Source organism: Avibacterium endocarditidis, from assembly GCF_965138825.1.
Classification (GTDB): Bacteria; Pseudomonadota; Gammaproteobacteria; order Enterobacterales; family Pasteurellaceae; genus Avibacterium; species Avibacterium endocarditidis.
In genome coordinates, this window is the sequence record NZ_CBCSDH010000008.1 from 1 (window position 1) to 56189 (window position 56189).

63 protein-coding genes, 4 tRNA genes and 1 other annotated feature (1 of these 68 running past the window's edge) are annotated in these 56189 nt (G+C 42.1%); of the genes, 37 read left to right on the forward strand and 30 right to left on the reverse strand.

Going from position 1 to position 56189, the window contains the following annotated elements; all coding sequences use genetic code 11:
* Together ACNAV8_RS05935 and ACNAV8_RS05940 are read left to right on the forward strand one after the other, a co-directional pair.
* Window positions 1–216, forward strand: a 216-nt coding sequence (locus ACNAV8_RS05935; RefSeq protein WP_415777381.1) for a class II aldolase/adducin family protein, incomplete at its 5' end; no start/stop codon positions are given.
* A 24-nt stretch (window positions 217–240) separates the two neighbouring features.
* The gene (locus ACNAV8_RS05940; protein WP_103855013.1) at window positions 241–1059 is read left to right on the forward strand and encodes a pyridoxal phosphatase; all 819 of its coding nucleotides are present in this window, start codon (window positions 241–243) and stop codon (window positions 1057–1059) included.
* A gap of 34 nt (window positions 1060–1093) precedes the next feature.
* On the opposite strand, the gene recC is transcribed toward ACNAV8_RS05940, so the two are convergent.
* The 14 genes from recC to ACNAV8_RS06010 form a co-directional block, all read right to left on the reverse strand.
* On the reverse strand, window positions 1094–4510 hold the full coding sequence (recC, locus tag ACNAV8_RS05945; RefSeq protein ID WP_103855012.1) for an exodeoxyribonuclease V subunit gamma: 3417 nt from the start codon (window positions 4508–4510) through the stop codon (window positions 1094–1096).
* Between the two features lie 11 nt (window positions 4511–4521).
* Window positions 4522–4827, reverse strand: coding sequence for a DUF5374 domain-containing protein (locus ACNAV8_RS05950; protein ID WP_415777382.1), 306 nt, complete (start codon window positions 4825–4827; stop codon window positions 4522–4524).
* Window positions 4808–5485: a DUF2572 family protein gene (locus ACNAV8_RS05955; protein ID WP_415777383.1), complete on the reverse strand. Its 678-nt coding sequence runs from the start codon at window positions 5483–5485 to the stop codon at window positions 4808–4810. The genes ACNAV8_RS05950 and ACNAV8_RS05955 overlap by 20 nt, the downstream gene beginning before the upstream one ends.
* Complete coding sequence (locus ACNAV8_RS05960) at window positions 5482–6204, reverse strand: hypothetical protein (RefSeq protein ID WP_415777384.1); 723 nt, start codon at window positions 6202–6204, stop codon at window positions 5482–5484. Before ACNAV8_RS05960 ends, ACNAV8_RS05955 begins: the two co-directional genes overlap by 4 nt.
* Entirely contained in the window at window positions 6205–6729 is a 525-nt protein-coding gene (locus ACNAV8_RS05965) for a type II secretion system protein (RefSeq protein WP_103855008.1), read from the reverse strand.
* A gap of 225 nt (window positions 6730–6954) precedes the next feature.
* A tRNA-Lys gene (locus ACNAV8_RS05970) sits at window positions 6955–7030 on the reverse strand.
* Between the two features lie 24 nt (window positions 7031–7054).
* A tRNA-Lys gene (locus tag ACNAV8_RS05975) sits at window positions 7055–7130 on the reverse strand.
* Window positions 7131–7309: 179 nt separating this feature from the next.
* Window positions 7310–7780: a peptidoglycan-associated lipoprotein Pal gene (pal, locus tag ACNAV8_RS05980; protein WP_103855200.1), complete on the reverse strand. Its 471-nt coding sequence runs from the start codon at window positions 7778–7780 to the stop codon at window positions 7310–7312.
* 9 nt (window positions 7781–7789) lie between these two features.
* Complete coding sequence (gene tolB / locus ACNAV8_RS05985) at window positions 7790–9088, reverse strand: Tol-Pal system beta propeller repeat protein TolB (RefSeq protein WP_415777411.1); 1299 nt, start codon at window positions 9086–9088, stop codon at window positions 7790–7792.
* Window positions 9089–9124: 36 nt separating this feature from the next.
* Window positions 9125–10339: a cell envelope integrity protein TolA gene (tolA, locus tag ACNAV8_RS05990; RefSeq protein WP_415777385.1), complete on the reverse strand. Its 1215-nt coding sequence runs from the start codon at window positions 10337–10339 to the stop codon at window positions 9125–9127.
* Window positions 10340–10355: 16 nt separating this feature from the next.
* Window positions 10356–10778 carry a colicin uptake protein TolR gene (gene tolR / locus ACNAV8_RS05995; RefSeq protein ID WP_103854158.1) on the reverse strand — a complete coding sequence of 141 codons (423 nt, stop codon included), beginning with the start codon at window positions 10776–10778 and terminating at the stop codon, window positions 10356–10358.
* 49 nt (window positions 10779–10827) lie between these two features.
* A complete protein-coding gene (gene tolQ, locus ACNAV8_RS06000) occupies window positions 10828–11511 on the reverse strand; it encodes a protein TolQ (protein WP_103854159.1) in 684 nt (227 codons plus the stop codon).
* Window positions 11512–11556: 45 nt separating this feature from the next.
* Window positions 11557–11955, reverse strand: a complete 399-nt coding sequence (gene ybgC, locus ACNAV8_RS06005) for a tol-pal system-associated acyl-CoA thioesterase (protein ID WP_103854160.1) — start codon at window positions 11953–11955, stop codon at window positions 11557–11559.
* A 139-nt stretch (window positions 11956–12094) separates the two neighbouring features.
* Window positions 12095–13105, reverse strand: coding sequence for a YeiH family putative sulfate export transporter (locus tag ACNAV8_RS06010; RefSeq protein ID WP_103855202.1), 1011 nt, complete (start codon window positions 13103–13105; stop codon window positions 12095–12097).
* Between the two features lie 187 nt (window positions 13106–13292).
* On the opposite strand from ACNAV8_RS06010, the gene ispF reads away from it, so the two are divergent.
* The 7 genes from ispF to ACNAV8_RS06045 are packed head-to-tail and all read left to right on the forward strand — an operon-like array spanning window position 13293 to window position 17912.
* Window positions 13293–13769 (forward strand): 2-C-methyl-D-erythritol 2,4-cyclodiphosphate synthase, encoded by a 477-nt coding sequence (ispF, locus tag ACNAV8_RS06015; protein ID WP_103855203.1) that lies wholly within the window; start codon window positions 13293–13295, stop codon window positions 13767–13769.
* Between the two features lie 3 nt (window positions 13770–13772).
* A complete protein-coding gene (gene truD, locus ACNAV8_RS06020; RefSeq protein ID WP_415777386.1) occupies window positions 13773–14780 on the forward strand; it encodes a tRNA pseudouridine(13) synthase TruD in 1008 nt (335 codons plus the stop codon).
* Window positions 14781–14788: 8 nt separating this feature from the next.
* A complete protein-coding gene (gene surE, locus ACNAV8_RS06025) occupies window positions 14789–15529 on the forward strand; it encodes a 5'/3'-nucleotidase SurE (protein WP_415777387.1) in 741 nt (246 codons plus the stop codon).
* Between the two features lie 33 nt (window positions 15530–15562).
* Entirely contained in the window at window positions 15563–16138 is a 576-nt protein-coding gene (locus ACNAV8_RS06030; RefSeq protein ID WP_415777388.1) for a YqaA family protein, read from the forward strand.
* A 14-nt stretch (window positions 16139–16152) separates the two neighbouring features.
* Window positions 16153–16341: a hypothetical protein gene (locus ACNAV8_RS06035; protein ID WP_103854175.1), complete on the forward strand. Its 189-nt coding sequence runs from the start codon at window positions 16153–16155 to the stop codon at window positions 16339–16341.
* 13 nt (window positions 16342–16354) lie between these two features.
* Window positions 16355–17527, forward strand: a complete 1173-nt coding sequence (nlpD, locus tag ACNAV8_RS06040; protein WP_103855205.1) for a murein hydrolase activator NlpD — start codon at window positions 16355–16357, stop codon at window positions 17525–17527.
* Between the two features lies 1 nt (window position 17528).
* A complete protein-coding gene (locus ACNAV8_RS06045) occupies window positions 17529–17912 on the forward strand; it encodes a hypothetical protein (RefSeq protein ID WP_103855206.1) in 384 nt (127 codons plus the stop codon).
* A 73-nt stretch (window positions 17913–17985) separates the two neighbouring features.
* On the opposite strand, the gene ACNAV8_RS06050 is transcribed toward ACNAV8_RS06045, so the two are convergent.
* A complete protein-coding gene (locus ACNAV8_RS06050) occupies window positions 17986–18756 on the reverse strand; it encodes a M48 family metallopeptidase (protein WP_103855207.1) in 771 nt (256 codons plus the stop codon).
* Window positions 18757–18827: 71 nt separating this feature from the next.
* Window positions 18828–19355, reverse strand: coding sequence for an inorganic diphosphatase (ppa, locus tag ACNAV8_RS06055; protein WP_103854223.1), 528 nt, complete (start codon window positions 19353–19355; stop codon window positions 18828–18830).
* Window positions 19356–19515: 160 nt separating this feature from the next.
* Between ppa and ACNAV8_RS06060 the strand changes: the two genes are divergently transcribed.
* From ACNAV8_RS06060 to hda, 19 genes are all read left to right on the forward strand, one after another.
* Complete coding sequence (locus tag ACNAV8_RS06060; protein WP_103855208.1) at window positions 19516–20766, forward strand: aromatic amino acid transporter; 1251 nt, start codon at window positions 19516–19518, stop codon at window positions 20764–20766.
* A 76-nt stretch (window positions 20767–20842) separates the two neighbouring features.
* Complete coding sequence (locus ACNAV8_RS06065; RefSeq protein WP_415777389.1) at window positions 20843–21586, forward strand: class I SAM-dependent methyltransferase; 744 nt, start codon at window positions 20843–20845, stop codon at window positions 21584–21586.
* Window positions 21587–21675: 89 nt separating this feature from the next.
* Window positions 21676–21813: a sequence feature (His leader region), on the forward strand.
* Window positions 21814–21845: 32 nt separating this feature from the next.
* Window positions 21846–22745 carry an ATP phosphoribosyltransferase gene (gene hisG / locus ACNAV8_RS06070; protein ID WP_103855209.1) on the forward strand — a complete coding sequence of 300 codons (900 nt, stop codon included), beginning with the start codon at window positions 21846–21848 and terminating at the stop codon, window positions 22743–22745.
* Between the two features lie 41 nt (window positions 22746–22786).
* On the forward strand, window positions 22787–24085 hold the full coding sequence (gene hisD, locus ACNAV8_RS06075) for a histidinol dehydrogenase (protein WP_103855210.1): 1299 nt from the start codon (window positions 22787–22789) through the stop codon (window positions 24083–24085).
* A gap of 45 nt (window positions 24086–24130) precedes the next feature.
* Window positions 24131–25120, forward strand: coding sequence for a RhuM family protein (gene rhuM, locus ACNAV8_RS06080; protein WP_415777390.1), 990 nt, complete (start codon window positions 24131–24133; stop codon window positions 25118–25120).
* Between the two features lie 41 nt (window positions 25121–25161).
* The gene (hisC, locus tag ACNAV8_RS06085; RefSeq protein WP_103855211.1) at window positions 25162–26217 is read left to right on the forward strand and encodes a histidinol-phosphate transaminase; all 1056 of its coding nucleotides are present in this window, start codon (window positions 25162–25164) and stop codon (window positions 26215–26217) included.
* A complete protein-coding gene (gene tnpA / locus ACNAV8_RS06090) occupies window positions 26218–26670 on the forward strand; it encodes an IS200/IS605 family transposase (RefSeq protein WP_415777391.1) in 453 nt (150 codons plus the stop codon).
* Between the two features lie 230 nt (window positions 26671–26900).
* Complete coding sequence (hisB, locus tag ACNAV8_RS06095; RefSeq protein ID WP_103855212.1) at window positions 26901–27995, forward strand: bifunctional histidinol-phosphatase/imidazoleglycerol-phosphate dehydratase HisB; 1095 nt, start codon at window positions 26901–26903, stop codon at window positions 27993–27995.
* An 87-nt stretch (window positions 27996–28082) separates the two neighbouring features.
* The gene (locus ACNAV8_RS06100) at window positions 28083–28616 is read left to right on the forward strand and encodes a hypothetical protein (protein ID WP_415777392.1); all 534 of its coding nucleotides are present in this window, start codon (window positions 28083–28085) and stop codon (window positions 28614–28616) included.
* 43 nt (window positions 28617–28659) lie between these two features.
* Window positions 28660–29193, forward strand: coding sequence for a hypothetical protein (locus ACNAV8_RS06105; protein WP_103855213.1), 534 nt, complete (start codon window positions 28660–28662; stop codon window positions 29191–29193).
* A 52-nt stretch (window positions 29194–29245) separates the two neighbouring features.
* The gene (gene hisH, locus ACNAV8_RS06110; protein WP_103855214.1) at window positions 29246–29839 is read left to right on the forward strand and encodes an imidazole glycerol phosphate synthase subunit HisH; all 594 of its coding nucleotides are present in this window, start codon (window positions 29246–29248) and stop codon (window positions 29837–29839) included.
* Entirely contained in the window at window positions 29839–30333 is a 495-nt protein-coding gene (locus ACNAV8_RS06115) for a protein disulfide oxidoreductase (protein WP_103855215.1), read from the forward strand. The genes hisH and ACNAV8_RS06115 overlap by 1 nt, the downstream gene beginning before the upstream one ends.
* 23 nt (window positions 30334–30356) lie before the next feature.
* The gene (gene hisA, locus ACNAV8_RS06120; RefSeq protein ID WP_110479089.1) at window positions 30357–31106 is read left to right on the forward strand and encodes a 1-(5-phosphoribosyl)-5-[(5-phosphoribosylamino)methylideneamino]imidazole-4-carboxamide isomerase; all 750 of its coding nucleotides are present in this window, start codon (window positions 30357–30359) and stop codon (window positions 31104–31106) included.
* The gene (hisF, locus tag ACNAV8_RS06125) at window positions 31088–31861 is read left to right on the forward strand and encodes an imidazole glycerol phosphate synthase subunit HisF (RefSeq protein WP_103855217.1); all 774 of its coding nucleotides are present in this window, start codon (window positions 31088–31090) and stop codon (window positions 31859–31861) included. The genes hisA and hisF overlap by 19 nt, the downstream gene beginning before the upstream one ends.
* A gap of 8 nt (window positions 31862–31869) precedes the next feature.
* Window positions 31870–32496 (forward strand): bifunctional phosphoribosyl-AMP cyclohydrolase/phosphoribosyl-ATP diphosphatase HisIE, encoded by a 627-nt coding sequence (gene hisIE, locus ACNAV8_RS06130; protein WP_103855218.1) that lies wholly within the window; start codon window positions 31870–31872, stop codon window positions 32494–32496.
* A 9-nt stretch (window positions 32497–32505) separates the two neighbouring features.
* Complete coding sequence (locus tag ACNAV8_RS06135) at window positions 32506–33009, forward strand: chorismate--pyruvate lyase family protein (protein WP_415777393.1); 504 nt, start codon at window positions 32506–32508, stop codon at window positions 33007–33009.
* 139 nt (window positions 33010–33148) lie between these two features.
* Complete coding sequence (gene upp / locus ACNAV8_RS06140) at window positions 33149–33775, forward strand: uracil phosphoribosyltransferase (RefSeq protein ID WP_103854208.1); 627 nt, start codon at window positions 33149–33151, stop codon at window positions 33773–33775.
* A 99-nt stretch (window positions 33776–33874) separates the two neighbouring features.
* The gene (locus ACNAV8_RS06145; protein ID WP_415777394.1) at window positions 33875–35128 is read left to right on the forward strand and encodes a nucleobase:cation symporter-2 family protein; all 1254 of its coding nucleotides are present in this window, start codon (window positions 33875–33877) and stop codon (window positions 35126–35128) included.
* An 88-nt stretch (window positions 35129–35216) separates the two neighbouring features.
* Window positions 35217–35924, forward strand: a complete 708-nt coding sequence (gene hda, locus ACNAV8_RS06150; protein WP_415777412.1) for a DnaA regulatory inactivator Hda — start codon at window positions 35217–35219, stop codon at window positions 35922–35924.
* Window positions 35925–35965: 41 nt separating this feature from the next.
* Here hda and ACNAV8_RS06155 read toward each other — a convergent pair whose 3' ends face one another.
* From ACNAV8_RS06155 to ccmA, 11 genes are all read right to left on the reverse strand, one after another.
* Window positions 35966–36520 carry a hypothetical protein gene (locus ACNAV8_RS06155; protein WP_146256870.1) on the reverse strand — a complete coding sequence of 185 codons (555 nt, stop codon included), beginning with the start codon at window positions 36518–36520 and terminating at the stop codon, window positions 35966–35968.
* A gap of 16 nt (window positions 36521–36536) precedes the next feature.
* A complete protein-coding gene (gene gloA2, locus ACNAV8_RS06160) occupies window positions 36537–36932 on the reverse strand; it encodes an SMU1112c/YaeR family gloxylase I-like metalloprotein (protein WP_103855220.1) in 396 nt (131 codons plus the stop codon).
* A gap of 412 nt (window positions 36933–37344) precedes the next feature.
* Window positions 37345–38244 (reverse strand): c-type cytochrome biogenesis protein CcmI, encoded by a 900-nt coding sequence (ccmI, locus tag ACNAV8_RS06165; RefSeq protein ID WP_103855221.1) that lies wholly within the window; start codon window positions 38242–38244, stop codon window positions 37345–37347.
* A 3-nt stretch (window positions 38245–38247) separates the two neighbouring features.
* Window positions 38248–38730, reverse strand: coding sequence for a cytochrome c-type biogenesis protein (locus ACNAV8_RS06170; protein ID WP_415777395.1), 483 nt, complete (start codon window positions 38728–38730; stop codon window positions 38248–38250).
* The gene (locus ACNAV8_RS06175; protein WP_194750693.1) at window positions 38730–39275 is read right to left on the reverse strand and encodes a DsbE family thiol:disulfide interchange protein; all 546 of its coding nucleotides are present in this window, start codon (window positions 39273–39275) and stop codon (window positions 38730–38732) included. The genes ACNAV8_RS06170 and ACNAV8_RS06175 overlap by 1 nt, the downstream gene beginning before the upstream one ends.
* A gap of 10 nt (window positions 39276–39285) precedes the next feature.
* Window positions 39286–41244, reverse strand: a complete 1959-nt coding sequence (locus ACNAV8_RS06180; protein WP_103855530.1) for a heme lyase CcmF/NrfE family subunit — start codon at window positions 41242–41244, stop codon at window positions 39286–39288.
* Window positions 41244–41759 carry a cytochrome c maturation protein CcmE gene (gene ccmE, locus ACNAV8_RS06185; RefSeq protein WP_103854200.1) on the reverse strand — a complete coding sequence of 172 codons (516 nt, stop codon included), beginning with the start codon at window positions 41757–41759 and terminating at the stop codon, window positions 41244–41246. Before ccmE ends, ACNAV8_RS06180 begins: the two co-directional genes overlap by 1 nt.
* Window positions 41756–41959, reverse strand: a complete 204-nt coding sequence (gene ccmD / locus ACNAV8_RS06190) for a heme exporter protein CcmD (protein ID WP_103855529.1) — start codon at window positions 41957–41959, stop codon at window positions 41756–41758. The genes ccmE and ccmD overlap by 4 nt, the downstream gene beginning before the upstream one ends.
* Window positions 41960–42042: 83 nt before the next feature.
* On the reverse strand, window positions 42043–42786 hold the full coding sequence (locus ACNAV8_RS06195; RefSeq protein ID WP_103855528.1) for a heme ABC transporter permease: 744 nt from the start codon (window positions 42784–42786) through the stop codon (window positions 42043–42045).
* 40 nt (window positions 42787–42826) lie between these two features.
* The gene (ccmB, locus tag ACNAV8_RS06200; protein WP_103855527.1) at window positions 42827–43492 is read right to left on the reverse strand and encodes a heme exporter protein CcmB; all 666 of its coding nucleotides are present in this window, start codon (window positions 43490–43492) and stop codon (window positions 42827–42829) included.
* A gap of 43 nt (window positions 43493–43535) precedes the next feature.
* The gene (gene ccmA / locus ACNAV8_RS06205) at window positions 43536–44186 is read right to left on the reverse strand and encodes a cytochrome c biogenesis heme-transporting ATPase CcmA (protein ID WP_103855526.1); all 651 of its coding nucleotides are present in this window, start codon (window positions 44184–44186) and stop codon (window positions 43536–43538) included.
* A 531-nt stretch (window positions 44187–44717) separates the two neighbouring features.
* On the opposite strand from ccmA, the gene leuA reads away from it, so the two are divergent.
* The 5 genes from leuA to ACNAV8_RS06230 all read left to right on the forward strand — a co-directional run bounded on the left by leuA (window position 44718) and on the right by ACNAV8_RS06230 (window position 51015).
* Window positions 44718–46271 carry a 2-isopropylmalate synthase gene (gene leuA, locus ACNAV8_RS06210; protein ID WP_115249487.1) on the forward strand — a complete coding sequence of 518 codons (1554 nt, stop codon included), beginning with the start codon at window positions 44718–44720 and terminating at the stop codon, window positions 46269–46271.
* 11 nt (window positions 46272–46282) lie between these two features.
* Window positions 46283–47359, forward strand: a complete 1077-nt coding sequence (gene leuB, locus ACNAV8_RS06215) for a 3-isopropylmalate dehydrogenase (protein WP_103855525.1) — start codon at window positions 46283–46285, stop codon at window positions 47357–47359.
* Window positions 47360–47646: 287 nt separating this feature from the next.
* Window positions 47647–49056 (forward strand): 3-isopropylmalate dehydratase large subunit, encoded by a 1410-nt coding sequence (gene leuC, locus ACNAV8_RS06220; RefSeq protein WP_103855524.1) that lies wholly within the window; start codon window positions 47647–47649, stop codon window positions 49054–49056.
* Between the two features lie 9 nt (window positions 49057–49065).
* Window positions 49066–49668 (forward strand): 3-isopropylmalate dehydratase small subunit, encoded by a 603-nt coding sequence (leuD, locus tag ACNAV8_RS06225; RefSeq protein WP_103855523.1) that lies wholly within the window; start codon window positions 49066–49068, stop codon window positions 49666–49668.
* A gap of 105 nt (window positions 49669–49773) precedes the next feature.
* Window positions 49774–51015: an O-antigen ligase family protein gene (locus tag ACNAV8_RS06230; protein ID WP_415777396.1), complete on the forward strand. Its 1242-nt coding sequence runs from the start codon at window positions 49774–49776 to the stop codon at window positions 51013–51015.
* A 67-nt stretch (window positions 51016–51082) separates the two neighbouring features.
* On the opposite strand, the gene folD is transcribed toward ACNAV8_RS06230, so the two are convergent.
* Window positions 51083–51943, reverse strand: coding sequence for a bifunctional methylenetetrahydrofolate dehydrogenase/methenyltetrahydrofolate cyclohydrolase FolD (gene folD, locus ACNAV8_RS06235; RefSeq protein ID WP_415777397.1), 861 nt, complete (start codon window positions 51941–51943; stop codon window positions 51083–51085).
* Window positions 51944–52107: 164 nt separating this feature from the next.
* On the opposite strand from folD, the gene ACNAV8_RS06240 reads away from it, so the two are divergent.
* A tRNA-Pro gene (locus ACNAV8_RS06240) sits at window positions 52108–52184 on the forward strand.
* 30 nt (window positions 52185–52214) lie between these two features.
* Window positions 52215–52291 (forward strand) — tRNA-Arg (locus ACNAV8_RS06245).
* Window positions 52292–52553: 262 nt separating this feature from the next.
* Here ACNAV8_RS06245 and groL read toward each other — a convergent pair.
* Window positions 52554–54197, reverse strand: a complete 1644-nt coding sequence (groL, locus tag ACNAV8_RS06250) for a chaperonin GroEL (protein ID WP_415777398.1) — start codon at window positions 54195–54197, stop codon at window positions 52554–52556.
* Window positions 54198–54275: 78 nt separating this feature from the next.
* Entirely contained in the window at window positions 54276–54566 is a 291-nt protein-coding gene (locus ACNAV8_RS06255; RefSeq protein ID WP_017806817.1) for a co-chaperone GroES, read from the reverse strand.
* Between the two features lie 340 nt (window positions 54567–54906).
* Between ACNAV8_RS06255 and ACNAV8_RS06260 the strand changes: the two genes are divergently transcribed.
* Together ACNAV8_RS06260 and ACNAV8_RS06265 are read left to right on the forward strand one after the other, a co-directional pair.
* Window positions 54907–55917: a Fe(3+) ABC transporter substrate-binding protein gene (locus ACNAV8_RS06260; RefSeq protein ID WP_103855521.1), complete on the forward strand. Its 1011-nt coding sequence runs from the start codon at window positions 54907–54909 to the stop codon at window positions 55915–55917.
* A gap of 57 nt (window positions 55918–55974) precedes the next feature.
* Window positions 55975–56189: the beginning of an ABC transporter permease gene (locus ACNAV8_RS06265; RefSeq protein WP_103855520.1), read on the forward strand. 1441 nt of this gene lie beyond the right edge of the window; only the first 215 of its 1656 coding nucleotides appear in the window; the start codon lies at window positions 55975–55977; its stop codon lies off the right edge, out of view.

Genomic DNA, 56189 nt, shown 5'->3' on the forward strand with positions numbered 1-56189 from the left:
AAAGATGTCCCTGCTGTATTAGTCCATTCCCACGGCCCTTTTGCTTGGGGAACTGACTCAGATAATGCCGTACATAATGCGGTGGTGTTAGAAGAAATTGGTTATATGAATTTATTCAGCCGCCAACTCAACCCGAATTTAACGCCAATGCAGCAAGAATTATTGGATAAACATTATCTCCGTAAACACGGTAAGAATGCGTATTATGGGCAATAATCAATCTAGTACAAGGAATACAATATGAACTACCAAGCAGTCGCTTTTGATTTAGATGGCACATTGCTCAATTCGCAAGGGCAGATTCTTGCGGAAAATAAACAGGCAATAGCCACGTTACAACAGCAAGGTGTTAAAGTGTTGTTGGTAACAGGGCGACATCATACGGCGGTGATTCCTTATTATGTGGAACTGGGTTTAACCACGCCGATTATTTGTTGCAACGGCACCTATGTTTATGATGTACAAAATGACAAGGTGCTGGCTGCTAATCCACTTTCGCAACAACAAGCGCAGCAAATTTATGATACGGCAACCAAGCACCATTGCCATTTATTAATGTATTCTCGCAATGCGATGAATTATGCGGAGCTAAATCCTCATATGGAAAAATTTCTGAAATGGGTGGCCAGTTGTCCTGAAAATGTCCGTCCTTTAGTGCGAAAAGTAGAAAGTATTCAAGATGTGATCGATCACGACAAACCAATCTGGAAGTGCGTGATTAGTGCGCAAAGCAAAGACATTATGAACCAAGTAGTGGCAGAATTGCCGATTGAGCAATTTAGCTGTGAATGGTCTTGGGTGGATCGTGTGGATATTGCCAACGCAGGCAATACCAAAGGGGCAAGATTGTTAGAGGTATTAAATCAATGGCAAATCGCACCGCAACAGGTGATTGCGTTTGGCGATAACCACAATGACATCAGTATGCTCACCGCCGCGGGATTAGGCGTGGCGATGGGCAATGCAGAAGATGAAGTAAAACATCAAGCCAAGCTCACCACCACAAGCAATGATAAAGCTGGCATTGCTCAAGTATTAGCCGAATATTTCAAACGCTAAAACAAAACCGCTGAGAATGATCAGCGGTTTTCTTTTATTTACAGCTTTCTAACATCAACCCAAACCAATCCTGCATTATGCTGGTCATTGCGTTTAAGTCCAGTTGTGCTAATTCTTGTTCGCTTAGCACGCGTTGCCAGTATTTATCTTCTTGCTTAAAGCCATAATCGCTACCGTAAATGCTTTCGTACAAGATGGCAAAGCATTTTTGTTGAATGGCTTCTTCATCATCTGTGCCTTTTTCATTTTTGAGTGCTTTGAAATAACGGCTCAGATTCGTTGTTAGCACTAAGCAAGGGGATTGTTGGGCTTGAACATAGGCTTCTAGATAACATTGTAATTGGGTAAGTGCGGTGCTTTTTTGCAGAGTTTTAAACCGCACTTGTTCACCTTTAGCGTAACTATGAGCAGGAGCGACATTTTCTTGTGTTGCACATTGCACTAAATAATAGATCCAGTTTTCAATCAGATCTTTATCGCGGATTTTTCCCCCCACACGCCAAGTTACTCTCTCCACTTTCCCCTTTGATGTGCCATCAACCAAAGGATAAAGCTGATTGATTACGCCTGTTAAACGCAAAGTTTGGGTTGGCAGGGTGAAATCCAGCTCCACTGCCACGCTTTGGCTTTCTTGCGTTAAATAGTCTGCCACCTCTTTTTTCAGATCGCGAATATCTTGGCTCAGTTTTTGCCCTTGCACTTCAGCAAAAGCGCCCCTTGGCATTATGCCTTTAATTTGTAACTGGCGGAAAAATTGGCTAAATTCATCATCATTGAGATAAAGCAGTTGCTGGTTAATGGCATAGCGTTCCAAGTTATCGAAATCGAAATTTTCTGTGTCCCTTAAGGCGCTTTCTTCATTTTGCAGGTGAATGCCTAAAATCTGCTCTAGGAAAAATCGGATCGGGTGCTGTACAAAGGCGATAAGCTGGCTTAACGCTACTGTTTGCACCCGATGATCATTATTCAACGGCTGAATAAAGCCCTGTTCTTGCTGCGCAGTTTTATTCACTAATGGCAACCATTTGCGCGCAAAAGTGCGGTGGTTTTTACTGAAATTTTTCTCGCTAAAAGCGGTCATTGGGTGATGTATCACCAATTTTTTACGCCAATATTCATTCGGATTTTCGACCTCATCATTCTCAGGCAATGGCAAGTTTTCTGCCACATAATCCAATAATTGATTTACCAGTACAGAGGGTTCTTTCGGTTCATCATCAATGATTGAATGCCCAACATAACTGAGATAGAAATAATCTTGTGCAGAAACGAGCGCTTCAAGAAACAGATAGCGATCATCATCGCGCTTAAAGCGATCGCCTTTCTGTCGATGATACTGCATAAGATCAAAGCTATTTGGTGTGCTTTGCCGTGGGTACTCCCCTTCATTCATTCCAAGCAAGCACACCACGCGGAATGGGATTGAACGCATTGGCAATAAGGTGCAAAAATTCACTTTCCCCGCCAAAAAACGTAAGTTATGCGGGTTTTCTTGCAAATAGCCACTCATCACTTCCGTCACCACTTCTGCGCCAAGTGTTTGTTCAAATTGCACATTGACCAAAGGTTCAGCAAAGGTTTCAATGCAATCATTAAGATACCATTGGGTTTCTTGGCTCGTTTCATCAAATTGGAAAAAGGTTTCCACCAGTTGGAATAAAGCTTGCTGCCATTGCTCAACAGAATGTTCGCCGCAAAGTGTTTGATACCATTGATAAAGTTGTTCAATAAATTCCGCTAAATAGCCTGCTAATTGCCCTTTTAAGCCGTAACTATTATCAAAACCTAGGCTGTCTTGCCAAATGCCATTTTCTTCACGCATTGCATAGCCGAGCAACATTCTCTCCAGCCCTGCTTTCCACGCATTATAATTTTCTTGCGCTACGCCCTGATATTTTTCCAAGCCAAAGCGAATACCTGAATGTTCCACCCAATGATGAATATAAGGTAGATCTTCAAGCTCAATATAAAAACGGGCGCGAATACTTGGAATATCGAGAAAATCCAGCACATCTTGCGCGCTAAACAGACTTTCTTTCAGGTTTAACAATTTGATGAAAGCCGACACAATCACATCATTTTCCGACAATTTATTATCCGAAATAGAAAATGGAATGTAAGGCTTACCTTGTTCAAAAACTGCGCGAATATAAGGGGTATATTTATCAATATTGGCCACCATTACCACCACATCTTTTGGTGTTAGGCTCGGATCTTGATTAAATAAATGCAGTAAATAATCCTGCAAGGCTTCCACTTCTCGCATTGCGCTATAACAGGCGTGAATGGAAAAAGACGGATCTTGCGCTGCAAAATGCAGCGGCTCACTACCCGTTGGCGTAAGCGTTAAAATGCGTTGCTGAATTTGGTGTAATAAGCTGTCTTCTGCCAATTCTACATAGGCATTAATTTCATTACTTTGCAGATCAGTAAGCAGATAAAGGAAATCGCGCCCTTGTTTGCCCCAAGAAGAAAGTAACGGGTTACCCACTTGCAACATTTCTTGCTCGGCAGTGCGCTCATACTGCTCTTGCTCTAGTCGCGCAATTTGCTGATGAGAAAATAATGGGTTAGATTGTTGGCTTTGTTGATCGGTGCGGGAACGCTGTTGTAATTTTTGCCAATATTGCTTATCGACAATATCGCCCCAATACTCACGGCAAGGATTAGTGAAAAATAAATGCACATCACAAAACTCACTGATGCCGTTGAGAATTTCCAAATATACTTTTGGCAGAGCTGAAATACCAAACACAAAAATGCGTTTTGGCAGTTTTAGCGGTACTTTTTCACCCAGTAACTGAAGAAATTGTTGGTGTAAATGCGCCCTGTGCCAAACTTCTTCACTGCCATTTTGCTGTTGAATTTCAGCCACTAATGCACGCCACAAAATGCCTTGCCATTCAATATGGCGTGTAATTTGATCGGCTAACTGTTGTTTATCTTCACTTTTCTGTGTCGCAATTTGTTGCGCGATGCTGCTGTCTGCATTTTTTTCCCACGCACTGATCCAATCTGGGCGATACACTAGATATTGGTCAAATAAATCTGCCACTTTTTCTGCCAGCTGATACAACTTTTGTTGTGCCGATTGCGGTGCAGAATTGAGATAATCACGCAATGGTGCAAAGGCGGGTTGTGCTAAATATTGCGGAATCAATCGCATTAAGCGCCATACTATCTGCTCTTTGGCAAATTGATTTTGCTGCGTTACATTAAACAAATTATCGCGATACAGCTGCCAAATAAAGGTCGCTGGCATAGGAAATTGTAAATTCGCTGAAATCCCTTGCTTTTCCGCAATTTGCCATTGCAGCCACTGCGCCATTCCGGGACTTTGTACCAAAATAATTTCCGACTGCAACGGATCGTCCAACGGCATTGTTTTCATTAAATGCAGTAGGATCTCTTTTTGTGTTTCAAGCAAATTGGAATAATAAACGGTTAGCACAGAATTTCCTTTTATAAGCTGGTTTCCCCTGTGGGATAACGCACAGTAACTTTATTTTTATGACAATGAAGATGAAAAATAAGCTGATTTTGTTCAATTTGAGTTTGACAACTCAGCCCCATAAACAGACGCTGATGCTGATTATGCGCAATAGAAATGGCTTGTAAATCTTGATAAATTTTCACCGCACTTTGCCGCTGGTGCGTGAGCCATTGATTAATGGACAGAAAAATACCACTAAATAGGGTTAAAGTCATTAGCAAAGAAAATAAATTCATTCCTTTGTATTTTAGCGGTCTATAAAGGCTCGAAATCATACCAGCTCCTTTTTGCTAGCCGCCAAAAACGATAAGCCTGAACCACTTCTTGTAGCGTTTTCTTATTGTAAACCAATTTCACATTTTCCCCTTGATGTAATTGCCCTTTCGTAATCACTGCGCCACGAATTTCCCCTTTGCCAGATAAAGTTAAATCTCCTTCTGCCACAATCACCGCATAAATATTGCCGTTGATTTCCCAATGCTTCTCGTGTTCAGAAAACCAATAAAGGGGATATTTGCTGATATTTTCTTGCTGTAAAAGTTTGGCAAACAAAGGTGTGATCTCAGGATCAAAATATTGCGAAAATTCCCCCGCACTTATGCCACGACTTGGCGTTTTCTGAAATAAACTTATTCGCTCGCACCAAGCAAAATGCGCGGGGTCATCAAAAGTGCGGTGTTTTTTTGTTGGATTTTTAAACTCAAGACGATAGACAGAATCCGCATAATCTAAGGGTAATTTTTCGCATTCCTGTTGCAGATTTTCGCTGCTTATTGGCAAGAGCACTACATTATTTTCCGCATAATATTTTTGCTGCGCATTCATTGCTCGATAAAAATGCAGCTCTTCTTGATTAAACAACATTGCGATCATCAATAATGAACTAAGCAACAACAATAGAGTTAGGGTAACAATGCCTTTTTGTGCTTTCATTCTGCACCGCCTTGATTGAGCAAAGGAATGACCATTTCGCTTTCATATTCAATATGCGGTTGTTTGACGAGTTGCCCTTTTAACTGTGCTACAAGCAACAAAGGTTCTTTTAGCCACTGCAAAGAAAAATGGGTGATCGCAATTTCACGATCATCGAACAGATCCACCCAACCACCTTTCTCACAAGCGGGTTGCTGAGTGTAAGTTTGGCATTCTTCTTTTGTGCATTTTTGCTTAACGGTGTTTTTGTAAGTTAAACGCGTTTCTAACATTTTTTGCTTTAGGCGATAACCGAACAATTCACGTTCGATTTCTTTTGCTCGATTTTTACCATTTTCGACGCATAATCCTTTGGTGTAAGTAGAGCCAATACAACCTGAATTATCCAAATCATAGAAAAATAACACACAGCTATTCGGTTTTTCTCCCGAGGCTTGGCTAACAACAAGGCTTGTGCCTTGTTCATCTTGCTCAAACAAAGCAAAATTATCCACTTTACGCTTTCCAACGGCTGCACGAACCCCCGTGCGGCGTAAATCTTTGCCGATTAATTGTAGGGTTCTTTCTATTTCGGCTTGTAAAAAAAGCCGTGCATTCATTTGCTGAATTTGCCATTGGCTATGTTGATAAAATTTCACGATGGCGATTAATAACAAGCTAGATACTGACAAGGCGATCATCAAACCTAGCAAACTTTGCCCTTTTAAATAGCGGTTCATCTAAGGCTCTCCGCACGCACTGAGCGAATTCGCCTGTTTTAGCTTTAGGCTACCCACATTAAAAAAAGAAAATAAGGTTTTCGCTTGCCCTGCTTGCAATAAGAAACAGTCCGCTTGAATGGTGTTGCGGATACCGCTGAATCTAGCCATTTCTTGCGGAAAATAATGTTTACTGCTAATCATTGTTTGCGTTGGAAACAAGGGTTGATAAATATTCGCCATTAGCTCGTCTACACATAAGTGCGGTTGTAAACAGTTGCATATTTTTTCGCTTTTGACTTGCGCCGCAATGCACCATTTTTGACTTGCTAGATCGCGATTCGCCACTAAAAACCATACTTGATTCGAATTTTCCACGCGCCGTTGAATTGTGCGGAAAAATAAATATAAGCGCTGTTGCTCTTTGCTTAACAACCATTGTTCCTGATTCTGTTGCCATACAGGCAAGGTCGTAACCAATAGCATACTGGAAATCAATAGTACGATAAGAGATTCTAATAGGGTGAAGCCTTTCATTTTAGCCATAATAAAAACGCGGATTTTTCAACCGCACTTTTGCCTTTGTTTATCGGTAATTTTCTATACGCAAGCCTAACAAGGGCGGTGCTTTTTTAGTAGGAAATGAAGAACGTTTTGGAATCGAGATCGCAAAAATAATCAGAAAATAAGAATAAAACGTAGAATGTGATAGATTAAAAATAATGAGGTGGAAGATAGATTGTTATGAGAATTTAAGGGATAAATTGATGATGGTGGGTCGTGAAGGATTCGAACCTTCGACCAACGGATTAAAAGTCCGCTGCTCTACCGACTGAGCTAACGACCCTAANTATATTTANNGGCTTTGNANTGGTGGGTCGTGAAGGATTCGAACCTTCGACCAACGGATTAAAAGTCCGCTGCTCTACCGACTGAGCTAACGACCCAAACAGGTATCATTGCGTAACGGAGGCTTATGATACTGTTTTTATTTTAATAATCAATAAAAATTTTCGCTTTTTTGTTCATTTGGCTGAATAAACAACAACTAAATTAGCGTTTACCACGCAAATAAATAAAAACCGAGCATTAAAGGCTCGGTTTTTTGTTTCGTCAATAAAGCAGATTAGTATGCTAACACCGCACGACGGTTTTTAGAATATGCAGCTTCAGTGTGACCTAACTCAGCTGGCTTTTCTTCACCGTAAGAAACGGTTGAAAGCTGACCTGCTTGAACACCTTTAGCAGATAAGTAGTGTGCTACTGCGTCAGCACGACGTTGACCTAATGCGATGTTGTACTCTGGTGTACCACGTTCGTCAGTGTTACCTTCAACAACCACTTTAGATGCTGGAGTTGCTGTTAAATATGCAGCGTGCGCATCTAAGATTTGTTGGTATTCACCTTCGATGTTGTATTTATCGAATCCAAAGTAAACTGTGTTGTAACGTTGCTGTAAATCTTCAACTGAATAACCGCCAAAGCTTTGGGCAGTTGCTACAGATGTTGTACCAGCAGTTTCATCTTTTGAAGAACTACAAGCTGCTAATACTGCTACAGAGCCTGCTACTACTAATAATTTTGCAAAGTTTTTCATTAACTTCTCCTAGTTTTTAGTTAAATATGGGGACCAAGCTGGAAATTTCACTTGCCCATCACTTCCCGGCAGACGTGCTTTGAAACGCCCATCAGCAGAAACCAATTGTAGCACCTTTCCTAAACCTTGTGTAGAACTATAAATAATCATAATTCCATTTGGTGAGATGCTTGGACTTTCATCTAAGAAAGTTGAGCTCAACATCTCTGTTGCGCCTGTTGCGAGATCTTTTTTCATAATATGATCCGCAGAAATCATTATTAAGGTGCTGCCATCAGCAGAAATTTGTCCGCTATAAGTGCGACCACCAGAACTTAGTAAAGTTGCACCGCCACCACTTGCACTCATTTGATATACTTGTGGTGAACCACTTCTATCAGAAGTAAAGACGATTGAGCGACCATCTGGCGACCACGCAGGCTCAGTATTGTTACCTGAACCGCTCGTTAATTGTGAAACGCTGCCACTGCCTAAATTCATTACATAAATATTTAGCACTCCATCTTTTGATGAAGCAAAGGCTAATCTTGAACCATCAGGCGAAAACGCTGGCGCACCATTATGTCCTTTGAAAGAAGCAACCACGCGGCGCGCGCCTGAACGTAAATCTTGCACTACGAGCTGAGATTTACGATTTTCAAACGAAACATAAGCAAGTTTATTACCATCTGGCGACCAAGCTGGCGACATTAACGGTTGTGAACTTTGGGTAACAATAAATTGGTTATGCCCATCATAATCGGCAACACGCACTTGGTAAGGTTTTGAACCGCCATTTTTTTGCACCACATAGGCGATTTTTGTTCTAAATGCCCCACGAATGCCTGTGAGTTTTTCAAACACTTCATCACTTACCGTATGCGCGCCTAAGCGAATTGCGCTGGCTGGAACGGCATATTGATTTTGCGCTAATACTGCGCCTGCTGTGCCTGATGCACCAATAGTATCCACAAGTTGATAAGCAATGCTGTATCCATTGCCATTTGGTGTAACTTGCCCAACCACGATAGCATCAATGCCTAAAGATGACCACGCATCAGCATTCACTTCTGAAGCTGAAGTAGGTTGTTGTGGCATTTTTGCTGGCGAAATGGGATTGAATTTACCGCTATTGCGTAAATCTGCAGAAATAATCTCTGCCACATCAGTTGGCATTGCACCTGCGCCATTCCATTTAAATGGCACAACAGCGATAGGGCGTGCGCTATCAACCCCTTCGTCAATAACAATACGAACTTCGTCATCTGCCAAGGCGACATTTGCCAATAGCACCCATAGCATCGTTAAAAACTGTGTGATACGAATCATTACTTTCATAAAATTCACCTTAGATTGTTAAACCAATTACTTCAAATCAAAATCAATAACTGGTGATTTATATTTACTATAAATAGCATCTGATGGCGCAGCGGGAACTTTCTTCGTTCTTGCTACTGCACTCATTGCCGCAGAACAAATATCATCAGGGCCAGAAATTCTTTGATAACTTGAGATCGTGCCATCACGTTGCAATTGAATACGAATGCGACAGACTTTCCCTGCAAAGCTCGGATCTTTTAAGAAACGGCGTTGAATTTCTTTCTTAATGACGCCAGCATAACGATCACCTTCTTTTTTGCCATCGCCTGCGCCTAAACCTGCGCCACTGCCTTGGCCACCTGCTTTATTCGCATTACCGCCAACTTTAGCACTGCCGCCACCAATATCACCACCATTGATGAAATCATCTAGCGCCGATTGCTGTGCGCGGCGTTTATCTGCTTCCGCCTTGGCTTTCGCTTCAGCTTTAGCTTTGTCTGCTTTTGCCTTGGCTTCAGCTTTCGCTTTGGCTTCTGCCTCTGCTTTGGCTTTTGCAGCAGCTTCCGCTTTTGCTTTTTCTGCCTTTGCTTTTTTCTCTGCGTCCGCTTTAGCCTTTGCTTCCGCCGCTGCTTTTTCGGCTTTTAGCTTGGCTTCTTTTTCAGCTTGTTCTTTGGCTTTTTTCGCTTGCTCAGCGGCTTTTGCCTTGGCTTCTTCTTCGGCTTTTTTGGCCTGTGCAGCTAAACGTTTTGCTTCAGCTTCAGCTTTCAGCTTTGCCGCTTCCACTTGTTGTTTCGCCTTTGCTTCTTGCAACTTCTGTTTTTCTAAGGCAATGCGAGCTTGTTCTTCACGCTGCCTTTGTTGCTCTGCCAACTGTTCTTGCTGTTTTTTCAGTTCAAGCTGTTTTTGACGCTCTTGCTCCAGCTGTTTTTCAAACTGCTTCTGGCGTTCCAATTCTTGCTGACGTTTTTGCTCTTCTAATTGTGCTTGTTTTTGTTCTTGTGGATCCGGTTCTTTCTGCTGCGGTTGAGTAGGTTTATCCACCTGCCCTTTTTTCTGTTGTTGCAAACGTCCCCATTCCTGTGCGGCAGATCCTGTATCGACCATTACGGCACTGATTACATCGCCATCACCTTCACCGCCGCCCATTATTTCTACTTTGTAATAAAGCGAGCCAAGAATTAACAAGCCAAATAGAATAATGTGCAGAATAATTGAAATGGCAAAGGCGCCAATTCCGTTATTTCGTTGATTATTACGCACAATAGACCTACTTACCTTAAATTGGGTTTGTCATTAATCCAACAGATTTTATTCCTGCTAGATGCAGTAAATTGAGTGCTTTAATCACTTCTTCATAAGGCACATCTTTCGCTCCGCCAACCAAGAACATTGTGTTGTTGTCTTTGTCATATTCTTGTTTAGCCATTTGCGTAACCATTTCTTCTGTGAGATTTTCACTGCGTTCACCGCCAATGGAAAGGCTATATTGACCAATGCCTGAAACTTCTAAAATAACGGGCACTTTGTCTTCATTGGATACGGATTGGCTTTCCACCGCATCAGGCAATTCCACTTGCACACTTTGTGAAATGATCGGTGCGGTTGCCATAAAAATAAGCAATAGCACTAATAACACATCTAAAAATGGCACTATATTGATTTCAGATTTTATATCACGACGTTTACGACGATAAGACATTATTGCCTCTAAAAACTTTGCTAAAAATCACCGCACTTTGTGCGACATACTATTGATGACGACCGAAAACTTGACGATGCAAGATGGTGGTAAATTCATCAATAAAGTTACCATAATTTTGCTCAAGTTTATTGACGCGTAAACTTAAACGGTTATACGCCATTACCGCAGGAATTGCGGCAAATAAACCGATTGCTGTTGCGATCAAGGCTTCTGCGATCCCCGGTGCAACCATTTGCAAAGTGGCTTGCTTTGCCCCGCTTAGCGCCATAAAGGCGTGCATAATTCCCCAAACCGTACCGAATAAGCCGATATATGGGCTGATTGATGCAACTGTTGCTAGGAATGGTACGCGTGTTTCCACATCTTCAATTTCACGGTTCATTGCCAAATTCATTGCGCGCGTGCTGCCTTGAATAATGGCTTCTGGTGCATCTGGGTTGGCTTTTTTCAAGCGTGAGAACTCTTTAAAGCCGACATAGAAAATTTGTTCGCTACCTGTTAAACCATCACGGCGGTTAGATAGGCCTTCGTATAATTTATTTAGTTCTTCGCCAGACCAAAAGCGATCTTCAAACGCTGAGGAATCTTTTAAGGCTTTGGTTAATACGCGGCTGCGTTGGATAATGATCGCCCAAGACATAATGGAAAACGCGATCAGGATTACAATTACAATTTGAACCACTACACTGGCTTTTAAAAACAGTTCCAAAAAGTTCAATTCACTGGTCATTACATAGCTCCAAAAAATAGGATAGTAAAATAGGTAAGTGCTTATTTACCCGTTAAATGCTGCTTTAATTTCTTGTGGAATAGCAACAGGTTTCATTTTTGTGAGATCCACACAGGCCACTTTTACTTCAGCCGTACAAATCAGCACATCATTACGTTTTATTTGCTGCGAAAACAAAATTGTTGCGCCTTTAATGCCGCTTACTTCTGTTTCCACCGTTAATAAATCATCTAGCTTGGCGGCAAGACGATAATCAATCTGCATTGTTTTGACAACAAATGCGAGATTATGTTCATCAAGCAATGCCTGTTGAGAAAAGCCTAATTCACGCAGGTAATCGGTTCTTGCTCGCTCAAAGAAATGCAGATAACGGGCGTGATAAACCACACCTCCTGCATCGGTATCTTCATAATAAACTCGTATTGGTAGAGAAAATCTTTGCATAAATTATCAACCTTGAGTTTTTAATCGCTGTTTTTAGTACAGAAAATTGCCGTATTTTAGAGACCTTAATCAGGATTAGCAAGAAATAAAGTGCGGTGCTTTTTCTCAATGTTTTTGGCTTGCTTAGTTCAATCTGAATTTATCCTAAAAGATAAGTGAAAACGAGATTAATCCCTAATCCCCCCACAATTAACCAAATCCAAATAATCGCACCTAATAATAGCGGTTTTGTTCCTGCTTGTTTGAGAGAGTTAATATTGGTGGTAAGTCCTAATGCTGCCATTACCATCATTAATAGAACACTATCAAGCTGAACTAAAAAATTCACCACGGCTTGCGGTAATAAATTGAAAGAATTAAAAATTGCTACGCCAATAAATAATAACGCAAAATAAGGAATGGTGATTTTGCCTTGAGCCTCCGCATTTTCACGGCGTAAAAAATAGGACAACGCCAATAATAATGGCGCGAGCATCATCACTCGTATCATTTTAGAAATCACCGCAGTATCCGCCACTTGTGAACCTATATTCGCGCCTGCGGCATACACTTGCGCCACTTCGTGAATTGTTGCTCCAATATAAATACCAAACGCCTGATCAGGCAAATAGGCTTGCAAATAAGGATACAACACAGGGTAAAGAAACATACTCAGCGTGCCGAAAATCACGATCAACGCCACTGCTACAGAAACTTTATAAGATGGCGCTTTTACGATCGGCTCTGTCGCCATAATCGCCGCCGCTCCGCAAATGCTACAGCCTGCCGCGGTAAGCTGTACGATTTGACGATCGATCTTCAGCCATTTGATGCCCACCCAACAAGTAAGCAAAAAGGTTAAAATCAGCACGGTGGCATCGGCAAACAGCGCACTTAATCCTACTTGGCTAATATCCTGAAAGGTTAAACGAAAGCCAAACAGCACAATACCGCAACGCAGTAAAATTCCTTTCGCAAACAACACGCCAGCTTTCATTTGTGGCTCAATATAAGGGTAAAACGTATTACCGCCCAAAATCCCCAATACAATGGCTAAGGTCAAGGCGCTAATATGCCACTGCATCGCCAACTGAGTTTGCGCAATCCAGCTCGCCAGCACACTAATTAAAACAGTTAATAATAAACCGGGAATAAGGGGGAGGTGTTTCATTGGTTTCTCCATACAGCAAGGTTAGCGTTATACAGTAACGGATTTTTCTAAGAAGTAAATATCACAAGCAAATAAAAGTGCGGTGAAAAACTCACAAAAATCCCACCGCACTTAAATTATCCATTTTTGAATAGGGCTTGTGATGCTATAATCTTGCACTATTTTTGATCAGCAATTAGGAAAAAATATGATACGAATTGGGCATGGGTTTGATGTACACGCCTTTGGCGGTGAAGGGCCGATTGTGATTGGTGGGGTGGCAGTGCCTTATGAGAAAGGTTTGCTGGCGCATAGTGATGGCGATGTGGCGTTGCACGCTCTAACTGATGCCTTGTTAGGTGCGGTGGCGCTGGGGGATATTGGTAAATTATTCCCGGACACTGATCCGCAATATAAGGGGGCGGACAGCAAAGGGTTGCTGCAAGAGGCTTATCGTCAAGTGCAAGGCAAGGGCTATAAAATCGGCAATGTGGACGTAACCATCATTGCGCAAGCGCCGAAAATGCGTCCGCATATTGATAATATGCGTGCAGCCATTGCGCAGGTGTTAGATTGCGATGTGGAACAGGTGAACGTGAAAGCCACCACGAGCGAAAAGCTCGGTTTTACAGGGCGGGGCGAGGGCATTGCGTGCGAAGCGGTTGCCCTGTTGGTTAAGGGGTAATCAATGCTGGAGCTGGCTTATTTGCAATCCCCGCCGACTCAACAAGCCCATTTGAAAGCAGAATGTGCGGATTTTATCGTTAAAGAAAATTTGGGCTATGAGATGACAGGCGAGGGGGAATTTGTTGCCCTGTATGTTCGGAAAACCGATGCTAACACCCTTTTCGTGGGGGAAAAATTGGCAGAGTTTGCGGGCATTTCGCCGAGAAATATGAGTTATGCGGGGTTAAAAGATCGCAAAGCAGTTACTGAACAGTGGTTCTGCTTACATATGGCAGGCCAGCCCACCCCTGATTTCAGCCAATTCCATTTGGAGGGGGTAGAAATCCTCAAGGTTACCCGCCATAATCGCAAAATTCGCACGGGTAGCCTTGCGGGCAATCATTTTGAAATTTTGCTGCGTGGTGCAACGGAAACAGCCGATCTTAAAGTGCGGTTAGAAAATTTAGCAAATTTTGGCTTTCCCAATTATTTCACCGAACAACGTTTCGGGCGTGATGGGCATAATCTCACCCAAGCAATGCGTTGGGCTCAAGGCGAAATTAAGGTGAAAGATCGCAAAAAGCGGAGTTTTTATCTTTCCGCCGCGCGCAGTGAAATATTTAATTTGGTGGTGTCCGATCGCATTCAAGCACAGCTTACACAGCAAATTTTACTGGGCGACATTGTGCAGCTCAACGGTTCGCACAGTTGGTTTCAAATTGATGAAAATGAAGATTTAAATGCCTTAAAAGAGCGGTTAGAAAATCAAGATATTTTGCTCACCGCGCCTTTAGTTGGGGAAAGCATTCAGCCAGCCAATCCGCGTGAAATGGCGATCGTGCAGCAACATCAAGATATTTTAAATTTAATGCAAAAGGAACGAATGAAGCCCAGCCGCCGCCCGCTCTTAATGCAAGCACAGCATTTGCATTGGGAATTTTTACCCGAAGGGCTAAAACTGGCGTTTTATTTGCCTGCTGGCAGTTATGCCACGGCGCTCGTTCGCGAATTAGTACAGATTATTGAATAGGAAATGCAATGAATATTTTACTCTCTAATGATGATGGCATTCACGCCGAAGGCATCAAAGCCCTTGCCAAAGAATTGCGTAAAATCGCACAAGTTACGGTGGTCGCCCCCGATCGCAACCGCAGTGCTGCCTCAAGCTCGCTCACTTTAGTTGAGCCTTTACGCCCAATGAAATTGGATAATGGCGATTATTGCATTAATGGCACACCTGCCGATTGCGTGCATTTAGCCTTGAATGGTTTTCTGTCTGGGCAAGTGGATTTGGTGGTGTCTGGCATTAACGCAGGGGTGAATTTAGGTGATGATGTGCTGTATTCTGGCACGGTTGCTGCGGCGTTTGAAGGTCGTCATCTTGGCTTGCCAGCGGTTGCAGTTTCCCTTGATGGTCGCCAACACTACGAAACTGCCGCTCTCATTGTGTGCGAATTAATCCCGAAATTACACAGCCAGCTATTAAAAAGCCGTGAAATTTTGAATATTAACGTGCCAGACTTGCCTTATGAAGAAATTAAAGGCATCAAAGTTTGTCATTTGGGTTATCGTGCGGCTGCCGCCGAAGTGATTAAACAGCAAGATCCCCGTGGCGACACAATCTATTGGATTGGCCCTGCAGGCTTGGCGGAATATGAGCAAGAAGACACGGATTTTCACGCGGTGAAAAATGGCTATGTTTCCATTACGCCAATCCAAGCAGATATGACCGCTTATCACTCACTTCAATCTTTACAAGATTGGTTAAAAAGTGAATAATGCAATGTTTTACAACAGCTTGAGGATTGTCGATTGAAAATTTTTGGTACGCTGTACGATAAAGTGATGCAATGGTCAACCCACCGCTATGCGACGGGTTGGTTGATGTTTACTAGCTTTATTGAATCCATTTTTTTCCCCGTTCCGACCGATGTAATGCTGATCCCAATGGCGATTTCTCAGCCCAAACGTGCTGTGCGTTTTGGCGTTTATGCAGGCGTCGCTTCCCCAATTGGCGGGATTGTGGGCTACGCATTGGGCTATTATGCCTTTGATAGTATTCAGCATTATCTCGTTAGCCTTGGTTATCAAGCACAATTTGACACCCTGCTCAGTTGGTTTCAACGTTGGGGCGTTATGGTGATGTTTCTTGCGGGCTTTACGCCGTTACCCTATAAACTTTTTACTATCTGTGCGGGTGTAATGCATATGGCATTTGTGCCTTTTTTGCTCATTTCCCTCGTTTCACGGCTGGCAAGGTTTATTTTGGTGGCGAAATTATCCGCTTGGGGCGGGCAGAAATTTGCCCATCGGCTACGTCAATCCATTGAGTGGATTGGCTGGGCGGTGGTGCTTCTTGCTGTGATTATTTATTTCATTTTCAAATAAAAGTGCGGTCAAAAATGCAGAAATTTTTAATCTTATTTGCTTGCTTTTCTCTGTTAGGGGCTTGTTCATCAGAACCACAACAGCAAGATGAAAATGCCCTTCCACCGGGAATGATGCAGCCTGTGCTTGGCACTGGTGCAACGGAAGATGCCCAATGGCAACCGATTATTGAAAAACAACCTATGCCAGAATCAATGAATTAATAGAGGAACTCCAATGAAAAAATCATTTTTACTTTTACCTATTAGCGTAGCAGTACTATCCGCTTGTTCGTCTAGCGCACCAGCGCCTGTAGAAAGTGCTGATGGCGCATTACCTCCAGGTACAATGCAACCCGTAAATAACAACGCAGGAAATACTTGGGAACCACAAATTCAACAACAAAGTATGCCTGCCACAATGACTGCACCAACGCAACCAGCTTATCAAGCACCGCAGGTACAAACGCCTCAGGTTGCTCAAGTGCAACAACGAGCAAACCAAGTGGTTCAACAAACTAAAAAAACTGTGACTAACACGCAAGCCAAAGCACAGCAGGTTTCGCAAAATTTTGAGATTCCGCGTAATCCTGAAACCAATGCGCCAGATTACAGCAAAATCGACAAAGGCTTTTATAAAGGGAATACCTATAAAGTGCGCAAAGGCGATACGATGTTCTTAATCGCTTATATTTGTGGCATTGATGTCAAAGAGCTTGCAGCAATGAATAATATGTCTGAGCCTTACACCTTAAGCGTGGGACAAACCTTGAAAGTGTCTAACGAAACCGCACCAACTCCGGTGAAGACCACTAGCGCTGTAAAACCTGCGGAAAAACCTGCTAAACCTGTTGAGCCTGCAGTAACCTATACCCCAGGCCCTAATGGCACACAATATGGCTCTGATGGCTCAATTATTGGCCCAATCAAATCAAATACTGGCACACCAGCACAAGCCACTGCGCAAGCACCTGTAACGGTAACCCCAACTGCACCAGTTGTGGCAAAACCCGTGCAAACTCAAGCGCCAGCTGTATCAAATGTGGCGTGGCAATGGCCAACTAGCGGTAAAATCGTGCAAGGGTTCTCCACTTCTGATGGTGGGAACAAAGGGATCGACATCAGCGGTTCGCGTGGTCAAGCGGTTAATGCCGCTGCTGCAGGTCGCGTTGTTTATGCTGGAAACGCATTGCGCGGTTACGGAAATCTTATCATCATCAAACATAATGATGATTTCCTCAGTGCCTATGCGCATAACGAAAGCATTTTAGTGAAAGATCAGCAAGAAGTACGCGCAGGTCAGCAAATTGCCAAAATGGGCAGCTCTGGCACAAATAGCGTAAAACTTCACTTTGAAATTCGTTACAAAGGTAAATCCGTTGATCCTGTAAACTATTTACCAAGACGTTAAGATGAAAAAAACTATCACATTATCCTTGCTTAGTACGGCCCTGATAATGGGCTGTACTTCCCCTTCGCCAATGCCTTTAGTAGGTGCAGACCGTGATGAAAAAGGCTGTATTCCTTCTGCTGGCTACACGTGGTCAGAACTCAAACAGCAATGCGTGCAACCTTTTACCATTGCCGATATTCGTTTAACTGATCCTGAAAATCCAACCCTTGCGGTATATGTCATTCTTGCCGAAGAACAAGGTAAAGCAGAAGTATTTTCCGCTAATTTAGCACCAAATTTAATTTTAGATGCGGTAAAAGGTGGCTATGCGGCAAAAGACAAAAGCCTTTATTTAATCAAAACCCAAACAGGCTGGGAACTGAGAAAACCAACTCGTTCTTAGAAAAGGTAAAAATAAGTGCGGTGTAAAATCTCCGAATTTTCCACCGCACTTTGTTTTGTCTATTTGTAAATGATTACTTACTCGCTTTATAAATCGCCACAGCCTCTGGCATTAGGCGAAGTAGATTTTGTTGGCGATCTTTATCGCTTGGGTGAGTGGAAGAAAGTGCAGCAAGTACACCTTGTGAACCAGATGATGCTTTTTGCATTTTTTCCCATAATCTAGGTGCGGCTTCTGGGTTGTAGCCCGCTTTTGCCATTAATAATAAGCCGACTTCATCGGCTTCTGTTTCAGCGCTGCGAGAATAAGGTTTATCGAGCGCCCAGTCTTTGGTTAAGCCGACCACTAAGCCACTGCCATCAGCGCCAATTTGGGTTGAAAGTGCAACGTGTGCAACCTGTGCGATCACTTCGGTAAATACGCCCATATTTACTTTTTTCTTACCGTGTTCTTTGAGGGCGTGAGCCATTTCGTGCCCCATTACGGTAGCGATTTCATCATCACTGAGCCGCAATTTATTCACTAATCCTGTATAAAATGCCATTTTTCCACCCGGCATTGCCCACGCGTTTAGCTCATCGGATTTAATCACCGTAATTTGCCAGTTGAAGGGTTGCCCTGTGTGGTTTTCTTGATTCGCATAAGGGTACATTTTGTTAAAGACTTTATGAATGCGTTTTGCGGTGGTGGAGGTGGTATCCACTGCCCCTTGCTGTTGTGCTTGATTCACCGTTTGGCGGTAATTTGCTGCGGCTTGTTGGTTAATGCTCGCGGAATCCGCACAGGCGTTAAGCATTAATGCCAATACAGAAAGTGCGGTAATTTTTTTCAAGGTTTTTAACATTTTCACTCCTTAAGTTTACACATAGAAAAATACCGCCCTACGAAAAGGCGGTATTAAAAGTAAAAGAAAAATTATTTTTTCGCGCGCTCAAAAGACTCTAAAATCTCTTGACGGGCGGCTTCAACACCTTCCCAACCATCAACTTTCACCCATTTACCCGCTTCAAGGGCTTTGTAGCTTTCAAAGAAGTGCTGGATTTGGGCTTTTAATAAAGCTGGTAAATCACCTACATCTTTAATGTGATCGTATTCTTTGCTTAATTTTGTGTGTGGCACAGCGATCACTTTCGCATCTTGACCTGATTCGTCCGTCATTTTTAACACACCCACTGGGCGGCAACGGATCACAGAACCTGGTTGTAATGGATAAGGAGTTGGGACTAATACATCAACAGGATCGCCATCTAAAGATAAGGTGTGGTTAATGTAACCATAGTTCGCTGGGTAGAACATTGCGGTTGCCATAAAGCGATCAACGAATAATGTCCCAGTTTCTTTATCCACTTCATATTTGATTGGATCTGAATTAGCTGGGATTTCAATAACAACATAAATATCATCAGGAAGTTCTTTTCCTGCTGGAACGATTTCTAAACCCATTTGGTCTTTCCTTCTAGTTAATGAATGGTAATAAAACTCTTGAATTATAGCTTGATTTTTTTGCTTTTGCCAAGTTAAACGAGCAATTTAGCCATTGTATTTTTATTTTGTACTATTATAATAGTTCATCGATACCAGTATTAAACTTATAGGTGAATTTATGAAAAAAAATCCTTCCTTATTCGGCGGCGCAATGATTATCGCTGGCGGCACCATTGGTGCAGGAATGTTGGCCAACCCCATTGCCACTTCTGGCGTGTGGTTTATCGGTTCTATTTTGATCCTTTGCTACACTTGGTTTTGTATGACCACATCGGGCTTAATGCTACTGGAAGCTAACTTGCATTATCCCACAGGGGCAAGTTTTGACACCATCGTTAAAGATTTGCTCGGTAAAGGCTGGAACGTGCTAAATGGGCTTTCCGTGGCGTTTGTACTCTATATTCTCACCTACGCTTATATCACCTCTGGCGGCGGTTTGACGGAAAGTTTTCTGAATCAATTATTTAGCAGCGAACAAAGTGCGGTGGAAATTGGACGCGTTTCTGGCTCGCTGATTTTCTGTGCGGTACTCGCCTTTTTCGTATGGTTTTCCACCAAAGCCGTAGATCGCTTTAGTACCGTTTTAATCGCGGGAATGGTGGTCGCTTTCTTGCTCTCTGTAACCAATTTATTGGGAATGGTAAACACCGATATTTTGCTTGATAGCCTAGCCACAGAAAATAGCCAATATCTACCATTCGCCCTTGCTGCTTTACCAGTTTGTTTGGTGTCTTTTGGTTTCCACCAAAATGTGCCGAGCTTAGTGAAATATTATGATCGCGATAGCAGCAAAGTGACCAAATCTATTATTTACGGCACATTCATCGCATTAATCATCTATATGCTATGGCAGCTTGCCATTCAGGGCAATTTACCACGCAATGAATTTATCCCTGTGATCCAAAAAGGCGGCGACATTGCAGCATTACTTGAAGCCTTGAATAGCCAAATCCAAACGAATTTTGTGGGCTTAATGTTGCGTTTCTTTGCCTATATGGCGATCGCCAGCTCATTCCTTGGCGTAACCCTTGGTTTATTTGATTACATCGCCGATTTATTCAAATTCGACAACAGCAGCGCAGGCAGAACAAAAACCGCATTAATCACCTTCTTACCGCCGTTGATTTTAAGCCTGCTTTTCCCTTATGGCTTTGTGATCGCCATTGGCTACGCAGGGCTTGCGGCAACCATTTGGGCGGTGATCATTCCTGCGCTTCTTGCCAAAGCTTGCCGCGCGAAATATCCAAATCAAACCTACCAAGTTTATGGTGGCAGTGGAATGATTTACTTCGTTATCCTGTTCGGTCTGCTCAATATCTTTATTCAACTGGCTGATCTCTTTGGCTTGCTACCGGTATTTGGCAGATAAGCGTAAATCACTTAAAATAGGCTTAAATTTCAACCATTAGCACGGGAAACCGTGCTAATTTTTTCGCATAACAATAATGAAAACCTCCGTTTACGATAAAGAAGGCTTTTTTGAGCTTTACCAAAAATTACGTCAAAATCCCATTAGCCTGAATGAAATTGTGGAAAAACCCACAATGCTCAGTTTATTGCCTGATTTAACAGGCAAAAAGCTGCTCGATCTGGGTTGTGGAATGGGTGAGCATTTGCAGCTTTATTTGCAAAAAGGCGCAGAATTTGTGGTGGGAATGGATTTATCTCAAGCAATGTTGCAGCAAGCAGCAAAAAATCTCGCCGAAAAACAACCTCACTTTGCGTTATACCAGCTCGCAATGGAACAGCTAAATACCTTGCCAGATGACAATTTTGATGTGGTTACCAGTTCTTTCGCCTTTCATTATGTGCAGGATTTTCCCCAGCTGCTCGCGGATATTTATGCCAAGCTCAACACCAACGGCACGCTTATTTTCTCACAAGAACACCCCATTGTAACTTGCTATCAAGGTGGCGAGCGTTGGGAAAAAGATCAGCATAAACAACAGCTTGCTTATCGTTTAAATTATTATCGTGATGAAGGAGAACGGGATCGAAATTGGTTCAAACAACCTTTTAAAACCTATCATCGCACCCTTTCTACCATTGTAAATGATCTGATTCGCGCAGGTTTTCAGATCGAAAAAATGGCTGAACCAATGCTGGTAGATCGCCCCGAATGGCAGCAAGAATTCAAGGATTTGCAGCATCGCCCCGTGTTACTTTTCATTAAAGCGAAAAAAAGTTGAAAATTTTGCTTGCATAAAAAAATTTTTTTGCATAGATTAATAACCAGTTAGTTTTTGGAGAAACACAAAATGAATTTTAATCGCAACACTCATCATCACCATCACCCTGAATAATCTTTCAGGCGATGGTTATTGCTTGGAAGATAGGACTTCCGAGCGAGTGTTGCCAATTCTACTAATTTAAAAATTAGCGATCTCTCGGAAGTTTCTTTCGAGAGATTTTTTTATACCCAATATTTTTAATTAGAAGGAAAACACAATGACTAACCCAACTCGCTTAAGAATCGCCTTACAAAAGAAAGGTCGCCTCAGCAAAGATTGCGCCGAGCTGCTCAAGCAATGTGGCGTAAAAATTAACTGGAACGAACAACGTTTAATCGCTTATGCGGAAAATATGCCCATTGAAATTCTGCGCGTGCGTGATGACGATATTCCCGGCTTAATTTTTGACGGCATTGTGGATCTCGGCATTATCGGCGAAAACGTGCTGGAAGAGGAAGAACTCGGTCGCCTTGCCACTGGCGAAAGCGTGGCTTACAAGAAATTACGTACCTTAGATTTCGGTGGCTGTCGTTTATCCTTAGCCATTGATCGCGATCGGGCTTACAACGGCGTGCAAGACTTCGCCAACTGCCGCATTGCCACCTCCTACCCTAATTTACTCAAACGCTATATGAACGAACAAGGCGTTGCCTTCAAAAGCACCTTGCTCAATGGTTCGGTGGAAGTTGCCCCATCTGCAGGTTTAGCTGATGCTATTTGTGATTTAGTGTCATCGGGCGCAACCCTTGAAGCGAACGGCTTAAAAGAAGTGGAAGTGATTTATCGTTCCACCGCCTGCCTGATTCAACGCAAAGAACCGTTATCAAACGAAAAACAAGCCCTTGTGGATAGGCTCTTAACCCGCATTCAAGGCATTCAACAAGCAGGTGAATCCAAATACATTATGCTACACGCACCAAAAGCCCAACTGGAAACCATTATTTCTCTGCTACCAGGTGTGGAAAACCCAACCATTTTGCCTCTCGCTCACGATGAAAGCAAAGTGGCACTGCACGCAGTGAGCCAAGAAACCTTATTCTGGGAAACAATGGAAGAATTGAAAGCACAGGGCGCAAGCTCGGTTTTAGTGCTACCCATTGAAAAAATGCTCGCTTAAAGTGCGGTGAAATTTTGCAACAATTTTTAAGGAAGAACACAATGCAAACCCTAATCTGGAAAAACTTAACCGAACAAGAAAAACAACAAGCCTTAATGCGTCCTGCTATTTCGGCAGCACAATCCATTAAAGACGCTGTGGACGCCATTCGTGAGAAAGTGCAAGGTGAAGGCGACAAGGCGTTATTTGAATTAGGCGAAAAATTCGACAAGGTCAAACTAGACAGCCTAGTTATCTCGCAAGCGGAAATTCAAGCGGCAGCGGCTCGCTTACCCGATGAATTAAAAACCGCCATTCAAAATGCCAAAACCAACATTGAACGCTTTCACCAAGCACAAATCCCCCAAGCGGTGGACATTGAAACCCAAGCGGGCGTGCGTTGCCAAGTGGTAACTCGCCCGATTAATCGGGTGGGCTTGTATATCCCCGGTGGCTCTGCCCCGCTTTTTTCCACCGTCTTAATGCTTGCTATTCCTGCCAAAATTGCAGGCTGTAAAAAAATCGTGCTTTGCTCCCCGCCACCTATCGCTGATGCGATTTTATATGCGGCAGATCTCTGCGGGGTCGAAACTATTTACCCTGTTGGCGGCGCACAAGCTATTGTCGCAATGGCATTCGGTACAGAAACCGTTGCTAAAGTGGATAAAATCTTCGGCCCCGGCAACGCCTTTGTTACTGAAGCCAAACGCCAAGTGAGCCAAGCACTGAACGGTGCTGCCATTGATATGCAAGCAGGCCCCTCCGAAGTATTAGTGTTAGCTGATGAAAATGCCGATCCCGATTTTGTGGCTAGTGATTTGCTTTCCCAAGCGGAACACGGGGCGGACAGCCAAGTGATTTTGGTTACCCCAAGTGAAACCTTAGCCAAAAACACCACACTTGCTATTGAACGCCAACTGGCAATGCTCCCGCGTGCAGAAACCGCTCGCCAAGCCCTCAGCCACAGCCGTATTTTTATCGCCGAAAACTTGAGCCAAGCCATTGAAATCAGCAATGAATATGCACCAGAACATTTGGTCGTTCAAGTGGAAAATGCACGTGGCATATTGGATCAACTCGACAATGCAGGATCGATCTTCCTTGGGGCATACAGCCCTGAAAGTATGGGGGATTACGCCAGCGGCACAAATCACGTTCTTCCCACTTATGGCTACACCCGCACCACCTCAAGCCTCGGCTTAGCAGATTTCAGCAAACGAATGACCGTGCAAGAACTTAGCCCGCAAGGCTTCCGCGCTCTTGCCCCAACCGTCATTCAAATGGCTGCGGCAGAACAGCTTGATGCACATAAAAATGCGGTATTAGTGCGGTTGGAAAAGTTGCAAAATTTGTATAAATAACGAATAATTTACTGGTTTTATATACAGTTAAATATCGGAGAGAATATGCAAAATCAAATTGAAATCTATCAATCGCAAGATGGTTCAACACAAGTCGAGGTGCAATTTAATCAAGATACCGTTTGGCTTAGCTTACAACAGATGGCGGATATATTCGGGCGTGATAAATCCGTTATTTCACGACATCTACGCAACATTTTTAAAGAAGGCGAGTTAGATCCAATATCAACTGTTGCAAAAAATGCAACAGTTCAAAAAGAAGGCAATAGGTTAGTAGAACGTAATATTGAGTTCTATAATCTTGATGTCATCATTTCTGTAGGCTACCGAGTTAATTCAAAAGCAGGGACGCAATTTCGTATCTGGGCAACCCAACGCCTTAAAGAATATCTTGTTCAAGGTTATACGCTGAACCAAAAACGTTTAACAGAAAAGGGCGTAGAATTTAGCCAAGTGATCGCCTTACTGGATCGCACATTAAGCAACCAAACCTTAGTGAATGAGGAAGGAAAAGCCGTGCTTAATGTCGTACAGGAATATGCACGCAGCTGGAGCTTATTACAGGCTTATGACGAACAAAGCCTAAATTCTAAACAGCAAAAACAAAATGAAATGCGTCCATTATTAATACAAGATGTAGAAAAAGCGATTGCACAATTAAAGCAAACGCTCATTGAAAAAGGAGAAGCCACGCCACTCTTCGCCAACCCACGCAATGACGGATTAATTTCTGCCATAAATACTATCGAACAAGGTTTTGGTGATGAGCTGTTTTATCCAAATATCGCCAGCCGTGCTGCTCATTTGTTGTATTTCATCATTAAAAACCACCCTTTAACTGATGGCAACAAACGAACGGGAGCGTTTCTATTCCTTTGGTATTTGAGATTAAATCAGCATTTGCTTGCCAAGTCAGTAGAACAATTAATTAACGATAATACACTCGTTGCACTGGCATTATTAGTCGCGGAAAGTTTACCCGAACAAAAAGAATTAATGATAAAACTGATCGAACATTTTATTTTGCTTAAATAAAAGTGCGGTCAAAAAAACAAAAATTTTTAGAGAGAACAAAAATGACAATCACAACCTTATCACGCAAAAACATTCAAGCACTCACGCCCTATCAATCCGCGCGCCGTTTAGGGGGGAGTGGTGATGTGTGGCTGAATGCCAATGAATATCCGCTTTCACCAGATTTCAATTTAACCCAGCATCAATTTAACCGCTACCCCGAAGCTCAGCCCGAAAACGTGGTGAAGGCTTATGCTACCTATGCGGGTGTTCAGCCTGAAAACGTGCTGATTACGCGTGGGGGCGATGAGGGAATTGAGCTGATTATCCGTGCCTTTTGCGAAAATGGCGACAGCGTGCTGTACTGCCCGCCAACCTATGGAATGTATGCGGTGAGTGCAGAAACCTGTGGTATCACAGCAAAAACCGTGCCATTAACGGCAGATTTTCAGTTAGATTTAGCCAATATTGCAAATAATCTTGCCAAGGTGAAAGTGATTTTCGTCTGTAGCCCAAATAACCCCACTGGCAATCTTTTACGCCGTGCGGATTTAATCCAATTACTAGAAATGACCAAAAACCACGCGATCGTAGTGGTGGACGAAGCCTATATTGAGTTTTGCCCTGAAAGCACGATGGTGCAAATGCTGACAAGCTACCCACATCTTGCCATCATTCGCACCCTCTCTAAAGCCTTCGCTTTAGCGGGCTTGCGTTGTGGCTTCACGCTAGCAAATGCGGAACTTATCGGCGTATTGCAAAAAGTCATCGCCCCTTACCCAATCCCCGTACCCGTTTCAGATCTCGCAGCTCAAGCCTTATCTGAACAAGGTTTATACCAAATGCAAGCACAAGTAGAGCTGGTGAAATCGCAACGCCAATTCTTGATTAACGCACTGCAAGCCCTGCCTCAAGTGGAACGCATTTTTACCAGCGAAGCCAACTATCTTTTAGTGAAATTTAAAAATGGACAAAAGATATTCGAAACCCTGTGGGATCAAGGTATTATTTTACGCAATCAAAACAATGCCTTAGGGTTAGAAAACTGCATTCGCATTACAGTGGGAACGGCAGAGGAAAACTTGCGGGTGGTTGAGGCGATAAAGGTGCTAGATTAAATGAGTTATACCAAACTTTTTTACCATATTATTTTTCGCACAATGCAGAGTGTTCCTGCAATTTGTGAAAATTATGAAAAAGAACTTTATCATTATATTTGGGCTTTTTGTCAGCAAAAACATTGTGTTTTACATCGTATAAATGGAATGCCCGATCATTTACATTTATTTGTAGAAATACACCCTAGTATTTCAGTAGCTAGTTTTGTAAAACAATTAAAAAATGCAACACATAAATGGATAGAAAAACACCCATACTTTTTTCCTGATTTTTATGCGTGGTCAAAAGGTTATTGTGCATTAAGCTATAACCAAAATGATAAAGATAAAATTATTAACTATATAAAAAATCAGAAAACTCATCATCAAAAAGAAATTTTTGATGATGAAATTAAGATATTACTCAATAAGCATAATATCAATATAACTGAATATTTCTACGATGATATTTAGCTCCAACTAGTACGAGCCGTACTAGGTTTACCAACTTAGCACCGTTGGTGCTAAAAGCCACAGCGTGGCTTTGCTTAACGAACCTATACGGCTCATATGGGAAACCCTCCTAGCACGAGCCGTACTAGGTTAATTAACTTAGCACCACTGGCGCTAAAAGCCACGGCGTGGCTTTGTTTAACTAACCCCATACGGCTCGTATGGGGAAAAATATAAAAAGGAAAAAAACAATGACACAACAATCAACCTTATTTATCGATCGTGATGGCACATTAATTGACGAGCCGAAAACGGATTTTCAAATTGACAGCTTGGAAAAGCTTAAATTTGAAAAAAACGTTATTCCCGCGTTGTTGAAACTGCAAAAGAAATATCGCTTTGTAATGGTTTCTAACCAAGATGGGCTTGGTACGGCTTCATTTCCGCAAGAGGATTTTGACAAACCACACAATGCGATGTTGGCAGTTTTTCGCTCACAAGGCATTGAATTTGATGATATTTTAATTTGTCCGCATAAACCTGAAGACAATTGCCAATGCCGTAAGCCAAAAACGAAATTGCTCAAAAAATATATTGAAAAACAGCTTTTTGATCCTGCCACCAGCTTTGTGATTGGCGATCGTGCCACTGATGTTCAGTTGGCGGAAAACTTGGGTATTCAAGCCCTGCAATATCATCCCGAAAAGTTGAATTGGGATTTGATCGCAGAAAAATTATTGGCTGAACCTGTTACCAATATCGGCGAACGCACGCCACGTTATGCCGAAGTGGAACGCAAAACCAAAGAAACGGACATCAAAGTGCAAGTGTGGCTAGATGAAACGGGCGTAAACCACATTCACACGGGCGTGGGATTTTTCGATCATATGCTCGACCAAATCGCTACTCACGGCGGTTTTAGAATGAACATCAGCTGTAAAGGGGACTTGCATATTGACGAACATCACACGGTGGAAGATACCGCTCTTGCACTCGGCACAGCATTAAAACAAGCCATCGGCGATAAACGTGGCATCGCCCGCTTTGGCTTTGTGTTGCCAATGGACGAGTGCAAAGCAGAATGTGCGTTGGATCTTTCTGGTCGCCCTTACTTCAAATTTAAAGCGAAATTCAAACGGGAAAAAGTAGGCGATTTCAGCACGGAAATGACCGAACATTTTTTCCAATCCCTTGCATTTACAATGCTCGCCACCTTACACTTAAAAACCAGTGGCGACAACGATCACCACAAAATCGAAAGCCTGTTCAAAGTGTTCGGACGCACCTTAAGACAAGCTATTCGCATTGAAGGGAATGAAATGCCGAGTAGTAAGGGTGTTCTGTAATGAATATTTTTAGTAAAGTGCGGTGGAATTTTACGAAATTTTTAAATATTTCCACTCTTAGTATTTTTATCCATTAAGGAGTAGCTTATGAAAAAACTTTTATTTGCGTTATTAGCCATTTCACTATCAGCTTGTCAAAGTACAGATTTATCAATTAAAGATAAATCTTATAATCCATCAACTGATGCTAGAGTACGTATTTTCGGACAAAATGGCAGACCAAGTTCGATGAAAGTTGAAATTAACGGTCAAATAGAAAAAATTACTGTTGGCAGTAGTGCAGGACAAGCAATGGCATCATTATTAGGAATGAAGGGCAATGAACCTATTGGTATGCCTGAAACTCCATTAAGCAAAGATCCTTCACAATTATCCAATATCGGATCTGGGGCATTTTTTAAAGAATTTGTCGTACCTGCTGGTAAAGAAATTACGGTAAAAAATTCAATTCAAACACCTCCTCATAAATTCGAAAATGTCGCAACAGGTATAACAACTATAACATATAAACATTGTTCAGGTAACGAAGTCACTTTTGTACCAGTTGCAGGTAAGGATTATGAAGTTGCACCTAGCTCTAATTTGGAACATTGCGGTGTTTTAGTTTATGAAATTAAATAAATTCTAGAATTAGCATAAAAATATTTAATATATAGGAGTTATTATGGAGCAACAATTAATTGATTTAGGAATAAAACTATCTGAGGCATTAGCCAAAAACACAGCATTAGCAATTAGCACTAAAATCAAAGCTATCAAGGCTAAAAAAAATGATAAAGAAACAATAAATGAATTAGAAGAAATTATTCAAGAATTAATATCTGATAAAAATGAATTACTGCAAATTTCTCAAGCATATCAGCAAGAGCTAATATCACAAAAAATAACTAAAGAGGATATAGAATATATAACGAAAGAGTTTATCCCAAAGATAAAAGAGATAAGTTCACACATTAATGACTTTGAGCAAGCTAGTGTAATAACAGAAATATTAACCCCATTAATATCTAAAGAAACTTTAACAATCCTACAATTACTAGGATTTAATTTTAGAAAAGGGATTGGAGAGCCTTTAACAGAATTATTAAGAAGTTTAATTCTATCTAAATCAATACCAGACCCAAATAAACAAATTGATTTACAATTAGAAATTCTGAAAAATCCATCTATCGCTAAAAATTTAAATAAAATTAAGTAGCTATTAATTAATTCAACACAATGTAACCACATTTATAATAGATTAGAAAACAATGCAAACCATTACTATCATCAACACAGGCTGCGCTAATCTTTCTTCGGTGAAATTTGCGTTTGAGCGCTTGGGCTATCAGGCGGAAATTACCGATGATTTAGCCAAAATTCAAAGTGCAGAAAAACTTATTTTACCGGGGGTGGGGACTGCGTCAGCCGCAATGCAAAGTATGCAATCTCGACACTTAATTGAAACAATTCAACAGCTCACTCAGCCTGTTTTAGGCATTTGCTTGGGAATGCAATTAATGACCGATTATTCAGCGGAGGGCGAGATCAGCACACTCAAGCTCATTCAAGGAAAAACGGAATTATTGCCAAACAAAGGCTTGCCGCTACCGCATATGGGCTGGAATAAGGTGCATTATCAGGATAATCACCCGCTCTTTAGCGATATTCCGCAAGACAGCTATTTCTATTTTGTGCATAGTTATGCCGTGTTGCCGAATGACAATACCATTGCCACTAGTGATTATGGCGTGCCATTTTCTGCGGCGATTGCAAGAAATAACTTCTACGGCGTGCAATTTCACCCTGAGCGTTCAGGCAAGGTAGGCGAACAATTATTGCGGAATTTTATGGAAAATCTGTAATGAATAAAATCAAAAGTGCGGTGAAAAATCTGCTCGTTTTTGCCCTATTGTTTAGCGCGATCTCTTTCGCAATGGATTATTGGCGGCGACCGAATGCCCCAGAAAATGCTTTGCAACAGACATTGCTTGCATTGAATGGGGAAAGCGTTCAGTTAGCTAAACTCAGCAAAGAGAAACCCGTCCTACTCTATTTTTGGGGCAGTTGGTGCAGTATTTGTCGCCTCACTTCACCCAGCATCGCTAGCCTCGCCAATGAGGGAGTGCAAGTGGTGAGCGTGGCGTTAAAATCAGGCAATGATCAGGCGGTACAAGACTATTTACAGCAACATCAATATAATTTTTTGACCGTAAATGATCCACAGGGATTGCTTTCCGCCCAATGGCACATTCAGGTTACGCCAAGTATTATCATTATTAAAAACGGTAAAATCGTTCACACTACCACAGGCTTAAGCAGCCCATGGGGCTTGAAATTACGTTTATGGCTTAGTTAATAAAAACAAAAGAGAACACAACAATGAAAAAAACATCACAAATTATCCCCGCACTTGACCTTATTGACGGTAAGGTTGTGCGGTTGTATCAAGGGGATTACGCCCAGCAGACCCAATATAGCGACAATCCCATCGCCCAATTTCAGCATTATTTATCGCAAGGGGCGAAACAACTCCATTTGGTGGATTTAACGGGGGCGAAAGATCCGAGCCAACGCCAAACTAAACTTATTGGCGAAATCATTGCCGCAACGCAAGCTCATATTCAAGTGGGCGGGGGCATTCGTACAGAACAAGATGTAGCAGATTTATTGCGTGTTGGGGCGAACCGTGTAGTCATTGGATCAACAGCGGTTAAGCAGCCTGAAATGGTGAAGCAATGGTTTCAAAAATATGGTGCAGAAAAATTCGTTTTAGCCTTAGACATTCATATCGTGGATGGTGAAAAACGCATCGCCATTCACGGCTGGCAAGAAACTAGCTCGCTCACTTTGGAGCAAGTGATTGAAGATTTCAGCCAAGTGGGATTACAGCACGTACTATGCACTGACATTTCTCGCGATGGCACATTGCAAGGCTCGAATGTGGCGTTATACCAAGAAATCTGCACCGCCTTTCCACAGATTGAATTTCAATCCTCAGGCGGCATTGGCTCGTTGGCAGACATTGCTGCGTTAAAAAACACGGGCGTGGCTGGCGTGATTGTGGGTCGTGCGTTACTAGAAGGAAAATTTGACGTGGCGGAGGCAATTCAATGTTGGCAAAACGCATAATCCCTTGTTTAGACGTTCGTGATGGGCAGGTTGTGAAAGGCGTGCAATTCCGCAACCACGAGATTATCGGCGATATTGTGCCGCTAGCAAAACGTTATGCGGAAGAAGGCGCGGACGAGTTGGTGTTTTATGACATCACCGCCTCGTCAGACGGCCGCACCGTAGATAAAAGCTGGGTGGAACGGGTTGCCAAAGAGATCAATATTCCATTCTGTGTGGCTGGGGGAATCAAGACTATTGCCGATGCAGAGCAAATTTTCACTTTTGGCGCGGATAAAATTTCCATAAATTCCCCCGCACTTGCCGATCCTGATTTAATCTCTCGCTTGGCGGATCGTTTTGGTGTACAAGCGATCGTGGTGGGAATTGACACTTGGTATGACGCAGCACAAGATAAATATTGGGTGAACCAATACACAGGAGATGAAAAACGCACCCGCCAAACAAACTGGCAAACCCTCGATTGGGTGCAAGAAGTGCAAAAACGCGGGGCAGGCGAAATCGTGCTAAATATGATGAATCAAGACGGCGTGCGTCAAGGCTATGATTTAGTTCAACTGAAAAAGGTGCGGGAAGTGTGCAACGTACCACTGATCGCTTCAGGAGGAGCGGGTGAAATAGTGCATTTCCGCGATGCCTTTATTGAAGCCAATGTGGACGGTGCATTAGCCGCAAGCGTGTTTCATAAGCGGATTATTGATATTGGCGAATTAAAACGTTATTTACGCAATAAAAAAATTGAAGTGAGAGGTTAAGGAATAAAATGAGCAATAAATTATTAACAGAACAAATTAATTGGCAAAAAGTGGGCGGTTTGCTCCCTGTTATCGTACAAAATGCAAACACTTGCGAAGTGTTAATGCTGGGCTATATGAATGCGGAAGCCCTTGAGAAAACCCTCTCGGAGCGGAAAGTTACCTTTTATTCACGCACCAAGCAACGCTTATGGACAAAGGGGGAAAGCTCAGGGCATTTCCTCAATGTGGTGGATATGAGCTTGGATTGTGATAATGATACCCTATTAATTCTTGCCGATCCAATTGGTGAAACTTGTCACACAGGGGCGGAAAGTTGCTTTCATCAATTTGAAAAATCAAGCGAGCCTGATTGGATCTTTTTTAGCAAATTAGAACGTTTGATTGCCAGCCGTAAAGGCGCTGATCCTGAAAGTTCTTACACCGCACATCTCTATGCACGAGGCACAAAACGCATTGCACAGAAAGTGGGGGAAGAAGGCGTGGAAACTGCGCTGGCGGCAACTGTGAAAGATCGCGAAGAAACCATTTGCGAGGCGGCGGATTTAGCCTATCATTTAACGGTGTTACTGCAAGATGCCGACTTGAGCTGGGCGGATATTATCGCGAAGCTGAAAGAACGTCATCAAAAATAAGTCTAAAAAATGGATTTTGAACGTTATCGTCAATTACTCGATCGCCCTGATTGGCAAACATCAGGGCATTTTGCTGCGCCTGAAATTGCCCAATGGGTGCAACATCAAGGCTCGCTAACGCAGAAATTACAGCAAGCCTGCCAGCAACTTCGCGTAGAAGTGATTTATCAAGGCTGGCAAGAAAACTTAAGCGAAAAAATTTCGCCAAAAAGTACCGCACTTGAGCAAATTTGGTTACGCGAAGTATTGCTGAAAGGCGATGGCACGCCGTGGATTTTTGCTCAAACGACACTTCCTCAAACCACCGTGCAGAATGTGGCGCAATATGTGCTTCAGCTGGGCGAACAGCCCATTGGTTTATGGTTATTTAAGCAACCTATGCAGCGTGTTTCGCTATATTGGCAGCAAGATCCTAAAACGGGGCTTTATGCGCGCTATTCTGATTTTGATCTCAAAGGCTATCCTTTACAAATCAAAGAGTTATTTCTCGCAGAGTTTCCTTTCCCTGCCTGATTTTTGCTTTATATAAAAAAATCAGTGAAAACGCACCGCACTTTTTTCACTGATTTTGCATAATTTCGCTGTTCATTTTCGTTACTTTGATTTAGAATTTGTCGATTTTATTTTTACGGGTCGAAATAAGGGGTTACAGATGAAAATTGTTGAAGTCAAACATCCATTAGTCAAACACAAACTCGGTTTAATGCGTGCCGCTGATGTTAGCACCAAAGATTTCCGTGAATTAGCCACGGAAGTGGGTAGCTTGCTTACTTATGAGGCAACGGCAGATTTAGAAACGGAAAAAGTCATCATTGATGGCTGGTGCGGCCCGGTGGAAGTGGATCGCATTAAAGGTAAAAAAGTAACCGTTGTGCCAATTCTGCGTGCTGGTCTAGGAATGATGGACGGCGTGTTAGAGCATATCCCAAGCGCAAGAATTAGCGTGGTGGGAATGTACCGTGATGAAGAAACTCTTCAACCTGTGCCTTACTTCCAAAAACTCGCCAGTGATTTAGAAGAACGCTTAGCGATCGTGGTCGATCCAATGCTGGCAACAGGCGGTTCAATGATTGCAACCATTGATTTATTAAAAGAAAAAGGCTGTAATCAAATCAAAGTTTTAGTGTTAGTGGCAGCTCCTGAAGGGATTGCTGCGTTAGAAAAAGCACACCCTGATGTAGAATTATACACTGCTTCTATCGATCAAAAATTAAATGAGCAAGGCTACATCATCCCGGGCTTGGGTGATGCAGGCGATAAGATTTTTGGCACAAAATAACCTTTTTTAGAAACGGCATTTATGCCGTTTTTTTCCGCGCGTTTTATGCAAATAAAGCGTTTTTTTAAAGTTAATTCAGACAGAGAGTTGAAACTTAAAATGACAAAAACCAATCCAAATGCACCTGTCGAGGTGGAAAGTAAAGCGAAGCAAGCTTTTGTCGGCTTGCAAATGTTGTTTGTGGCCTTTGGTGCGTTAGTGCTTGTGCCGTTAATTACCGGGCTAGATGCCAACACCGCCTTATTAACCGCTGGCGTGGGAACATTGCTTTTCCAATTATGCACAGGCAAACAAGTGCCAATTTTTCTGGCGTCTTCCTTTGCGTTTATTGCCCCAATCCAATATGGCGTGGCCACTTGGGGCATTGCGGTAACAATGGGCGGACTTGCCTGCACGGGTTTGGTGTATTTTGCACTGAGTACCTTAGTTAAATTAAGAGGCGCAGAAGCATTGCAAAAAGTGTTCCCGCCTGTGGTGGTTGGCCCTGTGATCATTATTATCGGTATGGGTTTAGCACCTGTGGCGGTGGATATGGCATTGGGCAAAAATTCTGCCTATGAATACAATGATGCAGTGCTCGTTTCAATGGTTACCTTGCTGACTACCCTTTCTGTTGCGGTGTTCGCGAAAGGCATTATGAAATTAATCCCGATTATGTTTGGGATCACCGCAGGTTATGTGCTGTGTTTATTTTTAGGTTTAATCAATTTCCAACCTGTACTAGACGCACCTTGGTTCAGTCTGCCAAATATCACCACACCAGAATTTAAACTGGAAGCGATTTTATATCTCTTACCTATCGCTATTGCCCCTGCCGTTGAACACGTTGGCGGGATTATGGCGATTAGCTCGGTAACAGGTAAAGATTTCCTAAAAAAACCAGGGTTACACCGCACTTTATTAGGTGATGGCGTGGCAACTACCGCCGCTTCATTATTAGGCGGCCCACCAAATACCACTTATGCCGAAGTAACAGGCGCGGTGATGCTCACCCGCAACTTCAATCCAAATATTATGACTTGGGCAGCCGTATGGGCGATTGCTATTTCTTTCTGTGGAAAAGTGGGGGCATTCCTTTCCACCATTCCAACCATCGTGATGGGCGGCATTATGATGTTGGTGTTCGGCTCGATTGCCGTGGTGGGAATGAGTACCTTAATCCGTGGTAAAGTTGATGTTACCGAAGCGCGCAATCTGTGCATTATTTCCGTGGTGATGACCTTTGGTATCGGTGGAATGTTCGTGAACTTCGGCGAAATTTCACTAAAAGGCATTAGTTTATGTGCGGTTGTGGCGATTATTCTTAACTTGATTTTACCGAAAGCGAAAGATCAGGTAGAAATTCAAGAATAAAATTCCACCAAATTCAACGCAGAAAATAGGGGTAGGCTTTATTTATCCCTATTTTTTTTGTATATTCTTACCGCACTTTAGTTTACGAATACATTGGTTATTAGATTTGCAGTTACCGCTTCCCATTCATCAAATTGATGAAGAAACTCTTGAGAATTTTTATGCCGACAATAATTTATTGTTGCTGGATTCCTTGCATAAAAATTTTGCAGATCCGAAACAGCAGTTTTTCTACGTTTGGGGATCGGAAAGTAGCGGAAAAACCCACTTGCTAAAAGCCTGCTCCAATGAATTTTTAGTGCAGCAACGCCCTTCTATTTATGTGCCATTGAGCAAATCGCAATATTTCTCCCCAGAAGTGCTGGAAAATTTAGAACAGCAAGATTTAGTTTGCCTAGATGATATTCAAGCAGTAATCGGTAATGATGAATGGGAACTAGCCATTTTTGACCTGATTAACCGTATGCGCGAACAAGGACGGGGCATTTTGCTCATCAGTGCTAATCAATCGCCAAACGCGCTTCCAGTGAAATTGCCTGACTTACGCTCACGTTTATCTTGGGGGGAAAGTTACCAGCTTGCACCTTTAGATGACGAGCAGAAAATCAAGGTGCTGCAACAAAAAGCCCATTCCCGTGGCATTGAACTGCCTGATGAAACCGCTAACTTTCTGCTTAAACGCCTTGATCGCGATATGCACACCCTATTCCGCGCGTTGGCAGATTTAGACAAAGCGTCTTTACAGGCGCAACGTAAACTCACCATTCCTTTCGTGAAAGAGATTTTACAGTTATAAAAAAGGAAGTAATCATACTTCCCTTTCATCTTTTAATCATTTTATCGACAAATTGTTTTTTTCAACATTTCTGAATTTTTTGTAATATTTTGTGTTGCCACTTGTTTACCGTATTTATTTTCTTCATCTTGTACTTGCTGGGCAAGTTTTTCATCTTGAATGTTAAATACTGGAGCATATTGCACATTTTCTGGCGCATTTTTAGAATAAATGGTTGCGCCTGCGATACTTGCATAATATTCATTATTGGCTTGATCAACGTAATAAGTGCGAGAATCTGTCAGATCCACGCCATAATGCGATTTAAACCCACGACAAATCCCTGCGCCAGATTTGAATACCGTGTGAGCAACACGATTTTCTCCAACTTCGTACACTTCAAACTCAATACTTTTTGCTAGCTTTTCTGCATCGCTCATTTTTTGAGGATTTAGTTGCTCTGATTGCCCGCTGACGTAGGTTTGACTTTCAGACTGACTTTCAGAAAAACGAAAAACTTCCACATAACCTGAAGGTTCTACCATTTCTTCGACTGCTATAGCAATATTGCTAATAAGACCACTCAAGATCGCTATCGTTACATTCAACTTTTTCATTTTTGTACCAAATATTTTATTCAATTTCATAAAGCTCTAAAGGCAAACCATCAGGATCTTGAAAAAAGGTAAATTGCTTACCCGTTAATTCGTCCACTCTGATAGGTTCACAAAAAATGTTATGTTGGGCTAAATATGCCATAACTTGATGAATATTTTTTACTTTAAATGCCAAATGGCGTAAACCGCAAGCCTCTGGTCTTGTTGGTCTGGCTGGCGGATTTGGAAAGGAAAACAGCTCAATTTGACTGCCATCGGGTAAGGTTAGCTCCAACTTATAGCTTTCTCGCTCCGCCCGATAGGTTTCTTGAATAACCTTTGCCTGCAAAATCTGCGTGTAAAAATGTTTAGATTTCGCATAGTCTGACGCAATAATTGCAATATGATGAAAACCTAAAAATAATGAATTCATTTTTCACACAAAATTAAAAGTCTAAAATTTGCAAGCCAATGAATTATTTTGTTTTTAAACTTTTTTCTAAGGTCACAGCAAGTAGCACGCACAGTGCTGCCATAATACCAAGCCCGATTGTAAATGCCATTTACTCCTCCTTTTCCGTTATCAATTTCTCTAAATTCTTACGCATAAAATCTGCACTGAATAAACAAGCATAGGCAGAAATAACGAGAAATAGACAATTTAGTACTTTATAGCCTATCGCATTCTCTCCATATAGTACTACAGGGGCGGCTAAAATCGCAACTTTTGCAATATCATCAAGGATTTTTCACCACGATTGTAAACTTTCTTTATTTACTGGTCTTTTAAAAATATTAAACATTACTCGCCCTTTTAGTTACACATTAATCTTAAGTAAACAAGATTATTTTTTCTGCACCGCCTTTTCCTTTTCTTCTTGTGCATCGCGTGCGGCGCGGATGCTTTTTTCAAGCAGGGCGACTCTTGGATCATTTTCGGGGATTAGGCGTAACATCATCGCCCAAGTGACTGCGGCCATTTTGTATTCTTCGCTTTCAAAATATTGAAATGCGAGTAAACCAAGGGCTTGTAGGTTGCTGTGATCTTTGCGCAGAACGCCTTTGAGCAAGTCCATTCCTTTGTTTTTATCCGTTTGGTCATCGGAAAACATTAAAATGCGCGCATAAGAAAGCTGATATTCAATATTTTCAGGATCTAATTTTACCGCACGGGCGTAGCTGTCATAGGCTAAACGTGCCTTATCCAGATTCATTGCGATTTGTCCAAGCGTCCACCAGTCCGCCGCGTTGTTGGGTTCTTTTTGCAATTTTAAGCGCAATGCGGTGGCAAATTGTTGCAATTCTTGATCGTTCATTGGATTGCTTTCTTCTTCCTTTAAACGTTCATAAAAGTGCGGCAGTTTTTGGTAGGTTTTTTCAAGCATAGCTTCTTGATGCCAAGCGCCTGCTTGCATATAGCCTAGCCCCGCTAAAATTGCTAAGGTTAAAAAGCCCGATACAAACCAAATTTTGCCATAGCGTTTGCCATCTTGCTGAAGTTGTTCATTTTCAGGAATATCTTGCAATAAGGTTTGCTGTAATTCCGTACGTAACTGCGAGGCGTTTTCAATTAAACCTTGCTTTTCATCTTCTTCAATTTCTTGCAAACGATTGAAATAAAAGGCTTTATTTAGTTTGTTACGCTTGTTGCTGTCAAGCACTTGTTTGCCTGAAAATAATAAGGGATAAAAACAAATTAGCGCCACAATAAGGGTGATCGCAAAACTGATGAGCCAAAAATTCATTGTTTATTCCTTATCCTTTAATAATTGTTGTAAACGTTGCTGTTCCGCTTGGGTTAAATTTTCATCATTAATTTGCACCGCACTTTGTTTTGCCTGTGGTTGTTTTTTCGGTTTACGGCGTAACACTAAAATGCCGCCGAACAACACAAGGCAAACTGGCACAGCCCAAAGTAACACCGTAGCCGGTGTGAGCGGTGGATTGTAGGTAACAAAATTGCCGTAACGTTGTACCATATAATCCACCACTTGCTGTTTGCTTTGCCCTTGGCTGAGCAATTCATACACTTTCTCTCGCATATCCACGGCAATGGTGGCGTTGGAATCGGCAATATTATTGTTCTGGCATTGCGGGCAACGTAGCTCTTGAGTTAGGCTTTGGTAATCCTGTTCCTGTTGCACTGAAGCAAAATTTCGCACTTCAATAGCTGCCTTTGCCGTGATGGCGCAAAATAAAAGTGCGGTGAAAAAATAAGGAATTTTTCGCATTATTTTTGTTCCATTAATTTTTGATAAATCGGCTGCAAGGTGCTTTGCCATACTTTTTCGTTCACGTCCCCTGCATAGCGATAATGAATGATACCTTTGCCATCAATAATGAAGGTTTCTGGTGCACCATAAACCCCGAGATCTAGCCCGAACGATCCTTTTTCATCTTTAATCACAAGCTGATAAGGATTGCCCAAATCTTTCAGCCATTTAATGGCTTTGTCCGTTTTGTCTTTGTAATCCACACCGATAATGGTTACCCCTTGTGAATGGAGCTGATTCAAATATTGATGCTCCGCATAGCAAGTGGGACACCAAGTCGCCCACACATTCAATAAGATCGGTTTACCTTGTTGGAAAATGCCTTGATCGTGCGTTTTATTCTCAAACAGATCTTGCAAAGTTGCTGCTGGCACGGGCTTGCCCACTAAAGCACTTTCCAAGGCTTTAGGATCATCACCGTTGGAATTGCGTTGTAATTGCACGAAAAAGGCGATGGTTAGCGCTAAAAATAAAATCAAAGGAATAGCATATTTTTTATTCATCACGACCTTCTTATTCTGTTTGAGCTTTGGTTAATAACTGTTTGAAACGGTAGCGTCTGTCAAGCATACAGAGCAAGCCACCTAACGCCATAAATACGCCGCCGAACCAAATCCAACGGATAAACGGTTTGTAGTATAAACGCAATGCCCACGCACCATTGCCAAGGCTTTCGCCTAAGGCCACATAAAGATCGCGACTAAAGCCCCAGTCAATCGCCGCTTCTGTCATTGACATTTTACTCACGGTATAAAAACGTTTTTCAGCATACAATGTGGTTTCGTATTTGCCGTTTTTGCTGATTTCAATTTCCGCTTTGCCGCCGAGATAATTCGGGCCATTGGCATCACTAATGCCTTGGAATTTGAAATCATAACCCGCAATATCAATGCTGTCGCCTACGTTCATTCGCACATCACGTTCAATGCTGTAGTTTTGGCTAAAGGCAATGCCCCAAACGGTCATCGCTACACCAAGATGCGCCAACACCATTCCCCAATGGGAACGAGAAAGTTTGCTTAGCCCCACAAAGAAATTGTGGCGGTGCGTGGCGCGCTGTTGTAATTCGTATAATGCCAATACAGTGATAATCACCGACATCATCACGCCAAGCACGGAGGTTGCGGTGATGCGATCTTGTAACCAATAAGGCAGTACAAAGCCAGCAATTAGCATCAAAATTAGGCTGATAATCACTGGCGTTCTAATGGCAGAAAATTGATCTCTGCGCCATTTCACCAAAGGCCCAATGCCAAGTAATAAGGCAAACGGGATCATAATGTATAGGAACATTTGATCGAAGAACGGCGCGCCAATCGAAATGCTGCCCAAGCCAAGTTGTTTATGCACCAAAGGCAATAATGTGCCTAAAAAGACCACCGCAAGTGCGGTCATTAATAAAATATTATTGAGCAATAACATGGTTTCACGGGAATAACGCTCGGCATTATCTCTTGAGCGAATACGGTTGCCTTTGTAGGCATACAGGGTAAGCGAACCGCCAATCACCACGATCAAATAAGCCAAAATATAAAGCCCACGAGTTGGATCGGACGCAAAAGCGTGAACAGAAACCAAAATACCTGAGCGCACAAGGAATGTGCCGAGCAAACAAAGGGAAAAGGCTAAAATCGCAAGCAATACTGTCCAAGCTTTAAACGAGCCACGCTTTTCGGTTACCGCAAGAGAATGTAATAATGCCGTTCCTGCCAACCAAGGCATTAGTGACGCGTTTTCAACTGGGTCCCAGAACCACCAGCCGCCCCAGCCGAGTTCGTAATACGCCCACCAAGAGCCAAGAACAATCCCTAAAGTTAAGAAAACCCAAGCCGCCATTGTCCAAGGGCGCGACCATCTTGCCCAGGCAGTGTCTAGTTTGCCTGTCATTAATGACGCAATGGAAAAGGCAAATGCTACGGAAAAACCTACATAGCCCATATAAAGTAGCGGTGGGTGGAAAATCAAGCCGACATCTTGCAGCAGCGGATTTAACTCTCGCCCTTCCACAGGGAAATCAGGAAATGTGCGATCAAAAGGATTGGAGGTGAATAAGACGAAAATTAAGAAACCAATGGTAATCACGCCCATTACCCCCAGCACGCGCGCGACCGCTTCTTGCGGTAACGGCTTACTGAAAAAGGCGACTGCTGCACTCCATAAGGTGAGCAACCAAATCCATAGCAATAGCGATCCTTCGTGCGAACCCCACACGGCGGATGAGCGGTAAGCCAACGGCAAGTTGGTATTGGAATTATTCACCACATATTGCACGGAAAAATCGTTGGTGGCGAATAAATAAAATAAACTGGCAAAAGCTAAAGTTAGGCTGAAAAATAGCCCATAAGTCATTGGGCGCGCCAATGCCATTAGCTGCGCGTTATTTTTTTCTGCGCCATATAAAGGGAAAAACGCCAACAGCAGGGAAACGCCCAAACTCAAGGCTAACGCATAGTTTCCTAATTCTGCGATCATTATTTACCTTCTTGTTTTTCTTGACGATCACGCTCGCTTTCGCCCGTTAAATCTGAAATACCCATTGGTTTATGCACTTTTTTCATTTGCTCGCCTAATTCTGGCGGCACATAATTTTCATCGTGTTTCGCTAACACTTCACTTGCTTCCAACAACGTTGGTGTTTTTAGCACGCCTTGTGCCACAATGCCCTGCCCTTCACGGAATAAATCGGGCAAAATGCCTTCATATTCCACGGTGATCGAAGGCCCAATATCGTTAAGATCAAACACTACTTTCAGGCTTTTGTCATCACGTTTCACCGTGCCTGCCACCACCATTCCGCCCACACGGATACGCTGCCCTACTTTCGGTTTAGTTTCCGCATCGTCATTTTTACCGTAGATCACTTCCGTTGGGGTGTAAAATAAATCAATATTTTGACGCAACGCATACAGCACCAGTGATGACGCCACCGCCACGCCAATTAACACAAATAACACAATGGTTAAGCGCGATTTACGTCTTGGATTCATAGGCTTTCTCCTGTTCTGCGGTTTTGTTCATATTGCGCGCGTTGTTGTTCGCGCTTAATTTCATTTATAAGTTTTTTCTTGCTCATTACGCCTTGCAAGATCAAACCCGCAATGGCTAAGAAAGAAACGCCATAAGAAAGCCAAACGTAAAAACCGTAGCCCCCCATATTCAGAAAATCACTCACAGATTCAAAAAACATCATCTTATCCTTATAAAATTAAAAATTCTTGAAAAAACCACCGCACTTTATTTTTACGAAAACGAAAGTGCGGTGCAAATTGGTTAAATTTTTTGCTGACTGACTAACGCTTTCACCCAAGGGCGTTTTTTCTCATCATTTAATAACGCTAAACGATAACGCACTAAGGTTAAGCAAATGGTTAAGGCCATAAAACCGAAAATCGATAAAATTAATGGAATTAACATTGGCGTGGCGATGGACGGCTTTTCAAACTTCGTGATACTCGCCCCTTGGTGCAAGGTGTTCCACCATTCCACTGAAAAGTGAATAATTGGAATATTGATCACACCGACGATGGATAAAATCGCTGCCGCTTTCATTCCTGTTGTGCGATCTTGGAAAGCAGAATACAGCGCAATCACGCCTAAATATAAGAAAAATAAGATTAATGATGCGGTAAGTCGCGCGTCCCACACCCACCAAGTTCCCCACATTGGTTTGCCCCAAATTGCACCTGTTGCCAAGGCGATAAAGGTGAATACCGTGCCGATCGGCGCCATTGCGATGATAGAAAGATGAGCTTGGCGAATTTGCCACACCAAACCAATCACACCCGCAATCGCCATTGAAACATAAATGCTCATTGACCAAATCGCCGCTGGAACGTGGATATACATAATGCGAAAGCTGTTGCCTTGCTGATAATCTGCTGGCGCATAGGCCAAGCCCCAAACTAAGGCGGAGCCAATTAATAAGGTTGAAAGCACCACAAACCAAGGAATAAATTTTCCGCATAAATGGTATTGGGTTTCTGATTTGGCATAAGGGTGAAGCCATTTCCACATAATCAATCTTTCCTTTAATCAAAAAATAAAAACTTGTGCCTTATTCAAGGCTAATTCGTAATGCCCCCGCAATGGCAAAAGGCGATAAGGTCAGTGCCGCACATAACATTGCGCCCAAAATAGCAAGTTGCCCGTTATAAGGCAAGGCAAGTGCTGCTGCTTCAAGGACGGACGCAGAAAAAATCAACACTGGAATAAATAGGGGTAACACTAATAAACTCAGCAACACGCCGCCTTTGCGCAGCCCAACAGTGAGCGCCACGCCAATCGCGCCAAGGCAGCTTAAAATTGGCGTGCCAAGCAACAAGGTTAGCACCAACGCCCACCATAAATGGCTGTCGAGGGAAAGCAACAACGCCGCAATGGGTGAAAGCAAAATAAGCGGCAAGCCGGTTAATAACCAATGCGCTACCACTTTCGCTAAGGCGGTTAAGGCTAAATGTTGAGAGCTGAGCATTAATTGCTCCAGCGATCCGTCAATAAAATCATCGCGAAACAAACGTTCAAAAGAAAGCAACGCGGAAAGCAATGCCGCTACCCAAGCCACCCCGGGGGCGATTTCTGCCAGCAATTTTGGTTCAGGGCCAATCACTAACGGAAACAGGGTGATAATAATCAAAAAGAACCATAACGGATTGAGAATCTCCGTTTGTTTTCGCATCGCAATGCATAATTCCCGTTTGATGATTTGCGCAAATATCTGCATAAAAAATTCTCTAATTTTGCACCGCACTTTATCTATGATGAAGCTATTCGCGGTGTGAATAAAATTTATATTTCTCTAAATCTAACACTTGTAATTGTTCGCTTGGAATTTCTTGGTGGCTGGTTAAAATCACCATTCCGCCTTTTTCCACTTGCTGTTCAAATAAACGCGTTAAAATGCGTACGCCATTTTTGTCAATGGAGGTAAAAGGCTCATCTAAAATCCATAATGGCGCTTGGGAAAGCCATAGACGCGCAAGAGCAATTCGCCGTTGTTGCCCTGCAGAAAGTTGCCCAGAAATAACGTCTTCGCGCCCAATCAATCCCACTTTTTCCAATGCTTGCCAAAGCGCCTCTTCCCCTTGCTGACATTGGCTAATGGCTTGATAAAATTTCAAATTTTCCCAAGGGGTTAGCTCTGGCTTAATGCCTGCGTGATGGCCTAAATACAACAGTTGGTAATAATAATCTTCGCGGCATTGTTTGATCGCCTGCCCATTCCAACACACTTGCCCTGCCAAAGGTGGCGCAAGGCCAACTAAAATGCGTAACAAGCTGGTTTTGCCAATGCCGTTATGTCCTTCAATCTGCACAAAATCACCACTTTGCCAAGTGAGCGATAAATCCGTAAACAGGGTTTTATCGCCACGCTGGCAGGCAATTTGTTCGAGCTGTAATTGATTGATTATTGACATAAAATTCACCTATAAGGAAAAGTGCAGTGATTTTATCACAAGGGCATAGGTGAGCGTAGTTATTCCACAAAAGAAAAACTAACTCTTTTGTAGTATTTATAGGTGGTTATTGATTTAACGCAAAAATTGCTTTTTGCCGTTTTGAGAAAAAAATGTAATAAATTTTATCCACGCCATTTCTAAAAAAGTGCGGTATAAAAAAGTAAACCTTTTACCTAACTCAAAATATTTATCTTTTTATCCACAAAATAATAGTTTATTAATCTATCTCAAATTCTTGTAAATCGTTTACCTTGGATAAAAATGCTAAAATTTTGTTTGACAGTTTATTTTTAATTAGTAAGATAAAACTCGTTTTCAAGAAGGATTATGTTTTATGTTTACTCGTGTTTTACTCTCACTCCACCTGCTTCTCTCACAGTTTTTGTGCGGCTAGCTTGTGGATGAAAAACACCAAGGTAAAAACTTCCCAAATTTGACCCGCACTTTTTAGGCGGGTTTTTTTATATCTTCAAAATGAAAGGACAGATTATGCAAGATCAAGTGATTATCTTTGACACCACCTTACGCGATGGTGAACAAGCGTTGAAAGCCAGTTTGACAGTAAAAGAAAAATTACAAATCGCTTTTGCCCTTGAACGTCTTGGTGTGGACGTAATGGAAGTGGGTTTTCCTGTGTCTTCCGCGGGGGATTTTGAATCCGTCCGTACCATTGCGGAAAACATTAAAAATAGCCGAGTGTGTGCCTTATCGCGCGCAGTAGATAAAGATATTGATGTGGCGGCAGAAGCGTTAAAAGTGGCAGAAGCCTTTCGTATTCATACTTTCATTGCCACTTCTGCCTTGCACGTTGAAGCTAAATTACGCCGCACGTTTGATGATGTGGTAGAAATGGCGATTAACGCCGTAAAACGCGCGCGCCGTTATACCGATGATGTAGAATTTTCTTGCGAAGATGCAGGGCGTACGGGCATTGATAATATTTGTCGTATTGTGGAAGCTGCCATTAAAGCAGGGGCAACCACAGTGAATATTCCTGATACCGTGGGTTATTGCTTGCCAATGGAATATGGCAATATTATCGCCAATGTAATGAACCGCGTGCCGAATATTGATAAAGCGGTGATTTCTGTGCATTGCCACAACGATTTGGGTATGGCAACGGCAAATTCTTTAACTGCGGTGCAAAATGGCGCGCGACAAATTGAATGTACGGTAAATGGTATTGGTGAGCGTGCAGGTAACACCGCTTTGGAAGAAGTGGTAATGGCGATTAAAACACGTCAAGCCTTGTTTGGCGTGGATACGCGCATTAATACGCAAGAAATCCACCGCGTCAGCCAAATGGTTAGCCAATTATGTAATATGCCAATTCAGCCAAATAAAGCTATTGTTGGATCGAATGCTTTCGCCCATTCTTCGGGCATTCACCAAGACGGTATGGTGAAAAATAAAAACACCTATGAAATTATGTCGCCAGAAACCATTGGCTTGAAGAAAGAAAAATTGAATTTGACTGCACGTTCTGGCCGTGCTGCAGTGAAAAACCATATGGATTCAATGGGTTATCAAGAAAATGAGTATGATTTGGATAAATTATACGAAGCTTTCTTGAAATTAGCGGACAAAAAAGGGCAAGTCTTTGACTACGATTTAGAAGCCCTTGCCTTTATTGATATGCAACAGGGTGATGAAGATCGCTTAACCCTTGATGTAATCACCTCGCAAATGATTAGCCATTTGCCTGCTTCCGCTTTCGTGCAAGTGGAATTGGATGGCGAGAAATTAAGCCAAGTATCCAGCGGCGGTAATGGCCCTGTGGACGCAGTGTTTAACGCTATCTTGAAAATCACCAATATTGATTTAAAAATGTTGAACTATAACTTAACTGCGAAAGGGGAAGGGGCTGAAGCGCTTGGGCAAGTGGATATTGTGGTGGAACATAAAGGACGCCGTTTCCACGGTGTGGGTTTGGCAACGGATATTGTGGAATCTTCAGCCCGTGCGCTTATCCACGCCATTAATGCGATCTACCGCTCGCATAAAGTAGAAAATTTAAAATTAAGCAAAAATGCAATCAATTAAGGAGTGATGTGATGAAAAATTATAATGTCGCCGTATTAAGTGGCGATGGCATTGGCCCAGAAATTATGGCTGAAGCCATCAAAGTGCTTGATGCTGTACAGCAAAAATATGGCTTTCAGCTTAACTTTCGCCATTTTGATGTGGGCGGTATCGCCATTGATAAACACGGCACGCCATTGCCAGCAGAAACCTTAAAAGGCTGCGAAGAAAGTGATGCAATTTTATTTGGTTCAGTGGGAGGGCCTAAATGGGAAAACTTACCGCCAAATCAACAACCTGAACGCGGCGCATTATTACCATTGCGTAAACACTTTGCTCTATTTTGTAATTTACGCCCTGCAACTCTATACAAAGGATTAGAAAAATTCTGCCCATTGCGTGCAGATATTGCGGCGAAAGGCTTTGATATGGTAACGGTGCGTGAATTAACCGGCGGGATCTATTTCGGTCAGCCTAAAGGTCGTGAGGGCGAAGGGAAAAACGAAAAAGCCTATGATACGGAAATCTATCACCGCTATGAAATTGAGCGTATCGCCAAAGTGGCCTTTGAAACCGCAATGAAACGCACTAAACACGTTACTTCAGTGGATAAAGCCAACGTATTGATCAGCTCTACCCTATGGCGTGATGTAGTGGAAGAAGTGGCAAAAGACTATCCTGAAGTGAGATTGGATCATATCTATATTGATAACGCCACGATGCAATTAATCAAACAACCTGAATTTTTTGATGTGTTGCTCTGCTCAAATATTTTCGGCGACATCATCTCTGATGAATGTGCAATGATCACGGGATCAATGGGAATGCTTCCTTCCGCCAGCCTAAACGAACAAGGTTTCGGTTTATACGAACCTGCAGGAGGCTCAGCCCCAGACATCGCCGGCAAAGGCATCGCCAACCCAATCGCACAAATTCTTTCCGCCGCAATGATGTTGCGTTATAGCTTTGATCTCAATGACGCCGCCACCGCAATAGAAAGTGCGGTGAAAAAAGTGCTAGAAAATGGCTACCGCACCGCAGATCTTGCAGATGAAAGTGCGCCTGTTTCAACGAAAGAGATGGGTGATCTTATTGTGGCTGAGATTTAAAAATCTCCCCTTAGCCCCCTCTTTATCAAAGAGGGGAAAATGAGATACTCACTCTCTTTTAATTTAACCAAAATAAGAATAGCGCACCTTCGGGTTCCCTTCTGTTTTGCCCGAGTGTGAATGAATTTTTAGGAAAATTTAGTTTGTCTGAGGCACAAAGTGCCGAGTTATAAATTTTCCGTTAAGAAAATTCATTCTAAGCGAGGAAAAGCAAAACAGCAGGGTGTGCTTTTTTGCCTACTTTTTTGCACAAGCAAAAAAGTAGGTTCACAAAACGAGTAATAAATATGAAAAAAACCCTATACGACAAATTATTCGATGCTCACATCGTTTACGAATCAGAAGGCGAAACACCGATTTTATACATCAATCGCCATTTAATTCACGAAGTAACCAGCCCGCAAGCCTTTGACGGATTGCGTGTTGCCAATCGCCAAGTGCGTCAAGTGGGTAAAACTTTCGGTACAATGGATCACAGCATTTCAACGCAAGTGCGTGATGTGAATAAATTAGAAGGACAAGCCAAAATCCAAGTATTAGAACTTGCCAAAAACTGTGCCAATACAGGGATTGAATTGTTCGATATGAACACCAAGCAACAAGGTATCGTTCACGTTATGGGGCCAGAGCAAGGTTTAACCTTACCGGGAATGACTATCGTCTGTGGGGATTCACACACTGCTACCCACGGGGCATTTGGGGCATTGGCATTTGGTATCGGCACATCTGAAGTGGAACACGTTTTAGCCACCCAGACTTTAAAACAAAGCCGTGCGAAAAATATGAAAATTGAAGTGCGTGGCAAAGTTGCCCCAGGAATTACGGCAAAAGACATCGTGCTTGCTATTATTGGCAAAACCACAATGGCAGGTGGCACAGGACACGTTGTAGAATTTTGCGGTGAAGCCATTCGTGATCTTTCTATGGAAGGAAGAATGACCGTCTGCAATATGGCCATTGAACTTGGTGCAAAAGCAGGATTAATCGCACCAGATGAAACGACTTTTGAATACTTGAAAGACCGCCCTTATGCCCCGAAAGGCAAAGATTGGGACGAGGCAGTGGCGTATTGGAAAACCTTGAAAACCGATGAGGGCGCAGAATTTGATACGGTGATCGTATTAGACGCGAAAGATATTTCACCACAAGTAACTTGGGGAACAAACCCAGGGCAAGTGATCGGCATTGATCAAACCGTGCCAAATCCCGCAGAAATGAATGATCCTGTGGTTCGTGCTTCTGCTGAAAAAGCCTTAGCTTATATTGGGTTAGAAGCTAATGCGGATTTAACTCAAATCCCCGTTGATCAAGTTTTTATAGGCTCTTGCACTAACTCGCGTATTGAAGACTTACGCGCTGCTGCCGCGGTGATGAAAGGGCGTAAAGTTGCTGATAACGTAAAACGCGTGTTGGTGGTTCCGGGATCTGGTCTTGTAAAAGAACAGGCCGAAAAAGAGGGCTTAGATAAAATCTTTATCGAAGCAGGGGCTGAATGGCGTAACCCTGGTTGTTCAATGTGTTTAGGAATGAATGATGACCAATTAGGCGAATGGGAACGTTGTGCTTCCACCAGCAACCGTAACTTTGAAGGTCGTCAAGGGCGCAATGGTCGCACTCATCTTGTGAGCCCAGCAATGGCTGCGGCGGCAGCGGTGTTTGGTAAATTTGTTGATATTCGCCAAGTGGAATTATATTAAGGAGAAATTATGGCAGGCTTTAAACAACATTCAGGCATTGTCGTGCCTTTAGATGTGGCAAATGTAGATACCGATGCCATTATCCCAAAACAATTTTTGCAAGCCATCACGCGAGTTGGCTTTGGCAAACACTTATTCCACGAATGGCGTTATCTTGATGCAGAGGGCAAACAGCCGAATCCTGATTTTGTGCTGAACTACCCGCAATATCAAGGGGCAAGCATTTTATTGGCACGCAAAAATCTTGGCTGTGGTTCTTCCCGTGAACACGCCCCTTGGGCATTGGCTGATTATGGCTTCAAAGTGATGATCGCCCCGAGCTTTGCGGATATTTTCTACAACAACAGCCTAAATAATCATATGTTGCCAATCCGTTTAAGCGAAGAAGAAGTGGAAGAAATCTTCCAATGGGTGGCTGAAAATCAAGGGAAAACCATTGATGTGGATTTAGAAAAAATGACCGTCACCGTAGGCGAAAAAGTCTATCCCTTTGAACTAGACGAATTCCGCCGCCACTGCCTATTAAACGGCTTAGACAACATCGGCCTCACCCTGCAACACGAAAACGCCATTGCAGAATACGAGAAAAATATTCCTGCGTTTTTGAGATAAACTTAAGGCTGATACAACGTCAGCCTAATTTTTACCGCAGCACTAGCAATCTTAACCATTTTCACGCATACTTAAATCCAGAATTTTTCATTTGGGTTATGATTTATGCTTAATAAACGTTATTCTTTTAGTTATTTATTTGTAAACACTGCTGTTTCAATTTATTTTTTATCAATATTTCTTTTTAAGCGTAGCTATAACATAGCACCCGCCTTGCTCATTTTAGCGACACTTATCCTTTTTATAACAAGTAAAGAAAGAAAAAATATCTTTAAATTTAATAACGAACAAAAGACATTAGCTTTCAGTTATTTTTTCTACTTTGCAACACTTGCATTTTCTGTATTATTCCATCACGGAAAATTAAACGAATTAGATAATCCTAGTCGCATTTTACTATTCTTACCAATCATTCCATTATTAGTTAATTACAAACTTAGCTTTCATATTTTAATAAAAGTTATCCCTTTCTCTGCCCTATTAGCTGGAATTATTGCACTTATTCAGCGTTTTTATCTTGGGTATGAACAAGCATATAGCAATGTTATGCATATTCAAGGCGGTGATATGGCTATGAGTTTAGGTGTATTTTCAATTTGTATTAGCTTATATTTTTGGACAAATAAAAATAAGAAATTTGCTCTACTCGTATTATTCTGTGCCTTAATGGGAGTATTAGGAAGCATTTTATCTACCGCTCGTGGTGGCTGGATTGGCGTACCATTTATATTGGCATTTACCTTATATATTTATCGCAAGAAACTGCCTAAATATTTCTTTCCTATCCTATTTTCTACAATTTCAACATTTGTTGTTATTGTTTCTCTCACCAACACAGGAGGCATTATTGATCGCATCAATGCGGCTAAAGCAGATATTACGCAATATGTGAGTAGCGAAAACACTTCTACTTCTGTTGGTGCCCGTTTCGATATGTGGAAAGCTTCTTGGATTGCTATTCAAGAAAAACCTATTTTAGGTTGGGGAAAACAAGGTATTTATGATAAAAAGCAAGAGCTTGCAAAAGAAGGCATTATTAGTGAGTATGCAGCAAGTTTCGTGCATAATCATAATCAATTTATTGATGATACAGTAAAAAAAGGGCTAATTGGACTTATAGCCTTATTATTTGTTTTTATTGTTCCTTTACGCTTTTTTATTAGTAACTTAAAAACAGATAATCCAGAACTATTATGCCTTTCTAGTTTGGGGATCATTCACGTTACATCTACAATGTTTTATAATTTCTCACAAAGTTTCTTTAGCCATAATTCAGGAAATATTTTCTATTTCTTTTTGATTGTGATTTTTTATGCTGCCATTAAAGTGGTAAAGAATAAAAATTAAGACATAAAAATAATGCCCTATTACTGGGCATTATTTTTAAAAGTGCGGTGATTTTTTCTGGTATTTTTTATTTATTATCGACTAAATGCTTTTCATAAGCATACAATGTATTAAACATTAACATCGCAACCGTCATTGGGCCAACCCCTCCTGGTACTGGGGTGATGTAACCTGCTCTTTCTTTTGCTTTGTCAAATTCCACATCACCAGAAAGTTTGCCGTCCACACGGTTAATTCCTACATCAATCACCACTGCGCCTTCTTTAATCCATTCGCCGGGGATAAATTGTGGCTTTCCTACGGCAACCACTAGAATATCCGCTTGTTTCACGTGGTGTTCTAAATCTTTTGTGAAACGATGTGTTACCGTAACAGTACAGCCTGCAAGTAATAGCTCTAACGCCATTGGACGCCCTACAATGTTGGACGCTCCTACAATCACGGCGTGCTGACCATAAAAATCAATACCTGTGGTTTCTAACAGTTTAATGACACCGTAAGGAGTACAAGCACGCAGTGTAGGAATACGCTGACATAAGCGGCCCACATTATATGGGTGGAAGCCATCTACATCTTTGTTCGGTGAAATACGTTCAATAACAGAAGTGCTATTAATATGAGCAGGTAAAGGCAGCTGAACTAAAATACCATCAATTAGTGGATCTGCATTTAGCTCATCAATTAAAGCAAGCAATTCTTGTTCCGATGTACTTTCAGGCAAATCATAAGACTTAGAAAACATTCCTATTTCTTCGCAGCTTTTGCGTTTGCTGGCAACATAAACTTGCGAGGCAGGATCGGCGCCAACTAAAATGACCGCTAACCCTGGCGCACGTTTGCCTTGTTGGGTATATTGTTGAATTTTTTCAACAATTTCTGATTTGATTTCTTTAGAGAGAGCTGTGCCAGAGATGATTTGTGCCGTCATTACATTTTCCTTAAAATGAAATACTGAGAAAGTAAACGTTTGCTATTTTCTCAAAAAAAACATTCCAATGTAAGCCTAATTGAGATAATTTTGAGCGATTAAATAAAAAATAGAAAAAATTCATTGACTGATAATGAAAGCTACTTATAATGCTACACATCTGTCGGCGAGTAGCGCAGCTTGGTAGCGCAACTGGTTTGGGACCAGTGGGTCGTAGGTTCAAATCCTATCTCGCCGACCACTTCTTTTTTTATCTATATCCATTTGAAATGCGCCCTTAGCTCAGCTGGATAGAGCAACGGCCTTCTAAGCCGTAGGTCATTGGTTCGAATCCAATAGGGCGTGCCATTATAATCATTTCTTATTAACAAACTTTTATTTATTCTTATTTTGTATTTATTTTTCTAAAAACATATCCGCACTTTTGACAAAACAAGCAATCGTAACTCATTTTCTAACTTGTTCTTCTTTTATGCTGATGATTTTTTTCTAACGTATTATTCCAATGATAAAAAAATCCCCGTAGCTAAAACTACGGGGAGTTGTGCAATAGAAATCTAAAAATCAGAAAAATTTCCACCGCACTTTAAAAATGAGAAGTTGGGACGAATTACATCATACCGCCCATTCCACCCATACCGCCCATACCAGCGCCTAGGTCTACTTTATCTTCTTTTGGAATTTCGGTTACCATCGCTTCAGTGGTAATCATCAATCCAGCGATAGAAGCGGCGAATTGAAGGGCTGAGCGGGTTACTTTTGTTGGGTCAAGGATACCCATTTCCAACATATCGCCATATTGCTCAGAACCAGCGTTGTAACCGAAGTTTCCTTCACCCGATTTCACCGCACTTGCCACCACAGAGGCTTCTTCCCCAGCGTTGGTAACGATTTGGCGTAATGGCGCTTCCATTGCACGCAAGGCAAGTTTAATACCCACATTTTGCTCTTCATTATCGCCTTTTAAGCTTGCTGCAACTTTAGTTGCCGCACGGATTAAGGCAACACCACCACCAGCTACGATACCTTCTTCCACAGCTGCACGAGTTGCGTGTAAAGCATCTTCAACGCGATCTTTTTTCTCTTTCATTTCAACTTCAGTTGCCGCACCCACTTTAATTACAGCCACGCCGCCCGCTAATTTTGCCACGCGTTCTTGTAATTTTTCTTGGTCGTAATCTGAAGTGCTTTCTTCAATTTGTTGACGAATTTGTGCAACACGGTCTTTGATTTGCGCTTCTTCGCCCACGCCATCAATAATAGTTGTGTTGTCTTTGTTGATCACAACACGTTTTGCTTGGCCTAAATCTTCTAAAGTTGCTTTTTCTAACTCCATACCGATTTCTTCAGAAATCACAGTACCCGCAGTTAAAATCGCAATATCTTGTAACATTGCTTTACGGCGATCACCAAAGCCTGGTGCTTTTACCGCAGCCACTTTCACGATACCACGCATTGTGTTCACCACCAAGGTCGCAAGGGCTTCGCCTTCCACATCTTCAGCGATAATTAACAATGGTTTACCTGCTTTCGCAACGGCTTCTAACACTGGCAATAATTCACGAATGTTAGAGATTTTTTTGTCCACTAAAAGAATGAACGGATTGTCAAATTCTACAGTTGCAGATTCTGGTTTGTTGATGAAATAAGGTGAAAGGTAACCACGATCGAATTGCATACCTTCAACCACTGCCAATTCATCTTCTAAACCTGTGCCGTCTTCTACGGTGATCACGCCTTCTTTGCCCACTTTTTCCATTGCTTCGGCGATTAATTTACCTACAACGTTGTCTGAGTTAGCTGAGATTGTTCCCACTTGCTCAATTTCTTTTGAGCTTTCGCACGGTTTAGAGAGGTTTTTTAACTCCGCCACGACTGCACTTACGGCTTTGTCGATACCGCGTTTTAAATCCATCGGGTTCATTCCCGCAGCCACGGCTTTTAAACCTTCATTTACGATAGCTTGGGCTAATACGGTTGCTGTTGTTGTACCGTCCCCTGCAGCATCATTGGCTTTAGAGGCCACTTCTTTCACCATTTGTGCGCCCATATTTTCGAATTTATCTTCTAATTCGATTTCACGCGCAACGGATACGCCGTCTTTCGTGATCGTTGGTGCGCCAAAGGCTTTGTCTAAAATTACATTACGACCTTTCGGGCCAAGGGTGACTTTCACTGCGTCTGCAAGAATGTTTACACCGTTAAGCATTTTTACGCGAGCATCATTGCCAAATTTAACGTCTTTTGCTGCCATTTTTTATTCCTTCTTAATAATTAATTTTGCTAAAAGTGCGGTGAAAAATAACCGCACTTTTTGATGATTGATTTGAGATTATTCTACGATAGCTAAAATATCGCTTTCAGAAATGATTAACACTTCTTCGCCATCAATTTTTTCCGCTTTCACGCCATAGCCATCATTGAAGATAATGGTGTCGCCAACTTTTACATCTAAAGGCAACACGGTACCATTTTCTAAAATGCGCCCTTTACCCACTGCAAGCACTTTTGCACGGGTTGATTTAGTCGCCGCAGAACCAGTTAAAACAATTCCGCCAGCAGAAAGGGTTTCCACTTCTTCACGTTTGATGATCACACGATCGTGTAATGGACGAATATTCATTGTAATTTCCTTCTTAAGTTGAGGTTTTAAAACAAAAAAGTATCTTCAATATGGGGCAGGATTTTTTCCTTTCAAGAGAATAGCAAAAAATTTTTTGTAAAAATAGGTAAAAAAGCCCGCACTTTTGAGATAAAGATGAGAATAATTTTTATTTACTTGTCGTATTTTTTTCGGTAAAGTCAATGCTAGCTAAAACAAAGCTTGGCTAAAAAGTTTCAGCTAAATTTAACAGGCGTTTTTCACTGAATTCAAAAGGAGAAATTCTATTTTCTACGCAAAGTGCGGTGCAAAAACGCAGAGATTTTAACCAATTACCAACTTTTACCACGGAGAACGTGCAATGAAAAAAACAGTATCTGCTTTGGCCTTATTAACCACGTTTGCAGCGCCTGCTTTCGCCGCCAACGAAGTGAATGTCTATTCTTATCGCCAACCTTATTTGATCGAACCTATCTTGAAACAATTTGAGCAAGAAACGGGCGTGAAAGTGAATTTTATTTTTGCCGATAAAGGCTTAGTTGAGCGGGTAAAACGTGAAGGTGAGCTTAGCCCGGCTGATGTACTATTAACCGTGGACATTAGCCGTGTGATGGAAATTGTGAATGCGGGCTTAGCACAGCCTATTCAATCCAAGGTGTTAGATAGCAACATTCCCGCACAATTCCGTGATAGCCAAGGCAAATGGTTTGCGCTAACCAGTCGCGCGCGCGTGGTGTATTCATCGAAAGATCGCGTGGGTAAATTGCCAGCAAGCTTCACTTACTATGATTTAGCCAAACCTGAGTTGAAAGGCAAAGTGTGTGTGCGTTCAGGCAAACATTCTTACAATGTTTCGTTAATTGCCTCAATGATTGCTCACGATGGCGTAGAAAAAGCCAAAGATTTCTTAACAGGATTAAAAGCGAACTTGGCACAAAAACCACAGGGTGGCGACCGTGATCAAGTGAAGGCCATTAAAGAAGGCGTGTGCGATTATTCATTAGGCAATAGCTATTATTACGGCAAAATGCTTGAAGATGAAAAACAAAAAAGCTGGGCGGAAGCGGCTTACATCAACTATCCAAACCAAGAAACCGTGGGAACACATATGAATATTAGCGGTGTGGTGATCGCGAAATATGCCCCAAATAAAGACAATGCGGTGAAATTAGTGGAATTTTTAAGTGGCGATAAAGCACAGCATCTTTATGCTGAATTGAACCACGAATATCCAGTAAAACCGTCTGTACAAAAATCTAAATTGGTGCAATCTTGGGGTGAATTTAAACAAGATAATCTGCCATTAGAAAAAATCGCAGAAAACTATGAAAATGCGTTGAAATTAATCGATGAAGTAAAATTTGATCTGTAATAGATCCAATCTATGCTAGCCTATACCCATCAGGGATAGGCTAGTTTTATTTTGATTATGGATAATTCCGCAAAACATAAAAATTTTTTCGCAAAAAGCACCGCACTTATCGCATTATTGGCGGTATTGGGGTTCTTCTTGCTGCCGATTATCGCCTTGTTGTTTTCGGCGTTTGAAGGCTCGTTGCACAGTTTGCAACATTTATGGCAAACGGTGTTTACCGACTATTTATTCAATTCTCTAAGCTTGGTATTCGGCACAACTGCGCTCAG

Excerpts from the sequence above, each read along its gene's own strand:
- ACNAV8_RS06105 (WP_103855213.1), top strand. The coding sequence starts at position 28,660 with ATGGAGCAACAATTAATTGATTTAGGAATAAAACTATCTGAGGCATTA.
- ppa (WP_103854223.1), bottom strand. The coding sequence starts at position 19,355 with ATGGGTTTAGAAATCGTTCCAGCAGGAAAAGAACTTCCTGATGATATT.
- ACNAV8_RS06155 (WP_146256870.1), bottom strand. The coding sequence starts at position 36,520 with ATGAAAAAGTTGAATGTAACGATAGCGATCTTGAGTGGTCTTATTAGC.
- hisIE (WP_103855218.1), top strand. The coding sequence starts at position 31,870 with ATGAGCAATAAATTATTAACAGAACAAATTAATTGGCAAAAAGTGGGC.
- ccmB (WP_103855527.1), bottom strand. The coding sequence starts at position 43,492 with ATGCAGATATTTGCGCAAATCATCAAACGGGAATTATGCATTGCGATG.
- hisA (WP_110479089.1), top strand. The coding sequence starts at position 30,357 with ATGAAAAAAACATCACAAATTATCCCCGCACTTGACCTTATTGACGGT.
- surE (WP_415777387.1), top strand. The coding sequence starts at position 14,789 with ATGAATATTTTACTCTCTAATGATGATGGCATTCACGCCGAAGGCATC.
- ACNAV8_RS06045 (WP_103855206.1), top strand. The coding sequence starts at position 17,529 with ATGAAAAAAACTATCACATTATCCTTGCTTAGTACGGCCCTGATAATG.
- ACNAV8_RS06100 (WP_415777392.1), top strand. The coding sequence starts at position 28,083 with ATGAAAAAACTTTTATTTGCGTTATTAGCCATTTCACTATCAGCTTGT.
- ACNAV8_RS05950 (WP_415777382.1), bottom strand. The coding sequence starts at position 4,827 with ATGATTTCGAGCCTTTATAGACCGCTAAAATACAAAGGAATGAATTTA.
- ACNAV8_RS06230 (WP_415777396.1), top strand. The coding sequence starts at position 49,774 with ATGCTTAATAAACGTTATTCTTTTAGTTATTTATTTGTAAACACTGCT.
- hisB (WP_103855212.1), top strand. The coding sequence starts at position 26,901 with ATGACACAACAATCAACCTTATTTATCGATCGTGATGGCACATTAATT.
- ACNAV8_RS05940 (WP_103855013.1), top strand. The coding sequence starts at position 241 with ATGAACTACCAAGCAGTCGCTTTTGATTTAGATGGCACATTGCTCAAT.
- ACNAV8_RS06145 (WP_415777394.1), top strand. The coding sequence starts at position 33,875 with ATGACAAAAACCAATCCAAATGCACCTGTCGAGGTGGAAAGTAAAGCG.
- ACNAV8_RS06180 (WP_103855530.1), bottom strand. The coding sequence starts at position 41,244 with ATGATCGCAGAATTAGGAAACTATGCGTTAGCCTTGAGTTTGGGCGTT.
- hisD (WP_103855210.1), top strand. The coding sequence starts at position 22,787 with ATGCAAACCCTAATCTGGAAAAACTTAACCGAACAAGAAAAACAACAA.
- ACNAV8_RS06175 (WP_194750693.1), bottom strand. The coding sequence starts at position 39,275 with ATGAATAAAAAATATGCTATTCCTTTGATTTTATTTTTAGCGCTAACC.
- folD (WP_415777397.1), bottom strand. The coding sequence starts at position 51,943 with ATGACGGCACAAATCATCTCTGGCACAGCTCTCTCTAAAGAAATCAAA.
- ACNAV8_RS05960 (WP_415777384.1), bottom strand. The coding sequence starts at position 6,204 with ATGAACCGCTATTTAAAAGGGCAAAGTTTGCTAGGTTTGATGATCGCC.
- ACNAV8_RS06135 (WP_415777393.1), top strand. The coding sequence starts at position 32,506 with ATGGATTTTGAACGTTATCGTCAATTACTCGATCGCCCTGATTGGCAA.
- gloA2 (WP_103855220.1), bottom strand. The coding sequence starts at position 36,932 with ATGAATTCATTATTTTTAGGTTTTCATCATATTGCAATTATTGCGTCA.
- leuA (WP_115249487.1), top strand. The coding sequence starts at position 44,718 with ATGCAAGATCAAGTGATTATCTTTGACACCACCTTACGCGATGGTGAA.
- ispF (WP_103855203.1), top strand. The coding sequence starts at position 13,293 with ATGATACGAATTGGGCATGGGTTTGATGTACACGCCTTTGGCGGTGAA.
- ACNAV8_RS06050 (WP_103855207.1), bottom strand. The coding sequence starts at position 18,756 with ATGTTAAAAACCTTGAAAAAAATTACCGCACTTTCTGTATTGGCATTA.
- ACNAV8_RS06035 (WP_103854175.1), top strand. The coding sequence starts at position 16,153 with ATGCAGAAATTTTTAATCTTATTTGCTTGCTTTTCTCTGTTAGGGGCT.
- ACNAV8_RS05955 (WP_415777383.1), bottom strand. The coding sequence starts at position 5,485 with ATGAAAGCACAAAAAGGCATTGTTACCCTAACTCTATTGTTGTTGCTT.
- ACNAV8_RS06170 (WP_415777395.1), bottom strand. The coding sequence starts at position 38,730 with ATGCGAAAAATTCCTTATTTTTTCACCGCACTTTTATTTTGCGCCATC.
- leuD (WP_103855523.1), top strand. The coding sequence starts at position 49,066 with ATGGCAGGCTTTAAACAACATTCAGGCATTGTCGTGCCTTTAGATGTG.
- ccmE (WP_103854200.1), bottom strand. The coding sequence starts at position 41,759 with ATGAATCCAAGACGTAAATCGCGCTTAACCATTGTGTTATTTGTGTTA.
- ACNAV8_RS06195 (WP_103855528.1), bottom strand. The coding sequence starts at position 42,786 with ATGTGGAAATGGCTTCACCCTTATGCCAAATCAGAAACCCAATACCAT.
- groL (WP_415777398.1), bottom strand. The coding sequence starts at position 54,197 with ATGGCAGCAAAAGACGTTAAATTTGGCAATGATGCTCGCGTAAAAATG.
- hisH (WP_103855214.1), top strand. The coding sequence starts at position 29,246 with ATGCAAACCATTACTATCATCAACACAGGCTGCGCTAATCTTTCTTCG.
- leuC (WP_103855524.1), top strand. The coding sequence starts at position 47,647 with ATGAAAAAAACCCTATACGACAAATTATTCGATGCTCACATCGTTTAC.
- tolB (WP_415777411.1), bottom strand. The coding sequence starts at position 9,088 with ATGATTCGTATCACACAGTTTTTAACGATGCTATGGGTGCTATTGGCA.
- ACNAV8_RS05965 (WP_103855008.1), bottom strand. The coding sequence starts at position 6,729 with ATGGCTAAAATGAAAGGCTTCACCCTATTAGAATCTCTTATCGTACTA.
- hisF (WP_103855217.1), top strand. The coding sequence starts at position 31,088 with ATGTTGGCAAAACGCATAATCCCTTGTTTAGACGTTCGTGATGGGCAG.
- ACNAV8_RS06010 (WP_103855202.1), bottom strand. The coding sequence starts at position 13,105 with ATGAAACACCTCCCCCTTATTCCCGGTTTATTATTAACTGTTTTAATT.
- tolQ (WP_103854159.1), bottom strand. The coding sequence starts at position 11,511 with ATGACCAGTGAATTGAACTTTTTGGAACTGTTTTTAAAAGCCAGTGTA.
- nlpD (WP_103855205.1), top strand. The coding sequence starts at position 16,355 with ATGAAAAAATCATTTTTACTTTTACCTATTAGCGTAGCAGTACTATCC.
- pal (WP_103855200.1), bottom strand. The coding sequence starts at position 7,780 with ATGAAAAACTTTGCAAAATTATTAGTAGTAGCAGGCTCTGTAGCAGTA.
- ccmI (WP_103855221.1), bottom strand. The coding sequence starts at position 38,244 with ATGAATTTTTGGCTCATCAGTTTTGCGATCACCCTTATTGTGGCGCTA.
- ccmD (WP_103855529.1), bottom strand. The coding sequence starts at position 41,959 with ATGTTTTTTGAATCTGTGAGTGATTTTCTGAATATGGGGGGCTACGGT.
- tolR (WP_103854158.1), bottom strand. The coding sequence starts at position 10,778 with ATGTCTTATCGTCGTAAACGTCGTGATATAAAATCTGAAATCAATATA.
- hisC (WP_103855211.1), top strand. The coding sequence starts at position 25,162 with ATGACAATCACAACCTTATCACGCAAAAACATTCAAGCACTCACGCCC.
- truD (WP_415777386.1), top strand. The coding sequence starts at position 13,773 with ATGCTGGAGCTGGCTTATTTGCAATCCCCGCCGACTCAACAAGCCCAT.
- ccmA (WP_103855526.1), bottom strand. The coding sequence starts at position 44,186 with ATGTCAATAATCAATCAATTACAGCTCGAACAAATTGCCTGCCAGCGT.
- ACNAV8_RS06060 (WP_103855208.1), top strand. The coding sequence starts at position 19,516 with ATGAAAAAAAATCCTTCCTTATTCGGCGGCGCAATGATTATCGCTGGC.
- ACNAV8_RS06260 (WP_103855521.1), top strand. The coding sequence starts at position 54,907 with ATGAAAAAAACAGTATCTGCTTTGGCCTTATTAACCACGTTTGCAGCG.
- ACNAV8_RS06065 (WP_415777389.1), top strand. The coding sequence starts at position 20,843 with ATGAAAACCTCCGTTTACGATAAAGAAGGCTTTTTTGAGCTTTACCAA.
- rhuM (WP_415777390.1), top strand. The coding sequence starts at position 24,131 with ATGCAAAATCAAATTGAAATCTATCAATCGCAAGATGGTTCAACACAA.
- upp (WP_103854208.1), top strand. The coding sequence starts at position 33,149 with ATGAAAATTGTTGAAGTCAAACATCCATTAGTCAAACACAAACTCGGT.
- ACNAV8_RS06255 (WP_017806817.1), bottom strand. The coding sequence starts at position 54,566 with ATGAATATTCGTCCATTACACGATCGTGTGATCATCAAACGTGAAGAA.
- leuB (WP_103855525.1), top strand. The coding sequence starts at position 46,283 with ATGAAAAATTATAATGTCGCCGTATTAAGTGGCGATGGCATTGGCCCA.
- hisG (WP_103855209.1), top strand. The coding sequence starts at position 21,846 with ATGACTAACCCAACTCGCTTAAGAATCGCCTTACAAAAGAAAGGTCGC.
- ybgC (WP_103854160.1), bottom strand. The coding sequence starts at position 11,955 with ATGCAAAGATTTTCTCTACCAATACGAGTTTATTATGAAGATACCGAT.
- ACNAV8_RS06115 (WP_103855215.1), top strand. The coding sequence starts at position 29,839 with ATGAATAAAATCAAAAGTGCGGTGAAAAATCTGCTCGTTTTTGCCCTA.
- tnpA (WP_415777391.1), top strand. The coding sequence starts at position 26,218 with ATGAGTTATACCAAACTTTTTTACCATATTATTTTTCGCACAATGCAG.